This is a genomic window from Nonomuraea sp. NPDC023979, assembly GCF_040639085.1.
In the GTDB taxonomy this organism is placed as follows: domain Bacteria; phylum Actinomycetota; class Actinomycetes; order Streptosporangiales; family Streptosporangiaceae; genus Nonomuraea; species Nonomuraea ceibae.
In genome coordinates, this window is record NZ_JBEZZG010000053.1 from 1 (window position 1) to 43,433 (window position 43,433).

General features: G+C 72.6%; 38 protein-coding genes. 20 read left to right on the top strand and 18 right to left on the bottom strand.

Annotated features, from left to right (window positions below; translation table 11 throughout):
* Positions 1-97: 97 nt before the first annotated feature.
* On the bottom strand, positions 98-1,195 hold the full coding sequence (locus AB0G11_RS46575) for an ROK family transcriptional regulator (protein ID WP_219509846.1): 1,098 nt from the start codon (positions 1,193-1,195) through the stop codon (positions 98-100).
* A 99-nt stretch (positions 1,196-1,294) separates the two neighbouring features.
* On the opposite strand from AB0G11_RS46575, the gene AB0G11_RS46580 reads away from it, so the two are divergent.
* The 5 genes from AB0G11_RS46580 to AB0G11_RS46600 are packed head-to-tail and all read left to right on the top strand — an operon-like array spanning position 1,295 to position 6,507.
* A complete protein-coding gene (locus tag AB0G11_RS46580; RefSeq protein WP_219509847.1) occupies positions 1,295-2,524 on the top strand; it encodes a Gfo/Idh/MocA family oxidoreductase in 1,230 nt (409 codons plus the stop codon).
* Positions 2,521-3,771 (top strand): ABC transporter substrate-binding protein, encoded by a 1,251-nt coding sequence (locus AB0G11_RS46585; RefSeq protein ID WP_357593552.1) that lies wholly within the window; start codon positions 2,521-2,523, stop codon positions 3,769-3,771. Before AB0G11_RS46580 ends, AB0G11_RS46585 begins: the two co-directional genes overlap by 4 nt.
* Positions 3,771-4,682, top strand: coding sequence for a sugar ABC transporter permease (locus tag AB0G11_RS46590; protein ID WP_357593554.1), 912 nt, complete (start codon positions 3,771-3,773; stop codon positions 4,680-4,682). Before AB0G11_RS46585 ends, AB0G11_RS46590 begins: the two co-directional genes overlap by 1 nt.
* Positions 4,672-5,478, top strand: coding sequence for a carbohydrate ABC transporter permease (locus AB0G11_RS46595; protein WP_219509850.1), 807 nt, complete (start codon positions 4,672-4,674; stop codon positions 5,476-5,478). Before AB0G11_RS46590 ends, AB0G11_RS46595 begins: the two co-directional genes overlap by 11 nt.
* 54 nt (positions 5,479-5,532) lie before the next feature.
* Positions 5,533-6,507: a hypothetical protein gene (locus AB0G11_RS46600; RefSeq protein WP_219509852.1), complete on the top strand. Its 975-nt coding sequence runs from the start codon at positions 5,533-5,535 to the stop codon at positions 6,505-6,507.
* A gap of 12 nt (positions 6,508-6,519) precedes the next feature.
* Here the strand turns inward: AB0G11_RS46600 and AB0G11_RS46605 are convergent, their stop codons facing one another.
* On the bottom strand, positions 6,520-8,475 hold the full coding sequence (locus AB0G11_RS46605; RefSeq protein WP_357593556.1) for a PASTA domain-containing protein: 1,956 nt from the start codon (positions 8,473-8,475) through the stop codon (positions 6,520-6,522).
* A 107-nt stretch (positions 8,476-8,582) separates the two neighbouring features.
* The gene (locus tag AB0G11_RS46610) at positions 8,583-10,358 is read right to left on the bottom strand and encodes a serine/threonine-protein kinase (protein WP_357593558.1); all 1,776 of its coding nucleotides are present in this window, start codon (positions 10,356-10,358) and stop codon (positions 8,583-8,585) included.
* A gap of 155 nt (positions 10,359-10,513) precedes the next feature.
* Here AB0G11_RS46610 and AB0G11_RS46615 point away from each other — a divergent pair, with 155 nt between their 5' ends.
* Positions 10,514-11,317, top strand: coding sequence for a HipA family kinase (locus tag AB0G11_RS46615; protein WP_219509858.1), 804 nt, complete (start codon positions 10,514-10,516; stop codon positions 11,315-11,317).
* Positions 11,314-11,691 (top strand): DUF3037 domain-containing protein, encoded by a 378-nt coding sequence (locus tag AB0G11_RS46620; protein ID WP_219509860.1) that lies wholly within the window; start codon positions 11,314-11,316, stop codon positions 11,689-11,691. Before AB0G11_RS46615 ends, AB0G11_RS46620 begins: the two co-directional genes overlap by 4 nt.
* Positions 11,692-11,695: 4 nt before the next feature.
* Here AB0G11_RS46620 and AB0G11_RS46625 read toward each other — a convergent pair whose 3' ends face one another.
* Positions 11,696-12,082: a GntR family transcriptional regulator gene (locus AB0G11_RS46625; RefSeq protein WP_357593560.1), complete on the bottom strand. Its 387-nt coding sequence runs from the start codon at positions 12,080-12,082 to the stop codon at positions 11,696-11,698.
* 64 nt (positions 12,083-12,146) lie between these two features.
* On the opposite strand from AB0G11_RS46625, the gene AB0G11_RS46630 reads away from it, so the two are divergent.
* Positions 12,147-12,455 carry a hypothetical protein gene (locus AB0G11_RS46630; RefSeq protein WP_219509864.1) on the top strand — a complete coding sequence of 103 codons (309 nt, stop codon included), beginning with the start codon at positions 12,147-12,149 and terminating at the stop codon, positions 12,453-12,455.
* On the opposite strand, the gene AB0G11_RS46635 is transcribed toward AB0G11_RS46630, so the two are convergent.
* The 3 genes from AB0G11_RS46635 to AB0G11_RS46645 form a co-directional block, all read right to left on the bottom strand.
* Positions 12,436-13,278 (bottom strand): GNAT family N-acetyltransferase, encoded by an 843-nt coding sequence (locus AB0G11_RS46635; protein WP_219509891.1) that lies wholly within the window; start codon positions 13,276-13,278, stop codon positions 12,436-12,438. The genes AB0G11_RS46630 and AB0G11_RS46635 overlap by 20 nt on opposite strands.
* Positions 13,279-13,314: 36 nt before the next feature.
* The gene (locus tag AB0G11_RS46640) at positions 13,315-14,892 is read right to left on the bottom strand and encodes an alpha/beta hydrolase (protein WP_308125986.1); all 1,578 of its coding nucleotides are present in this window, start codon (positions 14,890-14,892) and stop codon (positions 13,315-13,317) included.
* A gap of 94 nt (positions 14,893-14,986) precedes the next feature.
* Positions 14,987-15,631: a hemerythrin domain-containing protein gene (locus AB0G11_RS46645; RefSeq protein ID WP_357593562.1), complete on the bottom strand. Its 645-nt coding sequence runs from the start codon at positions 15,629-15,631 to the stop codon at positions 14,987-14,989.
* A gap of 103 nt (positions 15,632-15,734) precedes the next feature.
* On the opposite strand from AB0G11_RS46645, the gene AB0G11_RS46650 reads away from it, so the two are divergent.
* The gene (locus AB0G11_RS46650; RefSeq protein ID WP_219509866.1) at positions 15,735-16,568 is read left to right on the top strand and encodes a MarR family transcriptional regulator; all 834 of its coding nucleotides are present in this window, start codon (positions 15,735-15,737) and stop codon (positions 16,566-16,568) included.
* Here the strand turns inward: AB0G11_RS46650 and AB0G11_RS46655 are convergent.
* The 3 genes from AB0G11_RS46655 to dxr are packed head-to-tail and all read right to left on the bottom strand — an operon-like array spanning position 16,563 to position 19,398.
* Entirely contained in the window at positions 16,563-16,997 is a 435-nt protein-coding gene (locus tag AB0G11_RS46655) for a cytidine deaminase (protein WP_219509867.1), read from the bottom strand. The two genes, AB0G11_RS46650 and AB0G11_RS46655, sit on opposite strands and share 6 nt — an antisense overlap.
* On the bottom strand, positions 16,997-18,166 hold the full coding sequence (ispG, locus tag AB0G11_RS46660) for a flavodoxin-dependent (E)-4-hydroxy-3-methylbut-2-enyl-diphosphate synthase (RefSeq protein WP_219509868.1): 1,170 nt from the start codon (positions 18,164-18,166) through the stop codon (positions 16,997-16,999). The genes AB0G11_RS46655 and ispG overlap by 1 nt, the downstream gene beginning before the upstream one ends.
* A 41-nt stretch (positions 18,167-18,207) precedes the next feature.
* On the bottom strand, positions 18,208-19,398 hold the full coding sequence (gene dxr / locus AB0G11_RS46665) for a 1-deoxy-D-xylulose-5-phosphate reductoisomerase (protein WP_308125987.1): 1,191 nt from the start codon (positions 19,396-19,398) through the stop codon (positions 18,208-18,210).
* Between the two features lie 187 nt (positions 19,399-19,585).
* Between dxr and AB0G11_RS46670 the strand changes: the two genes are divergently transcribed.
* Together AB0G11_RS46670 and AB0G11_RS46675 are read left to right on the top strand one after the other, a co-directional pair.
* Positions 19,586-20,557 carry a peptidase gene (locus tag AB0G11_RS46670; protein ID WP_219509870.1) on the top strand — a complete coding sequence of 324 codons (972 nt, stop codon included), beginning with the start codon at positions 19,586-19,588 and terminating at the stop codon, positions 20,555-20,557.
* A 56-nt stretch (positions 20,558-20,613) separates the two neighbouring features.
* Positions 20,614-21,786 carry a hypothetical protein gene (locus AB0G11_RS46675; protein WP_246646012.1) on the top strand — a complete coding sequence of 391 codons (1,173 nt, stop codon included), beginning with the start codon at positions 20,614-20,616 and terminating at the stop codon, positions 21,784-21,786.
* Here AB0G11_RS46675 and AB0G11_RS46680 read toward each other — a convergent pair.
* Both AB0G11_RS46680 and AB0G11_RS46685 read right to left on the bottom strand, forming a co-directional pair.
* On the bottom strand, positions 21,767-24,355 hold the full coding sequence (locus tag AB0G11_RS46680) for a hypothetical protein (RefSeq protein WP_219509871.1): 2,589 nt from the start codon (positions 24,353-24,355) through the stop codon (positions 21,767-21,769). The genes AB0G11_RS46675 and AB0G11_RS46680 overlap by 20 nt on opposite strands.
* A gap of 30 nt (positions 24,356-24,385) precedes the next feature.
* Positions 24,386-25,813 (bottom strand): aldehyde dehydrogenase family protein, encoded by a 1,428-nt coding sequence (locus AB0G11_RS46685; protein WP_219509873.1) that lies wholly within the window; start codon positions 25,811-25,813, stop codon positions 24,386-24,388.
* Positions 25,814-26,044: 231 nt separating this feature from the next.
* On the opposite strand from AB0G11_RS46685, the gene AB0G11_RS46690 reads away from it, so the two are divergent.
* A complete protein-coding gene (locus tag AB0G11_RS46690; RefSeq protein ID WP_219509874.1) occupies positions 26,045-26,671 on the top strand; it encodes a TetR/AcrR family transcriptional regulator in 627 nt (208 codons plus the stop codon).
* Here AB0G11_RS46690 and AB0G11_RS46695 read toward each other — a convergent pair.
* On the bottom strand, positions 26,668-28,164 hold the full coding sequence (locus AB0G11_RS46695; RefSeq protein ID WP_357593564.1) for a PucR family transcriptional regulator: 1,497 nt from the start codon (positions 28,162-28,164) through the stop codon (positions 26,668-26,670). The genes AB0G11_RS46690 and AB0G11_RS46695 overlap by 4 nt on opposite strands.
* Before the next feature lie 91 nt (positions 28,165-28,255).
* Here AB0G11_RS46695 and gabT point away from each other — a divergent pair, with 91 nt between their 5' ends.
* Both gabT and AB0G11_RS46705 read left to right on the top strand, forming a co-directional pair.
* Positions 28,256-29,584 carry a 4-aminobutyrate--2-oxoglutarate transaminase gene (gabT, locus tag AB0G11_RS46700; protein ID WP_357593566.1) on the top strand — a complete coding sequence of 443 codons (1,329 nt, stop codon included), beginning with the start codon at positions 28,256-28,258 and terminating at the stop codon, positions 29,582-29,584.
* Between the two features lie 232 nt (positions 29,585-29,816).
* Positions 29,817-29,993, top strand: a complete 177-nt coding sequence (locus tag AB0G11_RS46705; RefSeq protein ID WP_246646013.1) for a hypothetical protein — start codon at positions 29,817-29,819, stop codon at positions 29,991-29,993.
* Positions 29,994-30,224: 231 nt separating this feature from the next.
* Here the strand turns inward: AB0G11_RS46705 and AB0G11_RS46710 are convergent, their stop codons facing one another.
* The 3 genes from AB0G11_RS46710 to AB0G11_RS46720 all read right to left on the bottom strand — a co-directional run bounded on the left by AB0G11_RS46710 (position 30,225) and on the right by AB0G11_RS46720 (position 34,166).
* Entirely contained in the window at positions 30,225-31,322 is a 1,098-nt protein-coding gene (locus AB0G11_RS46710; RefSeq protein WP_357593568.1) for an extracellular solute-binding protein, read from the bottom strand.
* A gap of 61 nt (positions 31,323-31,383) precedes the next feature.
* On the bottom strand, positions 31,384-32,889 hold the full coding sequence (locus tag AB0G11_RS46715; RefSeq protein WP_357593570.1) for a CoA-acylating methylmalonate-semialdehyde dehydrogenase: 1,506 nt from the start codon (positions 32,887-32,889) through the stop codon (positions 31,384-31,386).
* Positions 32,886-34,166, bottom strand: a complete 1,281-nt coding sequence (locus AB0G11_RS46720; RefSeq protein ID WP_219509880.1) for an aspartate aminotransferase family protein — start codon at positions 34,164-34,166, stop codon at positions 32,886-32,888. The genes AB0G11_RS46715 and AB0G11_RS46720 overlap by 4 nt, the downstream gene beginning before the upstream one ends.
* A gap of 246 nt (positions 34,167-34,412) precedes the next feature.
* Here AB0G11_RS46720 and AB0G11_RS46725 point away from each other — a divergent pair, with 246 nt between their 5' ends.
* Together AB0G11_RS46725 and AB0G11_RS46730 are read left to right on the top strand one after the other, a co-directional pair.
* A complete protein-coding gene (locus tag AB0G11_RS46725; RefSeq protein WP_219509881.1) occupies positions 34,413-34,685 on the top strand; it encodes a WGxxGxxG family protein in 273 nt (90 codons plus the stop codon).
* 221 nt (positions 34,686-34,906) lie between these two features.
* A complete protein-coding gene (locus tag AB0G11_RS46730; protein WP_357593572.1) occupies positions 34,907-35,608 on the top strand; it encodes an alternative oxidase in 702 nt (233 codons plus the stop codon).
* On the opposite strand, the gene AB0G11_RS46735 is transcribed toward AB0G11_RS46730, so the two are convergent.
* Positions 35,605-37,047, bottom strand: coding sequence for an MFS transporter (locus AB0G11_RS46735; RefSeq protein WP_357593574.1), 1,443 nt, complete (start codon positions 37,045-37,047; stop codon positions 35,605-35,607). The genes AB0G11_RS46730 and AB0G11_RS46735 overlap by 4 nt on opposite strands.
* Before the next feature lie 70 nt (positions 37,048-37,117).
* Between AB0G11_RS46735 and AB0G11_RS46740 the strand changes: the two genes are divergently transcribed.
* From AB0G11_RS46740 to AB0G11_RS46750, 3 genes are read left to right on the top strand one after another with little or no spacing between them, the layout of a single operon-like run.
* The gene (locus AB0G11_RS46740) at positions 37,118-37,816 is read left to right on the top strand and encodes a TetR/AcrR family transcriptional regulator C-terminal domain-containing protein (protein WP_219509884.1); all 699 of its coding nucleotides are present in this window, start codon (positions 37,118-37,120) and stop codon (positions 37,814-37,816) included.
* Between the two features lie 56 nt (positions 37,817-37,872).
* Positions 37,873-39,495 carry a PucR family transcriptional regulator ligand-binding domain-containing protein gene (locus AB0G11_RS46745; RefSeq protein ID WP_357593576.1) on the top strand — a complete coding sequence of 541 codons (1,623 nt, stop codon included), beginning with the start codon at positions 37,873-37,875 and terminating at the stop codon, positions 39,493-39,495.
* 25 nt (positions 39,496-39,520) lie between these two features.
* The gene (locus AB0G11_RS46750) at positions 39,521-40,570 is read left to right on the top strand and encodes a methyltransferase (RefSeq protein WP_357593578.1); all 1,050 of its coding nucleotides are present in this window, start codon (positions 39,521-39,523) and stop codon (positions 40,568-40,570) included.
* Here the strand turns inward: AB0G11_RS46750 and trpS are convergent.
* A complete protein-coding gene (gene trpS, locus AB0G11_RS46755; RefSeq protein WP_357593580.1) occupies positions 40,530-41,492 on the bottom strand; it encodes a tryptophan--tRNA ligase in 963 nt (320 codons plus the stop codon). The two genes, AB0G11_RS46750 and trpS, sit on opposite strands and share 41 nt — an antisense overlap.
* Before the next feature lie 278 nt (positions 41,493-41,770).
* On the opposite strand from trpS, the gene AB0G11_RS46760 reads away from it, so the two are divergent.
* Positions 41,771-43,249 (top strand): phosphodiester glycosidase family protein, encoded by a 1,479-nt coding sequence (locus AB0G11_RS46760; protein WP_357593582.1) that lies wholly within the window; start codon positions 41,771-41,773, stop codon positions 43,247-43,249.
* Positions 43,250-43,433 lie beyond the last annotated feature (184 nt).

A 43,433-nucleotide genomic window follows, 5' to 3' on the forward strand; every position in this document is an offset into this window, starting at 1 on the left:
GATGTCTTGGAGTGACAGACCTCTTCTACAGCGGCTCCGCTGCTTTGTTCACCGGTCTTGACGAACAGCCCTCTCCCTTAACTGAACGGCGTTGCGGCTAGAGCCCGAGCACGTCGCGTTCGACCCGGTCGAGCGCGAGCCGCACCGCGCCCAGGGCCACGCCGTCGTCGCCGAACGTGGAGGTCACCACCTCGGGCCCGCTCAGGCACAGCTCGGCCAGGTGGCGGCGGAGCGGCGCCAGCAGCACGTCCCCGGCCTGGGAGTAGGCGCCGCCGATCACCAGCAGGTCGGGGTCCACGGCCAGCACGAGCGCCGAGGCGCCGATCGCCAGGTTCTCGGCGTAGCGGTCGACGGCGCGCAGCGCGGCCCGGTCACCGGCCACCGCCCCCGCGAACACCTCCTCGGCGCTGCCCTCCTTGACCAGGGAGGTCGCGGCCTCCTCCCAGCCGACCTGGCGCAGCGTGCCGATCTCACCGGCGGCGCCGGAGCGGCCGGGGTGCAGCCTGCCACCGATCAGGATGCCCGCGCCAAGCCGGTGCCCGGCCAGGATGTAGACGACGTCGGAGGCGTGCTGGGCGCTGCCGCGCCAGTGCTCGGCGAGCGCGGCCAGGTTCGCGTCGTTGGCGGCCAGCGCGGTGCAGCCGAACCAGCGCCCGGCGATGCCCGCCAGGTCGACGCCGGTCCAGCCGGGCAGCGTGAGCGACAGCGACACCCGGCCCGAGCGGTCGACGATGCCGGAGGTGCCCGCCGCCAGCGCCCACACCCGGGTGCGGGCCACGCCGGCGCCGTCCACGCAGGCCAGGCAGGCGCGGCGGGCCACGTCGAGGCGTTCGGGGGCGGGCGCGCCGGCGGCGACGGGGACGCGCTCGCAGGCGACGACCTCGCCGTTGAGGTCGGCCAGCGTGACCACGACCCGGTCGCCGCTCACGTCCACGCCCACGACGTGGCCGGCGTCGGCGCGGAAGCCGAAGCGCCGGGCGGGCCGGCCCATCACGCCCCCGTCGGGCGGCACCTCCCGGACCCAGCCGCGCTCCCCCAGCTCGTCGAGCACCGCCTCCACGGTCTGCCGGGACAGCCCGGTGATGCGGCCGAGCTGGGTCAGCGTGGCCACGCCCTCCCGGCGCAGCGCGCGCAGCGTCACCTGGGTGTTGACCTTGCGCACCAGCGACGCGTCACCCGGCCGGAGGTCGGTCACTTACGAGACCTCTTTCCATAAGTTTCCTATTGACGAGTATGAGCCCGGATCCTAGCATCGGCCGACATACGTTAATCGGTTACATATGTGGAGGCGCACATGGTGACTCTCGCCGTCGTCGGCGCGGGTTCGCGGGGGAGCGCGTACGCCCGCCACGCCGTCGACTCGGGCCTGGCACGGGTGGTCGCGGTGGCGGACCCCGTGGCGAGCCGGCGCGACAGGTTCCCCGGCGCCGCGCCGTACGGGGACTGGCGCGAGCTGGCGGCGCTGCCGCGCCAGGCCGACGCGGTCATCATCGCCACCCAGGACCGCGACCACGTCGAGCCCGCGGTGCGCTTCGCCGAGCTGGGCTACGACATCCTGCTGGAGAAGCCGATGGCGGTCTCCGAGGACGACTGCCGGGCCATCGTCGCGGCGGCCGAACGCTCCGAGGCGATCTTCGCGGTCTGCCACGTGCTGCGCTACACGCCCTACACCCGGGCGCTCAAGGCGCTGCTCGACGCCGGGCGTATCGGCGAGATCGTCAGCGTCCAGCACCTGGAGCCGGTCGGCTGGTGGCACCAGGCCCACTCGTACGTGCGCGGCAACTGGCGCCGGGCCGACGAGTCCACGTTCATGCTGCTGGCCAAGTCCTGCCACGACCTGGACTGGCTGGTGCACCTGACCGGCAGGCAGGTGCGCAGGGTGTCGTCGTTCGGCGGGCTCAAGCACTTCCGCCCGGAGAACCGGCCCGCCGGGGCGACCGCGCGCTGCCTCGACTGCCCGGCCGAGCCCGGCTGCCCGTACTCGGCCCGGCGCATCTACCTGCCGCTGGCCGGGCAGGACCGCTGGCCGCTGTCGGTGCTCACCGACGACGTCTCCGAACAGGGGGTCCTGGAGGCGCTGCGGACCGGCCCGTACGGCAGGTGCGTCTACGACTGCGACAACGACGTGGTCGACCACCAGGTCGTGAACATGGAGTTCGAGGGCGGCGCGACCGCCTCGTTCACCATGACCGGTTTCACCCCGGCCGCGCACCGGCAGACCCGGATCTTCGGCACCCGGGGCTCGATCGAGGGCGACGGCGAACTGCTGACCGTGCACGACTTCGTCACCGGCCGCGCCGAGACCGTCGACACCCGGGCCACCGGCGACGGCACCGCCGCCGGCGGGCACGGCGGCGGCGACGAGGGCCTGGTCAGGGCGTTCCTCGCCGCCGTGTCGAGCAGGGACCGCACGCCGATCCTGTCGTCGCCGGGCGAGAGCCTGCACAGCCACCTCATCGCCTGGGCCGCCGAGAGGTCGCGGCTCGACGGCGAGACCGTCACGCTGGAAGGAACCCCCACATGAGAACACGGCAGATCACGGCCCTGCTGGCGCTCGGCGCGAGCCTCGTGGCCTGCGGCTCGTCCGACCCGGAACCGGCCGCGCAGGGCGGCGGCGACGGGCGCGGGCCGATCACGTTCGTCGGCGGCAAGTTCGAGGCCGAGTCGGTCCAGAAGATCGTCGACGCCTGGAACGCCGCGCACCCGGACGAGAAGGCGACCGTGGTGCTGCTGCCCGAGGCCGCCGACGAGCAGCGCAGGAAGCTCGTCCAGAGCGCCCAGACCAAGTCCGACACCGGGGACGTGATCCTCATCGACGCGGTGTGGACCAGCGAGTTCGCCGCCAACCGGTGGATCGACGAGCTCAAGCTGGACACCTCGGCGTTCCTGCCGCCCACGGTCGAGACCGGCAAGTACCGCGGCAAGCTGTACGCGATGCCGATGTTCACCGGCACCGGGCTCCTCTACTACCGGACGGACCTGGTCAAGAAGCCGCCGAAGACGTGGGACGAGATGAGGCGGATCTGCGACGAGGTCCTGCCCGAGCAGAAGGGCATGGCCTGTTACGGCGGCCAGTTCGACAAGTACGAGGGCCTGACCGTCAACTTCTCCGAGGCCGTGCACTCCGCGGGCGGCGAGCTGGTCGACGCCTCCGGCAAGCCGCAGGTCACCGGTGACGGCGCCAAGAAGGCCGCCCAGTTCCTGGCCGACGGGTTCAAGAGCGGGATGATGCCGAAGGAGGCGATCACGTACAAGGAGGAAGAGGGACGGGTCGCCTTCCAGGACGGCAAGCTGCTCTTCTATCGCAACTGGGCCTACGGCTACGAGGCCGCGCAGAAGACCGACGGGTCCAGCAAGGTCGCCGGCAAGACGGACGTGGCGCCGATCCCCGGGCTGGACGGGCCGGGCGCGGGCACGCTCGGCGGCAACAACCTGGCCGTGTCGTCCTTCTCCAAGAACAAGCAGACGGCCAGGGACTTCGTCGCGTTCATGACCAGCGCCGAGCAGATGCGGGCGTTCGCGCTGTCCAGCTCGATGCCGGTGGCCACGGCCGCCGTCTACGACGACCCGGAGCTGATCAAGAAGTATCCGTATCTGCCGGCGCTCAAGGAGGGCATCCTGGCCGCCAAGCCGCGCCCGAGCGCGGTCCGCTACGGTGACGTGACCGCCGCCATCCAGGAGTCGGCCTACGCCGTCGTGACCGGCGCCAAGCCCGTCGACCAGGCCATGACCGAGCTGCAGGCGGCGCTCGGCCCGCTGCTCCAGCCGTGATGAGCAGGCCGCGCGGGCAGTCGTGGCTGGCGGCCGCGATGCTCTCCCCCACGATGATCGTGCTGGCGCTGGTGGTGTTCTACCCGCTGGTGGCGGCGATGCGCGAGTCGTTCTACACCAGCGGGCAGACGCTGGACGCGGACGGCTTCGTGGTGGAGGGCGAGCGGTTCGCCGGCCTGGCCAACTACGCCGGCGTCGCGGGTGAGCGCTTCCTGAACGCGGCGCTCAACACGACGCTGTTCACCGTGGTCACGGTCGGCCTGGAGGTGGTGCTCGGCGTCGCGATGGCGCTGGTCATGCAGCGCGCCTTCCGCGGCCGGGCCATCCTGCGGGCCAGCATCCTCATCCCGTGGGCGGTGCCGACCGCGGTCGCCGGCCTCATGTGGAAGTGGATCTTCCAGGCCGACGGCGTGGCGAACGCGCTGCTCGGCACCGAGATCCTGTGGACGGCCGACGGCCCGTGGGCCAAGCTCGCCGTGGTCGTCGCCGACGTCTGGAAGACCGCGCCGTTCGTCGGCCTGCTCGTGCTGGCCGGGCTGCAGATCATCCCGTCGGAGGTGTACGAGGCCGCGCGGGTGGACGGCGCCTCGGCCGGGCAGCGGTTCCGCCGGATCACGCTGCCGCTGGTCAAGCCCGCGCTGCTGGTGGCCGTGCTGTTCCGGCTGATGGACGCGCTGCGGGTGTTCGACCTGCCGTACGTGCTCGTCGGGCCGCGCAAGCACTCGGTCGAGACGCTGTCGGGGCTGATCTGGGACGAGGCCACCCGGGTGCACTACGGGCCCGCCTCGGCGTACGGGACCGCGCTGTTCGTCTACATCGCGGTGATCGCGTTCGTGTTCGTCAAGCTGCTGGGGGCCGACCTGCTGAGCGACGTGCGGCAGCGGCGGAAGGAGGCCCGCGATGTGGGGTAGGGCCGGGATGATCGGCATCGCGCTGTACTGCCTGGTGCCGTTCTACTGGATGGTGGTGTCGAGCTTCCGCCGCACCTCCGACATTTACGAAATTTCGCCACTTCCCAGCCCGTGGTCGCTGGAGAGCTACGACGCGGTCTTCGCCGAGGGCATGGGGTTCGGCCGGTCGCTGGTCAACAGCCTCGTCGTCGCCGGCACCACGACCGCGGTCACGCTCGTCATCGGCACGCTGGCCGCCTACGCCCTGGCCCGGCTGCGCTTCCGGGGCAAGAACGTGATCCTGGCCCTGGTCATCGCGGTCTCCATGTTCCCCGGGGCGCTGCTCATCGTGCCGCTGCTCAAGCTGTTCACCTCGATCGGCTGGATCAACAGCTACCAGGCGATGATCGTGCCGTCGATGTCGTTCGCGCTGCCGCTGACCATCTGGAACCTGACCACGTTCTTCCGGCAGCTCCCCTACGATCTGGAGCAGGCCGCGATGATCGACGGCTGCACGCCGTTCGCCGCCTTCCGCCGGGTCATGGTGCCGCTGGCCGCGCCGGGCATCTTCACCACGGCCATCCTGGCCTTCATCGCCACCTGGAACGAGTTCATCATCGCGGTCACGATGGTCAACGACCAGGACGTCCAGACGGCCACCGTACGCATCGCGCAGTTCACCGGGGCGGCCAAGTTCGACACGCCGTTCGGCACCCAGATGGCCGCGGGCGTGCTGGTCACGATCCCGCTGGTGCTCATGGTGCTGTTCTTCCAGCGCCGCATCGTCTCCGGGCTCACCGCCGGGGCCCTCAAGTGACTCTGCTACCTTTGTCCACTTCTTTCTGTTAAGTCGGTTGTGGAGGTGCGGGGCATGCGGCGGCGGCACGGAACGGTCATCGGCGGCGTCCTGGCGGCCTGCCTGGTCGCGGGCTGCTCCGGACTGCCCGGCCCCGACCGGCCCGCCCGTCAGCAGCCCCCCTCCCCGTCCGCCGCCCCGGCGGCCGTGGTCTCCCCCCAGGAGGCCGCCGCCGTCCTCGACGACTACGTCAAGCGCAACAACGCCGCCAACAAGGCCAGGAGCGACGAACTGCTCGCCGCATACGAGGCCGGCTCCAGCTACGCCATCGACCGCGCCGCCTACGCCTCCAGCCGCGCCCTCTCCAGGACGACCGAGTACGTGCCCTTCGGCTACACCCGGCCTGCCTTCCACGCGCCCACGCCCACCTGGTTCCTGACCACCGCCCTGTGGAAGGGCCGGACGAAGACCGCCGACACCCCCACGTACCTGCTGTTCACCAAGGAGGCGGACGGCTGGCGCCAGGTGTACGCGCCCGACGTCTTCTCCGGCATCGGCGGCGCCCCCGAGCTCGCCACCCCCGCCGCCGAGGTGAAGCCGGCCGACGCGACCGGGCTGCTCATGTCACCCGCCGACTTCGCCAAGAGCTACGCCGCCCACCTCGGCGGCAGGAGCTCCACCCGCTTCGCCGCCGACGAGCTCACCACCTCCGCCGCCAGGAACCGCCGCAACATGGCCCCGTACGCCAAGCTCAAGGAGGTGGTCCGGCCCGCGTCGCGCTACCCCTCGTACGCTCTGCGCACCGCCGACGGCGGCGCCCTCGTCTTCACCACCTTCCAGCGCGCCCGGCGCTACGACGTGCGCCAGGGGCCGCAGCGCAACTACGTGTTCCAGAAGGACAACGGCCTCATCAAGGGCAAGTTCTACACGTACATGAACGTCACGGACCTGCTCCAGGTGGCGGCCCACATCCCGCCGAAGAGCGACGAACCCGCGCAGGTCAAGGTGATCGCCTCCTACACCGGCATCATCACCGGCGACGGCCGCTGACCCCGCCCGGGTTCAGGGCTTCGCCCGGGCCCCGGGGGCGGCCGTCGGCTTGTCGGCCGGCTTGCCGGTCGGCTTGCCGGTCGGCTCGGACGGGTCCGGGCCCGACTGCGGCGCCAGCCCCACCGTGACCACCACCGCCGCCCCCTTCCTGGCGCACCCGCCCGCCTCCAGCGACTGCGCGATGGCCAGGTTCACCTGCGACTCGTCCGCCACGACCTGGCCCTGCACCGTGACCTCGAACCCGGCCCCGCGCAGCGTGCCGGCCGCGTCCTCCCGCGACCGGCCGATCACCGACGGCACCTCGACGCCCCGCCGCGACACGGTAAGAGCCACCGGCGTACCGCCCGCGACCCGGCTGCCCGCCTCCGGCGAGGTGGACAGCACCCGGCCGTCCGGCTCCGGCCCGCACTTCCTCATCACCGGCCCCACCGCCAGCCCCGCACCGGCCACCGCCGCCTCCGCGGCCTCGCGGCCCATCCCGGCGAGCGCCGGCACCGACACCCCCGCCGACACCCGCAGCGACACCGCGGCCCCCTTCTCCACGGCGACGCCCGCCCCGGGCCGGCTCCCGAGCACCAGGCCGATCTTCCGCCCCGAGTCCACCAGCGACACCTGGCCCGCCACCAGCCCGGCCCGCTGGAGCGCCCGCACCGCCGCCGCCCGGCTCAACCCCGCCAGCGGCGGCACCGGCACCCGCGCCGGCTTCGCCACCGGCGGATCCGGCTCCCCCGGGCCGCGCCGCCCCTCGTCCTCCGGCGGCGTGGCCTCCTCCACCGGCGACACGGTCGCCGCCGTCGCACCCGGCCCCGCCGCGCCGCCGCCCTGCGGCATCCGGTCGTCCCGGCTGAGCGCCGGCCCCAGCAGCATCCCGAGAATCGCCACACTCACCACCAGGGCGCCCGCCACCGCCACCCCGGCCCGCCGCGCCGCCCGCCGCCCGCCACCGGACGGCGCAGGGGCATCCGGGGTGGCAGGCAGCCGGTAGCCGGAGGCCGCGCCCGTGGCCTCCGGCTCGGCCAAGGGCCTCGACCGGGCGACGCTCCCTCCCGTGGGTCCAGGTCCTTCCGGTCCTTCAGGTCCCGAGATGTCCGTACGGGGCGCCGGGACGGCCACGCCCGAGGCGCTCAGGACGTGGGCCGGCGGCGACCGGAGGACCGAATCGGGCAGCCCTCCGGAGTCCCCCAGCAGCGCCAGCAGGAGGTCCCTGCTGCTGGGCCGGTTACGCGCGTCCTTGTCGAGACAGGCGGCGACGAGCACGCGGAGCTGCCCGTCGAGCAGCCCCAGCTCGGGCGGCGCGGTGAGGATGCGGTGCAGCACCGGCGCCACCGAGTCCTGCCCGAACGGCGCGGCCCCGTTGGCGGCGAAGCACATCGTCGCCCCCCACGAGAACACGTCCGCCGCCCCCGTGACCGCCGACGCGGTGATCTGCTCGGGCGCCATGTACGCGGGGGTGCCGACGCCCCGCCCGCTCACGGTGGCGGCCGCGTCCAGCGCCCTGGCGAGACCGAAGTCGATCACGCGCGGGCCGTCGGAGCCCAGCAGCACGTTCTGCGGCTTGAAGTCGCGGTGCACGATCCCGGCCCGGTGGATGGCGGCGATGGCGGTGGCGGTGCCGACCGCGAGCCGTTCGAGCGCCCCGCCGCGCCGCGGCCCGGTGAGCATGACCTCGCGGGCCAGCGACGGCCCGTCGACGTACTCGCTGACGATGTACGCCCTGCCCTCGTCGAACCCGGCGTCGACCACCTGGGCCGTGCAGAACCTGGCCACGTGCTTGGCCAGCTCCACCTCACGCAGGAACGCCGCCCGCTCGTCCCCCACGGGGCCGTGCAGCAGCTTGACCGCGTAGGTGTCGTCGTCCCTCGTCCCGAGGTACACCACACCCTGGCCGCCCTCGCCCAGCCTCCCGGCCAGCGCGTAGGGGCCGAGTGTGCGCGGGTCCCCCGTTCTGAGGGGCTGCGCCGTCGGCACGGGTAGCCTCCCCTCGCCGCCACCCCTGTTTCCCTTCCACTGAAGGCAACCGGTGCCGGGGAGTCAACGGTGACCGCGCCATCGCCGCCTGACCGTGACACTCCGGCTCACGGAGTGCGCGAGACCGTGCCCGAATACGTCACATCATGCTGTCCCTGGCGGATGACCGAGATGCCCATCCGGTCGGCGTCGGAGGTGGGCAGCAGGTGGAGGGTGCCGGGGTGGCACTCCTTCCCGGCGACGTCGCCCAGCGTGAACACCAGGCCGCGCGAGGTCGGGCTGAGCTCCCCGGTGCAGTGCAGGTCCGCGCCCCAGCGCATGCGCGACTCGCGCTCGCCGTCCAGCCTGATCTCCACGGGGAACACCCGGCCGGCCGTCGGGTGCCGCGCCGACCCGGTCCAGGTCCCGTCCACGGGGGTCGCGCCGTCCATCCCCATCCAGTACGTGACCCCGGCGACGGCGGCGAGCACCACGGCGGCCACGCCGATCCCCCACCGCGGCCAGCGCCCCTTCCGCCCCCGCCTCCCCACAGCCGGGAACCCCCCGGCGGACCCGGAACCACCGGCGGACGAGCCGCCCGATCCGTCCCCCCGCACGAACCCACCTGAGGCAGCCCCACCCGACGCGGACCCACCCAGCGCGAGACCGCCCGACGCGGCGTCCCCGGCCGCATGTCCGCCCGGCCCGCCGCCATCGCGCGCAAAGCCCCCCGAGGAGGCCCCGGACGCGGCCCCCGAAGGAGCGACCCCGGGCAGCGGCGCGGTGGGATCGACCAGAGCGGCCAGCGCGCTGCGCCCGGCCCCCCGCCGGCTCCGCCCGCCCGGCGTGCGCCCGCCCTCCGTCACCTGCGCCCCCGACAACGCCCCGCCGGCCGGCCTCAGGGCCGACCCCGTCAGCGACCCACCACCCGACCCCGAAGCCGGCCCCGTCAGCGGCCCGCCACCCGACCCCAGGGTCGGTCCCGTGCCCGGGTCCGTCGTGTCGTCGGGCATCTGCCATTCGAGGGTCTTCCCGTCCGGCTCCGGACGCACCCCCGGGTCGACGGCGGCCATCGCGCCGGTGGTGAGCACGTCGCCGCCGGTCAGGTCCTGGCCGAGCAGCAGCCCCAGCACCTCCTCGGCGCCGGGCCGGTCGGCCGGGTCGCGGGCGAGGCAGGCGTCCACGATGCCACGGAGCCGTCCGGACAGGTTCCCCAGGTCGGGCCGCCCGTACAGGATCCTGGCCAGCACCTCCTGGTGGGTCCCGCCGGCGAAGGCGTGGCGGCCGGTGGCGGTGTAGGCGACGGTGAGCGCCCAGGCGTACAGGTCGGCGGCGGGCCCGGCGGGCAGGCCCTCGATGCGCTCGGGCGCCAGGTAGGCGGGCGTGCCCATGGGGATGATGCCGGTGGTGGCGGTGCCGTCGGCGAGCCGGGAGACGCCGAAGTCGATCACGCGGGGCCCGTCGAGGCTGAGCAGCACGTTGCCGGGCTTGAAGTCGCGGTGCACGACGCCGGCCCGGTGGATGGCGACCAGGGCGGTGGCGGTGCCGATGGCCAGGCGGTGCAGGGAACCGCCGGTGCGCGGCCCGGCGGTGAGGACGTGCTCGCGGAGGGAGACGCCGTCAACGTACTCGCTGACGAGGTAGGGCTGGTCGCCTTCGAGGTCGGCGTCGAGGAGCTGGGCGGTGCAGAAGGGCGCGACGCGGCGCAGCGCCTCGACCTCGGCCAGGAACCGGCGGCGCACCACCGGGTCGGCCGACAGGCTGGCGTGCAGCAGTTTGACGGCCACCTTGGTCCCGTCGCCGGAGTGGCCGAGATAGACGACGCCCTGGCCGCCCTGGCCGAGCCGCCCGGAGATCCGGTACGCGCCCAGCCGGCGCGGATCATCGGCACGGAGCTCGGACATAGCCCGCCATTATGACAGGGGTGAGATAAGCCTCGCGTACTCGCCCTGAGCCGCCTCACAATCGGGAAGCCCGGGGCGTCGGGGCTGCCACGGGCTGCCACGGGCTGCCACGGGCTGCCACAGGGCATCCCACGGGGCGCGATAGCCTCGGGGGCGTGCTGGAAGAGATCGCGGCGACGCGTTACGTGACGCCGCTGCGCGAGGGCGGCTCGCTGCCGGGGGTGGTCGAGGCCGACGACCTCGGCACCTATGTCGTGAAATTTCGTGAAGCAGGCCAGGGCCGCCGGGTGCTCGTCGCGGAGATCATCTCCGGCGAGCTGGCCCGCCGCCTCGGCTTCCGCACCCCCGAGCTGAAGGTCATCGACCTCGACCCGCAGCTCGGCGTCCGCGAGCCGGACGAAGAGGTGCAGGACCTGCTCAACGCCAGCACCGGCCGCAACCTGGCGGTCGACTTCCTGCCGGGCGCGCTCGGCTTCGAGCCGCTTGCCTGGCAGCCCGATCCGGCGTTCGCCGCCGACCTGATCTGGTTCGACGGCCTGATCCACAACGTCGACCGGAGCTGGCGCAACCCCAACCTGCTGCTCTGGCACCGCGACATCTGGCTCATCGACCACGGCGCCGCGCTCTGGTTCCACCACAACTGGAAGGGCGCCGACCCGCAGCGCCCGTTCGACGCCGGTGACCACGTGCTGGCGCCGTTCGCGGGCGACCTCGGCCGGGTCGCCCTGCACGAGCGCGTCACCCGTGACCTGCTCGAAGCGGTGACCGCCCTGGTGCCCGACGACTGGCTCGACGACGAGCCCGGCTTCGCCTCCGCGCAGGCCGTCCGCGACGCGTACGTGGAGCATCTGCTCCAGCGCGCGCACGGCCCGCGCGCGTGGCTGGTGCGCGGCGAGCCCGCGACGGTCCGCCCCGGCCCCGGCTCGGTCGGCGAGTTCTGGCGAGGAGGCCGCGCGTGACCAGGGACGTCTACGAGTACGCGATCATCCGCGTGGTGCCGAGGGTGGAGCGCGGCGAGCAGATCAACGCCGGCGTGCTCCTCTACTGCCAGCCGCGCGCCTACCTGTGCGCCCGCGTCGAGCTCGACGCGGCCCGGCTGCGCGCGCTCGACCCGGCCGCCGACGTGGGCTGCGTCGAGCAGGCGCTGGGCGCGTACGAGCTGGCGTGCGGCGAGGACTCGGGCCCGCTGGCGCGCGAGTCGCTGGGCGGGCGGTTCCGCTGGCTGACGGCGCCGCGCAGCACGATCGTGCAGACCGGCCCGGTGCACGCGGGACTCACGGGCGATCCGGAGGCCGAGCTCGACCGGCTGTTCGGCAAGCTCGTCCGCCTCTGAGGGGTCAGGCGGGCCGGCGCACGGCGAACGTGCCGCGCCCCCTGACGGTCTCGACCAGCCCGGCCTCCTCCAGTTTGCGGATCGCCCGGTCCACGGCCGCCCGGCCGACCCCGTACTCCTTCCGCAGGGCGGGGCGGGACGGCAGCCGGGTCTCGCCGCCGGTCACGACGCGCTCGCGCAGGCGCTCCAGCACGTACTGCTCGGCGAGGCCGCCGTCGCCGCCGTCGCCGCCGCCCGGATGGCGCCACGACGACCACGGGACGGGGCACGGCCCGGCGTGCTCGGGCTCGGGGCAGAGCAGCAGCTCGATCCGCTTCTGCAGCTCCCTGGCCTGCTCCTCGGTGGCGTAGACGTCCACCCCGACCTTCCACGTCGCTCTCGGCTCCGGCACGATCTTCCCTTCCTTCCGCGCAAGACCATTCTCGTATCCTGAGACGAGGCGTAGCATCCCGTTTATGGCGGTCCTGCATCCCCGGCGGGTGGCCTGGGAGGGCGCGCGCGTCTTCGTGGCCGCGGCCGGCACGGAGACCTACTGGTGGCTCAGCGAGGCGATCGGCCGCTATCTGGGCGTGATGTACGAGCTCCAGCTCGCCGAGACGCGGCTACGGCTGCAGTCCGACGGGCGGAAGGTGACGCCGCTGCTCGAATCGGGCGCCTGGCGGGCTCGGCTGGACGAGCTGCTCGACGAGTGCCCCGGTTACGCGTCGATCCTCACCCAGCTCGTCGAGGAGACGGCGGCGCGGCTCAGAACAGCACGGACATGAACGTGTCGACCTCGCGGAAGCCGACCTTGCGGTAGACGGCCCGCGCCGCGTGGTTGTAGTCGTTGACGTACAGCGAGACGACGGGCGCGAAGCAGGCGAGGGAGGCTTCGACGACGGCGGCCATGCCCGCCACGGCGAGACCGCGGCCGCGCAGCTCGGGGTGCACCCAGACGCCCTGGATCTGGCACGCCTGCGGAGTGACGGCGCCGATCTCGGCCTTGAACGCCACCCGGCCGTTCTCGATGCGGGCGTAGGAGCGGCCGATGCGGATCAGCTCGGCCACCCGGGTGCGGTAGAGGGCGCCGCCGTCGCCGAGGTTGGGCGAGATGCCCACCTCCTCGGTGAACATCGCGACGCACGCCGGCAGCAGCGTCTCGAACTCGTCGGGCCGCACCCGCCGCACCAGCGGGTCGGACAGCACGGGGGGCCGCTGCGAGGTCGCCATGACGGGCTGGGCCCAGCGGATGGCGCGGGCCGGGCCCCAGTGCGGCTCCAGCCGCTCCCACAGCAGCGACACCGCGTCGACCGGGCCCACGATGGACGAGCAGCGCCGCCCCTGCTTGCGTGCCCGGTCGGCGAACGCGTGCACCGCCTCGGGCCCGGCGGCGACCGGCACCAGGTTGGCTCCGGCATAGCAGAGCGAGGCGATGGCGCCGCGCGGCCCGAAGCCCCACATCTGCCCGCCGAGCCGCGCCGGGTTGAGCCCGACGCTGCGCACCCGGGAGGCGACGAAGACGTTCGCGACCGGGTCGGTGTCGAGCAGCGCGAGCACCTCGTCCCGGTCGCTGTCGTCGAGGACACGCGACGCCGATGTACGCAGCATCACATGGTCAGACTACGCGAACACCCCTGGATTAGCTCATCTGGACAGCGCCTCGGTGAGCCTTTCGTGACCTCCCGTCCCGCCTGACAGCATGTGGGCGGCCGGACGGGGCTCCGGCACGGCCCGGCAGGTGGCCCCGTCGGCGGGCAGGGTGCCGTCGGCCAGGTACGCGGCGAGGTGGCGGTCGACGCACTGGTTGCCGCCCAGCGAGACGCCGTGGTTGCCGCCGGTGTCGACGACCATGCGCGCGGTGGCGAAGTGCCGCTTCATCGACATCGCGCCCGCGTACGGGGTGGCGGCGTCGTCGCGCGACTGGATCATCAGGACCGGCGGCAGCCGCCACGAGCCGTGCACCTTGACGGGGGTGCCGCCGGGCACCGGCCAGAACTTGCACGGCGCGTTGAACCAGGCGTTCGGCCAGGTCAGGAACGGCGCGTGGCGGTGCATCCGGGTCATGTCGGCATGCCAGGTGGCCCAGTCGCGCGGCCAGGCGGCGTCGCGGCACTGGATGGCCAGGTAGACGGCGTAGCCGTTCTCGTCGGCGGCGTCGTTCTTGCCGTGCTTCTCGTACGCGGCGAGCAGCGGCTTGGTGTCGCCCTTGCGCACGTACGCCGACCAGGCGGCGGCGAGCTCGGGCCACACGCGGTCGCTGTAGCCGCCCACGGTGAAGGTGTCGTCGAGCTCGCTGGCCCCGACCACCCCGCCCGCCGGCCGGTCGTGCAGCCGGGCGCGCATCGCGTTCCAGGCGAACCCGGTCTGCCGGGCGGTGCGGCCGAGCCGGTAGACCGAGTTGTGCCGGGCCGTCCAGTCGAGGAAGGCGCGGTGCCTGCGCTGGAAGGCGCGATCCTGGGCCAGGTTGTTGGCGTACCAGACGCCGTCGGGGTCGACCGAGCTGTCCATGACGAGGCGCTTGACCCGGCTGGGGAACAGCGTGGCGTACACGGCGCCGATGTAGGTGCCGTAGGAGTAGCCGAGGTAGCTGATCTGCTTCTCGCCGAGCGCGGCGCGGATGCCGTCGAGGTCCCTGGCCACGTTCTCGGTGGTCATGTGGGGCAGCAGCCACGACCAGAAGTCGCCGCACCGGTTGGCGTACTCGGCGGCCCGGCCGAGCAGCACCTGCTCCTCGGCGGCGGTGCGGGGCACCGCGTCGGGCCGGGGCGCCCGGTAGTAGGTCTCCGGGTCGACGCAGCGCATCGCCGGCCGGCTGGCGCCGACGCCGCGCGGGTCGAAGCCGACCACGTCGTAGCGGTCGCGCACGCCGGCGGGCAGCACGGCGGCGACGTACTGCGCGAGGGTCCGCCCGGACGCCCCCGGCCCGCCCGGGTTGACGAGCAGCGTGCCCAGGTGGTTGCCGTCACGCGGCACCTTGGCCTTGATCCGGTTGATCGACAGCTGGATCGACTGTCCCCACGGCTCCCGGTAGTCGAGCGGCACGCGTACGGTGCCGCACTCCATCGTGGCCGCCGCGGCCGTCTTGCGCTCGGCGGCCGGGCACTTCTCCCATCTGACCCTGTCGGCGGCGGCGGCCTGCCGCACCTCGGCGGTCACCGCGACCGGCGCCACCCCGACGACCAGCGTCGCCGCACCGGCGACCAACCCCACGAACCGTTTCACCCGGTCCCCTCCCCCACTTCATAGGCGAAGGGAATGCTCCCGTACGTAGCCGCCCGGTGACGGTGGGTATGGAGAAATACTTGCCATCCTGTGATCACTCCGTGGTGAGTGATCGCTCCTGGGCGTAGAGGTCGAGGCGGTCGAAGGCGGGCCGCCAGTCGTCGCGGTAGGCAGCGCGAATCTCGTCGGGCATGCCGTCGAGGATGCTCGCGGCGGCCTCGTCGGCGCGCCCGTCGAGGACCCACGGCAGGTAGGTGGTGTCGTCGTGGCCGATCCTGCGGCGGTGCGCCGCGCCGAACCCGGCCCACTGCTCGGCGGTCAGCACCGCGTCGACGAGGGCGAGCCCGTCGGCCTCCTCGTGGCGCAGGTGGCCGCGCAGGCCGGTGGCGAGCTCGTCGATCAGGCCGGCCAGCCGCTCGGCGCCGTGGTCGCGGTCGGCCAGCGCGGCGTCCACGGCGCCGAGCAGCGGGTCGATGGCGGCGTGCTCGGCCTCCATGGCGTCGAGCAGCAGGAGGTCGTCGGGGCGTGCGGCGAGCGCGGCGCGCATGGGGGGCCACAGCGCCTCGTCCTCGGCGGTGTGGTGGACGGTCAGGAACCTCTTGAACAGCGACCACCCCGCCCCGGCGGCGAGGACCCGGCGGGGCTCGTCCCCCGCCCGGGCGGCGACCCTGGCGAGCCGTTCCAGCTCCCGCCGCAGCGCGTCGTGCATCGCGTTCATCATCGTGAAGTCGAGTGCCATGTCAGCGACCATAACCATCCACAGATTAATCGTCAACAAGCTAACTAACACTCCACCTAACCATCACAGGTCTCGGGTAAGCTGCCGCCCGGAGGTGTGATCGGTGACGGAAGGGACTCTCTCGGAGACGCTGCGCGGCTCCGTCGGAGCGCTGCTGCGCAGGGTGTATGCGCGCTTCACCGCCGAGGCGCTGGACGCCGACCCGGCCTCGCGCGACTACGTGGTCCTCGACACGCTCGCCGACCAGGACGCCGGCTCCCAGCACGACCTCGCGGAACGGCTCGGCATCAACAGGACGATCATGGTCCGCCTGATCGACCGGCTCCAGGACTCCGGGTACGTGACCCGCACGCGCAACCCCGCCAACCGGCGCTCGTACGTGCTGTCGATCACCCCCGAGGGCCGGGCGGCCCGCGACGCGATGCGGCAGGCGGTCGCCGAGCACGACGCGCGCATCACGGCCGCGCTGACCCCGGCCGAGCGGCGGCGGCTCGACGAGCTCCTGAGCCTGCTGCTCCCGGAGCCGGAGCCGCTGCGGACGACCGCCTACCTGGTGGCGCAGGCGCACTACCGGCTGCGGCGTATGGGCGACGCGCTGCTGGCCGACGTGGGCCTGCGCACCCGGCACTTCGGCTCGCTCGCCGCGATCGAGGAGCTCGGCCCCTGCCCCCAGCAGGCGCTCGCCGAGCGCATGCACGTCTCCGAGCCGACGGCCGCCCAGATCGTCGACGAGCTGGTGCGGCTCGGCCTGGTGGCCCGGGGCCAGGACCCGCGCGACCGCCGCCGCTACGCGCTGGAGCTGACGCCCCTGGGCCGCGAACGGCTGGTCGTGGTGCGCGACGCGGCGGCGCGGCTGCGCGAGGACGTCCGCGCCCTGCTCGGCACGGAGGCGACAGAGGAGCTGCGAGCGCTGCTCGGCAAGCTCCTCACGTCATGAGGAGTGCATCTCCTTGGTGGGCCAGGAGCCGTCGGGGGTGAACTGCGGCCCCCAGTAGTGGGGGTTGACCTCGCGCAGCGTGAGCGCGCGCCAGCCGCCTGCCCCGTCGGGCACGCCGACCTCGACGCCGGGCCCCCACAGCGCCAGCCGCTCCTGGCAGACGCCGCAGGGCGGCAGCACGAGCAGCGCGTCGCCCTCCCGGAAGACGCAGACGGAGGCGGTGACCTTCGCGTCGAGCGTGTAGGCCTGGCACAGCGCGCCGGTCTCGTGGCACAGCGACACGCCGCCGTTGAGGTTGTCGAGCCCGACGCTGGTGAGGATGCGGCCGTCGTCGAGGTAAACAGCGGCGGCGCCGCCCTCCTCGCCGGCCGGCCACCGGCGTTCGAGCTGGGCGACGGCCGCGTCGACGAGCTGCTGGTCGAGCCGCATCAGCCGACCGTCACCTGCACGCCCGAGCTCTCGTCGTCGTCCAGGTCGACCTCGACGCCCATCTCCTCGGCCAGGCGCAGCGCCTCCTCGATCAGGGTCTCGACGATCTGCGACTCCGGCACGGTCTTGATGACCTCGCCCTTGACGAAGATCTGGCCCTTGCCGTTGCCGGAGGCGACGCCCAGGTCGGCCTCGCGGGCCTCGCCGGGGCCGTTGACGACGCAGCCCATGACCGCGACCCGCAGCGGCACCTTCAGGCCCTCCAGCCCGGCCTGGACCTGCTCGGCCAGCGTGTAGACGTCGACCTGGGCGCGGCCGCACGACGGGCAGGAGACGATCTCCAGGCCGCGCTCGCGCAGGCCGAGCGACTCCAGGATCTGGTTGCCGACCTTGACCTCCTCGACCGGCGGCGCCGACAGGGAGACGCGGATGGTGTCGCCGATGCCCTCGGCCAGCAGCGCGCCGAACGCGACGGCGGACTTGATCGTGCCCTGGAAGGCCGGCCCGGCCTCGGTGACGCCCAGGTGCAGCGGGTAGTCGCACTTGGCGGCCAGCAGCCGGTAGGCGTTGATCATGACGACGGGGTCGTTGTGCTTGACCGAGATCTTGATGTCGCGGAAGCCGTGCTCCTCGAACAGCGAGCACTCCCACAGCGCCGACTCCACCAGCGCCTCGGGCGTGGCCTTGCCGTACTTCTGCAGCAGCCGGGGGTCGAGGGAGCCGGCGTTGACGCCGATGCGGATCGGCACGCCGTGGTCGGCCGCGGCCTTGGCGATCTCGCCGACCTTGTCGTCGAACTTCTTGATGTTGCCCGGGTTGACCCGGACGGCCGCGCAGCCCGCCTCGATGGCGGCGAAGACGTACTTGGGCTGGAAGTGGATGTCGGCGATGACCGGGATCTGCGACTTCCTGGCGATGATCGGCAGCGCGTCGGCGTCGTCCTGGGACGGCACGGCGACGCGGACGATCTGGCAGCCGGAGGCGGTGAGCTCGGCGATCTGCTGCAGGGTCGCGTTGACGTCGGCGGTCACCGTGGTGGTCATCGACTGCACGGAGACGGGTGCGTCGCCGCCGACGGGCACGCTGCCGACCATGATCTGCCGGGAGTGGCGGCGTTCGGCGAGCGGCTTGGGGCGGAGCGTCGGGATGCCGAGTGCTACAGAAGACATTTCAACCCTTGAGTGTCGACGACGTTGTCCAGTTTAGGTAGCTAGCGGGACTGCCCGGCCGCGAGCTCCGCCGCGCGGGCGCGGGCCCAGGCGTCGGCGGCGAGCACCTCCTCGACCGAGCCGGCCGGGGTGACCTCGTGCTCGTCCACGACGCGGGCGACGGTGTCGACGATCGCCAGGAACGGCAGCCGGCCGCCGATGAACGCCTCCAGGCACGCCTCGTTGGCCGCGTTGTAGACGGCCGGGGCGGTGCCGCCCTCGGCGCCCACGTGCCTGGCCAGCGCCACGGCGGGGAAGGCGGCGTCGTCGAGCGGCTCGAAGGTCCAGGTGTGGGCCCTGGTCCAGTCGACGGGCCGGGCGGCGCCGGTGACGCGCTCGGGGTGGCCGAGCGCGAGCGCGATCGGCAGCCGCATGTCGGGCGGGCTGGCCTGGGCGATGGTCGAGCCGTCGACGTACTCCACCATGGAGTGGATGATCGACTGCGGGTGGACGACGACCTCGATGCGGTCGAAGCCGATGTCGAACAGCAGGTGGGCCTCGATCACCTCCAGGCCCTTGTTGACCAGGGTCGCCGAGTTGATGGTGATCATCGGGCCCATGGACCAGGTGGGGTGGGCCAGCGCCATCTCGGGAGTGACGTCGGTCATCTCCGCGCGGGTCCGGCCGCGGAACGGCCCGCCGCTCGCGGTGACGACCAGCCGCCTGACCGCGTCGGGGTCGTAGCCGTGCGGCCCGGAGGCCCACAGGCACTGCTGCAGGGCGGAGTGCTCGGAGTCGACGGGCAGGATCTGGCCGGGCTTGGCCAGCCGCTTGACCAGCGGGCCGCCGATGATCAGCGACTCCTTGTTGGCCAGCGCGAGCGTGCGCCCGGCCTCCAGCGCGACGAGCGTGGAGGTGAGGCCGAGCGCGCCGTTGATGCCGTTGAGCACGGTGTCGCACGGCCGGGCGGCGAGCTCCGCGACGCCGTCGGGGCCGGCGAGCACCTCGGGGGCGGCGCCGAGCGCGGCCAGCGCCTCCTTCAGGGCGGGCACGGCGGCGGGGTCGGCCACGGCGACGGCCTCCGCCCCGGTCTCGGCGGCCTGCCGGGCGAGGAGGTCGACCTTGCCTCCTCCTGCGGCGAGCGCCGCGACCCGGAAGCGGCCGGGGCAGGCGGCGATGACGTCGAGGGCCTGCGTGCCGACGGAGCCGGTGGAGCCGAGCACGACCACGGAGCGGAGGGACTGTTCATGCACGGATCCATTGTCCCCTCCGCCCGGCCCGCGCGGGCACCGGGAGGCCCAGGTGGTCAACCGGAGTGACCCCAGAGCACCCAGTACGCAAATGCCGGAATATCCCCATATCCGAATCCGCATAAGCCGAGAAATCGCGATATTGCGCAGTTACCTTCCAACCCGAGATCCGGTCCCGGGAGGTAGAAAAATGCACCGCGGAGTCACCCTGCTCGCCGCTTTGACCCTCGCCCTGCTCCCGGCCGCGCCCGCGCACGCGGAGCCCAGGCCCGCGCAACGGGCGGCGGCCGACTCCGACCGCGAGCGGCAGGCCGTCCTCGACTACTGGACACCGGCCAGGATGGCCGCGGCCCGGCCGCTCGACGTGGCAGCGCCGCACGCCAAGGCCGCCGCCACCGCCGGCAAGCCGACCGAGGGCGCCCCGTGGACCGCCCCGCCCACCGGCGCCTCCGGCGTGCAGCTGCGGCAGGCGCCCAACAGCGGCGGCCGCCCGTGGACCGGCGGCGGCGTGGTCGCCAAGGCCGCCGGCCGGGTGTTCTTCACCACCCAGGGGCGCAACGCCTCCTGCTCGGGCAGCGCCGTGACCAGCGCCAACAAGAGCGTCGTGCTGACCGCCGGGCACTGCGTGAAGATGGGCGGCGCCTTCCACACGAACTGGGTCTTCGTCCCGGGCTACGACGCCGGGCAGCGGCCGTTCGGCACCTGGCCGGCCACCCGGCTGCTGACCACCCAGGAGTGGAACGCCACCGAGGACATCAACTTCGACGTCGCCGCCGCCGTGGTCGCGCCCCTGGAGGGGCGCTCGCTGACCGACGTGGTGGGCGGCCAGGGCGTCGCGTTCAACCAGCCCAGGCGCCGGCAGATGTACGCGTTCGGCTACCCGGCGGCGGCGCCGTACGACGGGTCCGCGCTCGTCTACTGCAGCGGCCGGGCCTTCGACGACTTCCTGCTGAGCCAGGACCTCGGCCTGACGTGCGACATGACCGGCGGTGCGAGCGGCGGTCCGTGGATGCTGAATTTCAACGAGGCGACCGGTCTCGGCACGCAGAACTCGGTCAACAGCTTCAAATACAGCTTTGCCCCCAATTGGATGTTCGGCCCCTATTTCGGGACGGAAGCCCAATCCGTCTACGAGGCCGCCCAGAACACCGCCACGACCTGAGGTAATTTACCGAAAGTAGTCACAAGAACACATCTCGTGGTGCACACTCGGGGGGCATGACGCTGACCACCCCCGTGCTGGCGGCCGCGCCCCTGGTCGCCGGACTCCTGGGGCCCGCGCTGATCGGCGCCGCCCCCGAGCAGCACCCCGGCCGCCAGGTCGCCGTCCCCGCCGCGGCGCACGGCGACATCGTCGAGCACGTCGCCGCCCGCAGCCCGGCCGACCAGCGCCGGGTGCTCGACTACTGGACCCCGCAGCGCATGTCCAAGGCGCTGCCGATCAGCCTGCTCGGCCTGGTCACCCAGGGCGGCCTGCTGGGCGGCCTCACCGACGCCAAGGAGTCCGGCGGGACCAAGGGCCTCGGCGTGACGGAGCTGAAGAAGGACCTCACCGACCTCACCAGCTCCAGCAAGCTCACCGGCACGCTCAACGGCCTGACCGGGGGCACGGGCCTCGGCGCCGCGCCCCAGCTGGCCAACCGCTCGATCGAGCTGGCCCCCGTCAAGCCGCGCCCGCAGCACCAGTCGTCCCGCCCGCTGGCCACCACCTCCGGCTCCCGGTGGGCCGTCGGCGGCGCGGTGGCCAGGACCACCGGCCGGGTCTTCCTCACCATGTCGGGCGTCGACTTCGTCTGCTCGGCCAGCACCGTGCGCAGCGCCAACCGCGACGTCGTCCTCACCGCCGGCCACTGCGTCAAGGACGGCACCGGCGCCTGGGCGCAGAACTGGACGTTCGTCCCCGCCTACGGCACCTCGGGCCGCAAGCCGTACGGGCAGTGGACGGCCCGCCGCATGTTCGTGGCGGGCCCGTGGTCGCGCAGCGCCGACGACAGCTACGACGTCGGCATGGTGGCGCTGGCCACGTCCGGCGGCAAGCACGTCGCCGACGTCGTGGGCACGCAGGAGATCGCCTTCAACGCCAAGCGCGGCGGCCACGCGTTCGGCTTCGGCTACCCGGCCGACCCGCCCTACGACGGCAGCCACCTGGTCTACTGCGCCGGCAAGCTGCGTGACGACCCCTACGGCGACACCCACGACCAGGGGCTGGGCTGCGACATGACGGCGGGCTCCAGCGGCGGGCCGTGGATGTCGGGGTTCGACAGCGCCACCGGCAAGGGCACGATCACGTCCCTGAGCAGCTTCAAGTACAGCAACGACCAGCGCACCATGTACGGCCCGTTCCTGGGCGAGGCGGCCAGGAAGCTGTTCCTCACGGCGGAGCGCGCCTGACCTCCGGGCGGCGCAGGTCGTCGACGTAGAGGGCGAGCAGCGCGCCCTCGTCGGGCAGGGCCGAGAACATGATCTGGCGACGGAGCTGCGCGATCGTCAGGAGCTTGTCCATCCCGGCCCACGACCAGCTGTACGGCGCGGGCTCCCACAGGTCGGGCAGCGACAGCTTCAGGTGCAGCTCCCGCAGGTCGTCCTGCGACCAGACCGGGCGCACGGCGACCAGGTCCACCAAGCTCTGCCATTCGGCGAGCGCGCACTGCGAGCGCCACAGCAGAGCGTAGCTGCGCCACTCGGTCACCACGTCCTCGTGTCCGGGCATGAACTCGCTGGCCCGCAGCTCGGGGGCGCACACGAGGGCGAGCACCATGAGGTTGGCCGAGTAGTAGGCGTATCGGCGCTGCGGCCCGGCGATCCACGGCCGGTAGGCGGCGATGGCGGAGTCCTCGCGCGCGTCCAGCTCCCGGAACAGCCGCAGCACCACCGCCCGCCACCGGTCGGGGTCGTCGGCCAGCTCCTGGAGGAACGAGACCACGGGCAGCCGTGAGGCCAGCGTCGCCCAGGACAGCACGGTGCGCAGCAGCCCGTCGTGCACGCCGGTGAGCACCAGGCTCGACTCCTGGGCGACCAGCTCGCGCAGCAGCGAGGCGACGAGCCTGGCGATGAGGAACTCGCCGAACGTCGCGTGCAGGAACTCGAAGGTGTGCAGCACCTCGCCGTCGCGCACGACCTGGGCGCGGTGCACGAAGAAGGACCTGGCCACGGCCTCGTGCCCGCCGCCGTGCCGCCGGACCGGCGCGGGCTCGCGCCGCCGTTCGGGCAGCAGCACCTCCAGGTCGGCGTCGACCTCCTCGACCGTGGCCCACTGCCGTCCCCGGTTGAACATGGAGGAGGCGACGAACGACAGCCGCAGCAGCTCCAGCTCCACCTGCCTGGCCACCTGCTCGCGCGGGTGGAGCTTCTCCAGCGCGCGTTCGGCGTAGCGGGTCATCAGCCGCTCGTACAGCTCGGCCTGCCCGAGGGTGCCCGGTTCGCGGCGCAGCGCGTTGCCGTCGGCGTCGTAGAAGGCCAGCATGAGCAGCAGCAGCGGTGAGCCCGCCAGGTGCCGCTGGGTCATGGCCACGTCCAGGGTGAACGGCTCCAGCCCGGCGGCCGGGAAGTAGTCGGCGTTTACGGCGTTCCACACCTCGAGCCAGCGCCGGGTGGCGTCGGGGCCGAACGCCTCCAGCCGGGTGACCACGGTGCCCTCGGGCAGCCCGGCACGGTTGGCGACGGCGGTGCGCGAGGTGACGACGACGGCGACGGCCCGCCCGGCGTCGGCCTCCTCGTGCTGGAACCTGGCGACCTTCATCAGGTAGTCCGACTGGCGCACGCCCGTGGCCTGGAGCAGCTCGTCGAACCCGTCCAGGATGATCACGGGCAGCGCGCCGCCGGCCGACCTGGCGATGGCCGGCCAGTCCTGGCGTTCGCCGCTCAGGTGGTGGACGGCCTCCTCGATCTGCTCCTGGATGCCCGCTCCGGCCGACACTTCACGCAGCGGCACCCGTATCGGCAGGAACGGCGCGTCGCGCAGGCGGGCGGCGAGCACCTTGCTCAGCACCGACTTGCCGGAGCCGGGCTGGCCGAGCACGAGGAGGGGCGCCTCGGCCGCCGCCGACGAGGTCAGGAACCCGGCCAGGAACACGGGCAGGTCGGAGCGGATCGGGTGCCCCTCCCACCAGGCGTCGCCGCTCGGGTCGTCGCCGGGCGCGATCCGCGCCGCCCTGAACTGCGGGGTCACGTACGCCTGCGCGAGCGTCGGCAGCCGCAGGCCGATCGGCAGGGCGCCGGTCTCGGCGATGGGCCGGACGAGCGCCGCCTGGTGCAGCCGGTCGAGCGCGGCGGCCCGCTCGGGCAGCGGCTCGCCGGTGGCGACGAGCGAGATGAGCCGCTCCAGCTCGGCCATGCCGGGCAGGCTCGGCTGGTGGTCGGCGATGCCCGCCCAGAACGCGAACTCCGGCACGTCCCTCGCCAGCGTGCGGAAGCGGTCGGTGTAGCGGAGCACGGCCATCTCGGCCAGCTCGTCCCCGTAGGCGGCGGCGGTCCACTGCCGGTCGTGGTCGCCGAGCCGCTCCCACAGGCCCAGCTCCCTGACGTGGGCGAGCAACTGCTGGCCGAGCCCGAGGTAGTAGCCGCGCACGACGGCCACGGTCTCGTCGAAGGAGGTGTGCGGCGAGGGGCAAAGCGGCGCGGCCAGCTCCCAGTAGTGCCGCCCGCCGGCCTCGCCCGCGTGCAGCTCGCCGGGCGCGAACGGCAGGTCGAGCGTGTCGACGGCCTCGACGTAGGCGGTGACGACGAGCACGGCGTGCGCGGCCTCGAACCTGTCGGTACGGGAGCGCCAGGTGCTGCCGGGACGCCATTCGCGCCAGCGTCCCAGCAGCTCGGCCCCGAGTTTGACCAGGGCCCCACGGGCCTCCATCACCCCCGCGACGGGCAGGAGCGCGACGGTTCCGGTGCTGACCAGCGCTTCGAGCGCCGGATCAGCGCCGCCGAGTAATCGGACAGCATCGATGTACCGGTATTTGTCCCCCATGCAGCATCGCCGCCTTGGATGGGCCGTTGGTCAAAGGGTGATACCCGTCAATACCATCACTTTCTCGTAAGTAAGATCTTCCATCGCCGATCGCAGGCCCTCACGGCCGATCCCGGAGTCCTTGACCCCGCCGTACGGCATCTGGTCGGCCCGGTACGACGGCACGTCGCCGATGATCACACCGCCGACCTCCAGCTCCCGGTTGGCCCGGAAGGCGGCGTCCAGCGACCGGGTGAACACCCCGGCCTGCAGCCCGTAGGCCGAGTCGTTGACCATCGCGTACGCCTCGTCGATCGAGGCGGCCTTCTGCAGCACCATGACGGGGCCGAAGACCTCCTCGCGGGAGACCTTGGCGTCGGCCGGGACGTCGGCGAGCACGGTCGGGGCGATGGTGGCGCCCTCCCGGGTGCCGCCGGCCAGCACGCGGGCGCCGGCGTCGACGGCCTCGCGCACCCACTGCTCGACCCGTTCGGCGGCGGCCTCGGAGACGAGCGGGCCGACCTGCGTCTTCTCGTCGGCCGGGTCACCGGTGACGAGCCCGGCGACGGCCGGGAGCAGGCGCTCGACGAACGCGTCGTACACCGGCTCCTCGACGATCACCCGCTGCACGGCGATGCAGCTCTGCCCGGCCTGGTAGTTGGAGAACAGCGCCACCCGCTTGGCCGCCCAGTCGAGGTCGGCGTCGGCCAGCACCACGGCCGCCGCGTTGCCGCCCAGCTCCAGCGTCACATGCTTGCGCGGCACCTGGTCGGCGATGGCGTAGCCGACGGGGGCCGAGCCGGTGAACGACACCACGGGCAGCCTCGGGTCGGCGACGAGCGCGGCGGCGCGCTCGTTCTCGATGGGCAGCACCGAGAACATGCCGGCGGGCAGGTCGGTCTCGGCCAGGATCTCGCCGAGCACCAGCGACGACAGCGGCGTGGCGGGCGCGGGCTTGACGATGACCGGCGCGCCGACCGCGATGGCGGGCGCGACCTTGTGCGCGACCAGGTTGAGCGGGAAGTTGAACGGCGTGATCGCCAGCACCGGCCCCTTGGGCACGCGCGAGACGTAGGCCAGCCGCCCGGCGGCGGCGGGCTCGGTGTCGAGCCGCTGCACGTCGCCGGACCAGCGCCGGGTCTCCTCGGCGGCGAACCGGAACGTGGAGATGGCGCGGCCGACCTCGCCGCGCGCCCAGAAGATCGGCTTGCCGTTCTCGGCGGTGATCAGGTGGGCGAGCTCGTCGGCCCGCTCGGCCAGCCGCCGGGACACGTGCGCGAGCGCTTCGGCGCGCACGTGCACCGGCAGCGCGGCGGCCTCGCCGGCCACCGCCCGCGCGGCCGCGATCGCCTCCTCGACCTGCTCGCCGGTCGGCACCGAGTATCGGCCGACCTCGCGCCCGTCGAGCGGATTGGTCACGCTCAGCTCGGCGTCCCCGGTGGCGGGGCGTCCGGCGAGCCAGAAGGTACGCACGTCCATACCCACGACGTTATGCCAAGCGGACAGAGGGGGATTTACACCAGGCTGCACAAGACTCCCGCCTGGCCCCACCGTTACGTACAAGCCCTCTTGTATACCCACTGTGTAACAGAAGTAGGCCTAATTCAGGATGTTTACGATGCGGAGCGGTTTGAACGGTCTCTGCCCTGGCTAAGTCATCGATGCGGGTCCCTCAGCGCGGCGGGCCCCCGAGCAGAAAGGCGTGGGCCCATGACCTCCTCGGCGCCGCTTGGGCTCCAGGGCGCCTACCTGCTGGGCGAACGGGCCGGCCAGGACGAGCTTCGTTCCAGACTGCTGGACGTCGCGGTGAACCTGCTGGTCACCGACGGAGCCGACAGCCTCACGATGCGCAGGATCGCCACCGAGGCCGGCTGCACCACCACCGTCATCTACACGATGTTCGGCAACAGGGAGGGGCTGGCCGAAGCCCTCTACCTGGAGGGGTTCGAGCGCTTCCGGCGCATCCTCGACGCGGTGCCGCAGCGCCGCGACCCCTTCGAGCACCTGACGGCGCTCGCCCCGGCCTACCGGCAGGCGTGCCTGTCGGAGCCCGGCTACTACAGCCTCATGTTCGAGCGGGCGATCCCCGGTTTCGAACCCAGCGAGCGCGCCCGCACCCTCGCCCGGGCGGCGCTCAACATCTTCGACCGGGTGATCGCCGACTGCATCTCGGCGGGGCGGCTCGTCCCCACCCAGCCCCGCAAGATCGCCGACGCCCTCTGGGCCGCCGCCCAGGGCGCGATCAGCCTCGAACGCGCGGGCCACCTGCGTGACGGCCGCACCTTCGAGGCGGTGACGACGGCCACGATCTGCTGCTACCTGGTGGAACGTGCCTAGCGCCTGGCCGCCTCCAGCGCGAACCACAGCTCGGCCCGCACCGCGGGGTCGTCGAGATCGCGCCCCAGCAGCTCGGCGACCCGCCGCATCCGGTAGCGCAGCGTGTGCCGGTGCACGCCCAGCCGCTGCGCCGCCGCGTCCCAGTGCCCGTTGCACTCCAGGTACGCGCGCAGCGAGGCGACGAGGTCGGGCCGCGCCCCGTAGGCGGTGAGCGGCCCCAGCAGCGCGGTCGCGAACGCCTGCGCCACGGCCGGGTCCAGCAGCCCGACGAGCCCCTGCCCGGCCAGCTCGGCGAAGCGCACCACGCCGCCCCGGCTCGCCGCGCGGGCCCGCACGGCCTGGTCGATCCCGGCCCGCAGCTCGCCGTAGCGGCAGGCGGTGCTCACCCCCACGGCCCCCTCGACCGCCCCGGCGACCTCGTCGGCAGCCCCTTCCTCCACCAGCACGACGCCGGCGCCACCGGCCGCCCCCTCCGCCACCAGCGCAACGCCGGCGCCACCGGCCGCCCCGCCTTCCACCGGCGCGCCGCCGCCCGCCGCCTGGGGCAGGCGGGTGGCGAACACCGTGGCCTCGACGCTCTCCAGGGCCTCCGCCGGGACGGCCAGCACGGCGAACGGCTCGCCGGGCAGCCGGCCGCCGAGCGCGTCCAGCACCGCCCGCGCCCGCTCGTCCTCCCCCGCCAGCAGCAGCTCCAGCACCGCCTGCCGGACCCGCCGGGCGGCCTCCCGCTGCGCGCCGCCCTGCTCCAGGGCGAGCGTGAGCAGCGACCCGGCCGCGTTGATCACCGTGTGGGCGACCGGCGTGAACGCCTCCCGCGCCCCCACGGCGAAGTAGCCGCGCGGCCGCGCCCCGCCGCCGAGCGGCTGGAGCACGACGTGGCCCTCGGGCCCGGACAGCGACAGGCTGGCGGGCATCCGCGTGCCGCGCAGCCGGCCGAGCTCCCCCGTCACCGCCTCGGCCCGCGCCCCGCGCGTGGCGTGGCGCACCTGCCCGGTCTCGTCCAGCAGCACCGCCCAGCCGCCGACCTCGGCGGCCAGCCGGTCGACGACCGCGTGCAGCCCCTCGGGCCGCAGCGCCGCCCGCGTCAGCCGCCCCTGCGCGGCGAACGCGCGGGTGATCTCCTCGTACTGCTCGGCGGCCAGCAGCTCGCCGACCGTCTTGCCGATGGCGATGAACGGCGTCTCCCGGGGCACCTCCAGCAGCGGCAGCCCGGCCTCCTCTGCGGCGGTCACGAGCGCGGGCGGCACCTCGTCGTGGGAGAGCCCGACTCCGAAGCCGAGCCCGGCCACGCCCCGCGCCACCAGCCGGGCAACATAGCCGGAAAAATCACCTTCCAGGCGCATCCCGGTGGTGAGCAGCAGCTCGTCACCCTCCAGGAACGGCGTCGGATCCTCCAGCTCGCTGACCGCCACCCAGCGCACGGCCGAGTCCAGCGGGCCGGCCAGCGACCGCAGCCCCATCCGCCGCACCACGGTCCGCAGCGAAGGCGCCATCGCGAGTTGTCCATTCCGGCAAAGGTGAGCACCCACAGTGTGCCATATCGCCCTATCGGAGCAGGCGGGCGGCCACCGTACCGTCAGAGCCATGAGCATTCCCCAGGAGCGTCGCCTCGTCACCGCCATCCCCGGCCCCAAGTCGCAGGAGCTGCTGGCCCGCAAGCAGGCCGCCGTCCCCCCGGGCATCGGCACCACGCTGCCGGTCTTCGTGACCCGCGCCGGCGGCGGCGTGCTGGAGGACGCCGACGGGAACTCGCTGATCGACTTCGGCTCCGGCATCGCCGTCACCAACGTCGGCAACGCCGCCCCCAAGGTGGTCGAGCGTGTCCAGAAGCAGGCCGCCGACTTCACCCACACCTGTTTCATGGTCACCCCGTACGAGTCGTACGTGCGCGTGTGCGAGAAGCTGAACGAGCTCACGCCGGGCGACCACGAGAAGCGCACGTTTTTGGTCAACAGCGGCGCCGAGGCCGTGGAGAACGCGGTCAAGGTCGCCAGGCTCGCCACCGGCCGCCAGGCGGTCGTCGTGTTCGACCACGGCTACCACGGCCGCACCCTGCTCACGATGACGCTGACGGCCAAGAACATGCCGTACAAGCAGGGCTTCGGCCCGTTCGCGCCCGAGGTCTACCGGGTGCCGCTGGCCTACCCGTTCCGCTGGCCGACGGGCCCCGAGAACTGCGCCGAGGAGGCCGCCGCCCAGGCCATCGACATGATCGGCAAGCAGATCGGCGCCGAGAACGTGGCCGCCGTGGTGATCGAGCCGATCGCCGGCGAGGGCGGCTTCATCGAGCCCGCCAAGGGCTTCCTGCCGAGGATCGCCGAGTTCTGCCGCGCCAACGGGATCGTGTTCGTGGCCGACGAGGTGCAGACCGGCTTCGCGCGCACCGGTGACCTGTTCGCCTGCGAGGACGAGGGCGTGGTGCCCGACATCATCTGCACCGCCAAGGGCATCGCGGGCGGCCTGCCGCTCGCCGCGGTGACGGGCCGGGCCGAGCTCATGGACACCGTGCACGCGGGCGGCCTCGGCGGCACCTACGGCGGCAACCCGCTGGCCTGCGAGGCGGCGCTGGGCGTGCTGGAGACCATCGAGGAGGAGGACCTGGTCGGCCGCGCCCGCCGCATCGGGGACGTGATGATCCCGCGACTGCTGGCCATGAGCGAGCGGTTCGACGTGATCGGCGACGTCCGGGGACGCGGCGCGATGATCGCCGTCGAGCTCGTCGTGCCGGGCACCAAGGACCCGAACCCGGCCGCCGTCCAGGAGGTCGTCCGGCGCTGCCACGCGGAGGGGCTGCTGGTGCTGACCGCGGGCACGTACGGCAACGTGCTGCGCTTCCTGCCGCCGCTGGTGATGCCCGAGCACCTGCTTGAGGAGGGGCTAGGCATCCTGGAGAAGGCTTTCGCCAGCCTGTAGATAAACCCGCAAATCGGGCATCCAGCTTGTTGCTGGATGCCCGATTTTGTTGGTGTAAGACCTGTCGTCCGGGTAGAGAAATCACCTGGCCTTGACGCGAAGCTAGCGGAGCACGGACGCGGCCGGGGTTATAACGGATCCGACATGAAGCCGGGCGAGCGCCGCGGGGAGCGTGATGAACTGGGGTCCGACCAGAACGGCTGGGGAGATGTTGACGTTCGACCCTGAGGGCATGAGCTGGGCGCAGCGCCAGGGCGACGCCTGCGTCGTCTGCCACAAGCGGTGGCCGCGTCCGCGCGTGCGGGTGGGCCGCTTCCCCGACGACATGACGGCCCTGGCCTGCACCGACTGCGCCGAAGCCCTCATCCCGTCGCCGCTGGCCACCGTCGTGGCCTTCCCGTCACGCTGACCACGCCGCACTGACCAAGCCGCACTGACCAAGCCGCACTGACCACGCCACTGACCAGGCCGCACTGGCCACGCCAACACCGACCACGCACACAGCCCCCGTACGCGCCGGGGGCCGCCTCTCGGGAGACGAGACGCCCCAGGGCGGGGGGACCGCCCGGGGGCGTCTCAGCAGGCGCGCTCAGCGGGGGGATAGGGCGCGCCCGCCGCGGGCGAGGTCACCGGCCGGCCGTCACTTCGCGAGCTCACGCCACCGGGCGGTCCAGGTGGCGTAGTCCACGCACTCTCCTTCCGGCGGACGGCAGTCGCCCGGCGGCCGCACCGCGAAGGCGATGCGGTCGAGCCGTGGTGACCTGGTCGCACCGTACGCCTCACAGACCGGTTTGGCGCGGCCTTTGCACGCCTTGGTATTGGCCGGCGCCAGCCCGAGCCACGCGGCGGCGTCACGCTGGGAGTCGGGGTCGGTCATCCGGTTGAGCCATAGGTAGGCGCAGCCCGTGTCGGTGACGCCGGAGCCGAGCATCCACGAGTCGGCCCACCCGGTGGCCTTGCGCGCGGGGACCGCCTTGACCTTCTTGCCGGCCTTCTCCAGCAGCATCCGGTGGTAGGGCGTCGCCTGGGCGTAGTCGATCGAGCCGGTGGCGAAGCCCTTGATCAGGTCGAGCGGGTTCTTCCAGTAGGTGCGGTCCTCGTGGCCCTCCAGCCCCTCCGCCACCCGGTCGAGCTGGGTGGCGGTCAGCTCGAACGGCCGGTCGACGGCGTCGTCGACGAGCGCCGCGTCGGCCAGCGTCAGCGGGCTGTCCTTGAGCATCACGCGCCCGGCCTTGAGCACCTGGCCCAGGTCGCCGCCCTTGACCCGCTCCGGGTCGTAGAGGAACTCGTGGTAGCCCCACAGGAACGGCACCCCGTAGGCCTTGCCGGAGTCGCTCACCAGCTCGCGCAGCGGCTCCAGCAGGTCGTCGTAGCCCTCGATCTCGGCCGTGTCGATGGGCTGCACCTGCTTGGCCTCGATCATGGAGGCGGCCAGCACCGGATCGGCGGCGATCACGTCGTAGGGCCGCTCGGCGACGCGGGCGGCCATCTCCTCGGGCGTGGAGACCGTGTCGAGCCGGGCCACCCGGCAGCCGGTCTCCTTCTCGAACGTGCCCGTCCAGTTGGCCTGCGGGCTGGTGCCGCCGTATTCGGCATAGCCCCGGTAGGCGAGGATCTGCAGGGTGCCGTCGCGCTGCGTGGGGCTCGTGGTGGGCTTGGGCGACGGCGTGGCCGCGCCGGTGCCGGCCAGCATCGCCAGGGCGGCCAGGGCCAGGGCGGGAGCGCGTCGGAGATCCACGCCCTGGAGCTTACCGGGGCCCCGGGCGGGCGGAGCCGAAGCCCGCCCGCCTGTGGACAACCTACTTGTTCGTCGGGAATCCCAGGTTGACGCCGCCGTGGGACGGGTCGAGCCAGCGGGAGGTGACGACCTTGCCGCGGGTGTAGAAGTGCACGCCCTCGGTGCCGTGGGCGTGCGTGTCGCCGAAGAGCGAGGACTTCCAGCCGCCGAAGCTGTAGAACGCCATCGGCACCGGGATCGGCACGTTGATGCCGATCATGCCGACCTCGATCTCGTTCTGGAAGCGCCGGGCTGCGCCGCCGTCGTTGGTGAAGATCGCGGTGCCGTTGCCGTACTCGCCCGCGTTGATGACCTCGACGCCCTCCTCGTAGGAGCCGACGCGGACGATCGACAGGACGGGCCCGAAGATCTCCTCGACGTGCACCCGCGAGCCGGGCCTGACGTGGTCGACGACGGTCGGCCCGAGCCAGAACCCGGGCGTCTCCGACGCCTTGCCGCCGCCGCGCACCGGCGTCTCGCGGCCGTCGACGACCACCTTGGCGCCCTCCTCGACGGCCACGTCGAGGTAGGAGGCGACCTTGTCGCGGTGCGGCCCGGTGACGAGCGGGCCCATCTCGGAGGCGGGGTCGTCGCCGGGGCCGATGGTCAGCCGCTCGACCCGTTCGACGATCTTCTGCACGAGCTCGTCGCCGACGGGGTCGACGGCCAGCACGACGGAGATCGCCATGCACCGCTCGCCCGCCGAGCCGAACCCGGCCGACACCGCGGAGTCGGCCACCAGGTCGAGGTCGGCGTCGGGCAGCACGAGCATGTGGTTCTTGGCGCCGCCGAGCGCCTGGACCCGCTTGCCGTGGGCCGATCCGGTCTCGTAGACGTACCGGGCGATCGGGGTGGAGCCGACGAACGAGACGGCGCGCACCTCGGGGTGCTCCAGCAGCCGGTCCACCGCAACCTTGTCGCCCTGCACGACGTTGAACACGCCGTCGGGCAGCCCGGCCTCCTGCCAGAGCCGCGCCATGAGCAGCGACGCCGACGGGTCCTTCTCCGACGGCTTGAGCACGAACGCGTTGCCGCACGCGATCGCGATCGGGTACATCCACATCGGCACCATGGCCGGGAAGTTGAACGGCGTGATCCCGGCGACGACGCCGAGCGGCTGCCGGATCGAGTAGGAGTCCACGCGGGTGGACACCCCTTCGGAGAAACCGCCCTTGAGCAGGTGCGGGATGCCGCAGGCGAACTCCACGACCTCCAGCCCGCGGGCCACCTCGCCGAGCGCGTCGGAGTGGACCTTGCCGTGCTCGGCGGAGATCAGCGCCGCCATCTCGTCGCGGTGGGCGTACAGGAGCTCGCGGAAGCGGAACAGCACGTGCGCGCGCCTGACCAGCGACGTGTCACGCCACGCGGGGAACGCGGCCGCCGCGGCGGCGACCGCCGCGTCGACGTCGGCCGCCGACGCCATCGCGACCGTGCCGCTGACCTCCCCGGTCGCCGGGTTGAAGATCTCGCTCGTACGGGGGTCACCGTCGACGAGCTTTCCGCCGATCCAGTGCTTGACTGACTTCACTGCTGCGCCGCCTCCGCGTTGATGACTTCGAGCGCGCCGACGATGATGCCGAGCCCCTCGGCGGCCTCGTCGACGGTCAGGGTGAGCGGCGGCGCCATGCGGATCGCGGTGCCGTACAGGCCGCCCTTGCCGGCGAGCAGGCCGGCCTTCTTGGTCTCCTCCATGAAGCGGGCGGCCTGGGCCGGGCTCTCCAGCTCGACGGCGAACATCAGGCCCTTGCCGCGCACCTCCTTGACGATGGGCAGGCGGGCGGCGGCCTCGCGCAGGCCGTCGATGATGATCTTGCCGGTCCTGGCGGCGTTGGCCTGGAGGTCGCGGTCGAGGACGTAGTCGAGGGTGGCGTTGGCGGCGGCCATGGAGATCGGGTTGCCGCCGAACGTCGCCAGGCCGACGGCGGGCAGGACGTCCATCAAGTCGCCGCGCGCCACGACGCCGCCGACGGCGAACCCGTTGCCCAGGCCCTTGGCGAACGTCATCATGTCGGGCGTCACGCCGTGGTTCTGGATGCCGAAGAACGCGCTGCCGGTGCGTCCCCAGCCGGTCTGCACCTCGTCGGAGATGAACAGGATGCCCTGTTCGTCCAGGACCTCCTTGTAGGCGGCGAACAGCCCGTCGGGCGGCATGGTGAACCCGCCCACGCCCTGGATCGGCTCGGCGATGAGCGCGGCGACGTCGCCCGCGACGGCGGTGGCGAGCACGTGGCGCAGGTCCTCGGTGCACGCGCGGATGTAGTCGGCGTCGGACAGGCCCTTGAACTGGGTCAGGTGCCGGTCGGTGCCGTGCAGGAAGTGCGCGTTGAGCGGGGAGAGCGAGTTGTTCTTCCAGGCCCGGTTGGAGGTGACGCCGATGGCGCCGAAGCTGCGGCCGTGGTAGCTCTGCCGCATGGCGAGCACCTGGTCGCTCTTGCGCGCGCAGGTGGCCAGGAGCAGGGCGGTCTCGTTCGCCTCGGTGCCGGAGTTGGTGAAGAACACCTTGGCGTCGGGGATGCCGGACAGCCTGGCGATCTTCTCGGCGAGCTCGACCTGGCCGCGCAGCAGGTAGACGGTGCTGGTGTGGACGACGCCGGTGGCGAGCTGGCGCTCGACGGCCTCGCGCACCTCCGGCACGTCGTAGCCGATCATGTTGGTCAGGATGCCGGCGAAGAAGTCGAGGTAACTCTTGCCGTCGGCGTCGACGACACGGTTGCCCTTGCCGCTGACGATCTCGATGGGCTCGTCGTAGTTGAGGCTCACCCAGGCGGGGATCACGGCCCTGTGGCGCGCGAGAAGCTCGGACATGTCTTGAGTATCGCTGTTGCCGCGACTTCCCCGGAACGGCAAGATGTCGGCCTGTCGCCGAATTGGCTTACATACTGTCGACCCGGGGCCGAGAAGAGGTTTCGTCGGGATGGGTGATGGTATGGCTACGTCTAGCAGGGAATATGTGAGATCGCCCCTCCAGGGGGAAGCCTTCTGGAGCACCGTCCAGAAGACGCGACAGGCGGTCTGGCGACCGTCGTAAGACCGCCGGATCGGGGGAACCCAATGCGCAAGACGCTCACGGGTCTGGGGCTGGCCTTCTTCCTGACGCTCGCCCCGGCCGCGGCCGCCACGGCGGACACACCCGTTCAGGCCGCGCAGAGCCAGGTCAATCCGTCACCTCAGCCGACCGACACCCGGGACGAAGGCGGCAGCAACGCCGGCCTGTGGGGCCTGCTGGGCCTGCTCGGGCTGCTGGGCCTGACCGGCATGCGCAAGCAGAAGAGCCAGGTCGGCACGGCCGAGCACATGACCAATCGGCCGCACCGCAACCCGTAAGGTCCTCGCGCGGGATCCCCGTGCCGGCGAGCCCGGCACGGGGATCCCCCGTCCCACCGGCCCCCGTCCCTTAGGGGATCACCCGTCCGCCTGCGGGCGTACGGCCGGCGTACGGGCTACGCCGCCGGAGGCACCCGCAAAGCCCACTCCCGGGCGACGACCGGCGCGGGTCCGGTCCGCCACCATCGGGTCATCACGACAGCAGACCCGAGGAGACCGGCATGACGCTCGCCCTGGACCACGCCCCCGCCACCACCCACCCCGGGCCGCCCAAGCTCGACCGCGCCCAGCTCCGCCAGGCCCAGCAGGACACGCTCGCCACCCCGCGCATGAAGTACAGCCTGCTGGCCAGGATGATGTTCAAGCCCGTGGACCTCATGTACGGCAAGGAGGGCTCGTACACGAAGTTCGCCATGCTGGAGATCATCGCCCGGGTGCCCTACCAGGCGTGGGAGCGGATGGGCTACTGGGCGGTGCACCGCCACAGAGGCCGCTCGGCGCTGGCCCGCCGGGTCTTCGAGCGCATCGTCGAGGCCCGTGCCGACCAGGACAACGAGCAGTGGCACCTGCTCATCATGCAGGACCTGGTGCAGCGCTCCGGGCACCGACAGAGCTGGCTGCTGCACCGGGCCGCGCCCTGGCTGATCGCGTTCTTCTACTACCACGTGTCGTGGGTGCTGTTCCTGGTCCGGCCCGACTGGAGCTACCGGCTCAACGCCGAGTTCGAGGACCACGCCGAGCACGAGTACATGACGTTCGTGGCGGACAACCCGGACCTGGACTTCGTCCCCGACCCGGGCGCCTACGCCGCCGAGTACGGCCGTTACCGCTCGGTGGCCGACCTGCTGCGGCAGATCGGCCACGACGAGCGGACGCACAAGCTCGACAGCCTGCGGAGCATGCGCGAGCCCCGCATCCGCTAGGCGCTCACCGGCTCGGGCGCGGTGTCCGGCGCGGTGGCGGCGGGCCGGAGCACGAGGAGCGCGAGCAGCGCCGCGGCCAGGCAGAACCCGGCGCCCACGAAGCAGCCGACGTGCATCGCGTCGGTGAACGCCGCCTTGGCCGGCTCGACCAGCTCGGGCGTCCGGAACGCGACGCCGATCGACTCCCTGGCCGCCTCGGGCGCGCCCGCCGGCATGGACGAGGTGAACACCCCGGCCAGCACGCTGCCCAGCACGGCGATGCTCAGGGCCAGGCCGACCTGCTGGACGGTGTCGTTCATGGCCGAGCCCACCCCGGCGTGCTCCAGCGGGATCGCGTTCATCAGCGACGCGTACGCCGACGGCCCGGCCAAGCCGCCGCCGACGCCCATGAGCACGAGCCCGATCAGCAGCCCCAGGTAGCCGGTGGTGGTGGCCATCACCAGGAACCCGCCGGCCATGACGGCCAGCCCGGAGGCGATCAGCGTCCGGTTGGTGACCTTCTTGCCGAGCCCGGCGCCGACCCCGTTGAAGATCGCCGCGGCCACGGCGTAGGGCAGCAGGGCCAGCCCGGCCTTCGTCTCCCCGTAGCCCAGCACGAACTGCAGGTACTGCGTCAGCATCAGCATCACGGCCCCGGCCCCGAACGCCATGAGCAGGATCGAGAACGACGCCCCGCTGAAGTTGCGGTTCCTGAACAGCCGCAGCGGCAGCATCGGATGGGCCGAGCGCCGCTCCCACCACACGAACACGCCCAGCGTGATCACGGCCAGCGCGATGATCACCGGGTCGAAGACCCGCTCGATGATCACGTAGACGGCGGCGGTCAGCCCGACCACCGACAGCACCACGCCCACCGGGTCGATCGGGCGCCCGGCGCTGCGGGTCTCCGGCATCAGCACCAGCGCGGCCACGATGGCGATCAGCGCGATGGGGATGTTCAGCAGGAACACCGACCCCCACCAGTAGTGCTCCAGCAGGAAGCCGCCGAGGGTCGGCCCGATGATCACGCTGATCATCGCCACGCCGCCCCAGATGGCCATGGCCTTGCGCCGCTCGTCCGCGTCGAAGACCGTCATCAGGATCGACAGCGTCGACGGCATCAGGATGGCCCCGCCGACGCCCATGAGGGCGCGCGACCAGATGAGCTGCCACGGCTCCCCGGACAGCACGGCCAGCACCGAGGCCCCGCCGAACAGCGCCAGCCCGATGATCAGGAACTTCCGGCGGCCGAACCGGTCGGACAGGCTCCCCGCCGTCAGCAGCAGCCCGGCGAAGGCCAGCACGTACGAGTCCAGGATCCACTGGATGTCGGACGGCGTCGCGCCCAGGTCCTCGATCAGCGAGGGGATGGCCAGATTGAGCACCGTGCCGTCGACGGACAGCACGAGCAGCGACAGACAGAGTACGGCGAGGACCCACCAGCGACGGGGGTCTCGCACAGCGTTCGATTCCACTCGCACACTGTACGACAACACTCGTACAGTGTGCGAGTGGAATTATCCTGGGAGCATGACCAAGCAGTTCAGCACCGTCTGGCTCCGGGAAGCCCGTCCCGCCAAGAGCACCGGCCGCAGCCGCGACGAGATCGTCCACGCCGCCGTCGAGCTGCTCGACGCCGACGGCCTCGACGGACTCAGCATGCGCAGGCTCGGCGCCAAGCTGAGCGCGGGCGCGACCAGCATCTACTGGTACGTGGCCAACAAGGAGGAGCTGCTGGAGCTGGTCTACGACGAGATCTGGGGCGAGCTGCGGCTGCCCGAGCCCACGGCGGAGACCTGGCGGGTCACCGCGTCGGCCTTCGCCCACGACATGCGCCGGGTGATCCTGCGCCACCCCTGGTCGGCCTCGCTCATCGGCCGCCTGCCCGCGCTCGGCCCCAACGCGCTCGGCGCCGCCGACACCCTGCGCAGGAGCTTCCACCTGGCCGGCTTCGAAGGGCTGGAGATCGACTACGCCAACACCACGCTGACCTCGTACGTGTTCGGCATCACGATCCCGGAGGTCGCCTGGGCCCAGAAGGTCGCCGAGACCGACTATCCCGACGAGAGCATCCGCGAGACGGTCGCCCTGCTGGCCGCCGACTATCCGGACCTGGCGAGCCGCATGAACGAGGTGCAGAGCTCCGACACTGACGCGGTGCGCGAGATGGCCTTCAGCTTCGGGCTCGACGCGGTGCTCGACGGGCTCACGGCACGCCTGGTCGCCTAGCAGATTGTCAGCCTGCGCGGACTCGATCTTACAAGCTGATCGGATAGGCTCGGCTCGTGCTCCCCACCATCGCCGACATCCTCGCCCTGGAGAGCGTCCGCCGGGGCAACCCGCGCGTGGTCGCGGGCGCGGACCGGCTCGACACCCGCGTGCGGTGGGTGCACGTGGGCGAGATCGCCGACATCGCGCAACTGCTGCGCGGCGGCGAGCTGGTGCTCACCACCGGCGTGGCCCTGCCCGACGACCCCGACAAGCTGGCCGACTACATCGGCGAGCTGTCGTCCGTCGGCGTCTCCGGCCTCATCGTCGAGCTGGGCCGCCGCTTCGTCCACGAGCTGCCCCGCGCCGTGGTCAAGACGGCCGAGGAGCACGGGTTGCCGCTGGTCGTGCTGACCCGCGAGACCCCGTTCGTGCAGATCACCGAGGCCGTCCACGCCCGGATCATCGACATCCAGCTGGAGGAGCTGCGCGCCTCCGAGCAACTGCACGAGGTGTTCACCGAGCTGTCGGTCGAGGGCGCCTCACCGGCCGAGGTGCTGGCCCAGGTCTCCCGGCTGTCGGGCCGCCCGGTCCTGCTGGAGAACCTCGCCCACCAGGTGCTGGCCTGCGAGTCGGCGGGCCGCGACACCGGCACGCTGCTGGCCGGCTGGGAGACCAGGTCCCGCGCGGTCGCCCCGGCCGAGCGCACCGCCTACGACGCCGCCTCCGGCTGGCTCGTCACCACCGTCGGCGCCCGCGGCCAGGACTGGGGGCGCCTCATCCTGCTGTGCGACGCCCAGCCCTCGCCGCGCGAGCTGGTGCTGGCCGAGCGCGCCGCCACCACGCTCGCCCTCGGCCGCCTGCTGGAACGCCACCAGGAATCGCTCGAACGCCAGGCGCACGGCACGATCATCACCGGCATCCTCACCCACGCCTACGCCGACCCCGACGAGGCCGCCGCCCGCGCCAGGGCCGTCGGCGTCCCGCTCACCGGCCGCAGGCTCGTCAGCGTCGTCATCCGCCCGACCGACCTGGCCGAGCAGGCGCTCGACGGGCAGGCCGAGCTCGGGGAGCTGGCCGAGGCCACCGCCGCCGCCTGCCGCGAGGCCCGGCTGCCCGCCCTCGTGGGCGCCCTCGACCAGGACCGCGTGGGCGTGCTGCTGCCGCTGCCGCCGCGCACCGCCGTCGAGCCCGCGCTGACCTCGCTCGCCGAGCGGCTGCGCGCCCTGTCGAAGTCCGGCGGCGCGTTCGTGCTCGCCTCCGGCTCGGTGGTCGAGTCGATCCGCGACGTGCGGCGCAGCTTCCTGGAGGCCGAGCAGGTGGCCGACGTCGCGGTCCGCCAGCCCGACGGCCGCCCCTTCTACCGGCTGCCCGACCTGCGGCTGCGCGGGCTGCTCCACCTGCTGCGCGACGACGCCAGGCTGCAGACGTTCGCCGAGCGCGAGCTGGGCGCGCTGCTGGCGCACGACGCCCAGCGCGGCGGCGACCTGACCCGCATCCTGCGCATCTACCTCGACGCCGGGCGCAACAAGGCCGTGGCCGCGCAGAAGGCCCACCTGTCCAGGCCCGCCTTCTACGACCGGCTGCGCCGCCTGGAGCGCATCCTCGACACCGACCTGGACGACTCGGAGTCCTGCCTGTCGCTGCACGTCGCGCTGCTGGCCCTGGAGTCGTTCCGCCGCAACGCCCGCCCCGAATGAGGTCGCGCCGCCTAGCGTCTGCGGTGTGCCCCTCTTCTACAACCCCCTGGAGGCGGCGGCCCACCGGCTGTCGCTCGTTCCCCCGATGTTCGACTACTTCGGCGCCCTGGGCGTGCACGCGATCGTCGCGGCGGCGCGGCTGGGCCTGTTCGACGCGCTGCGCGACGGGCCGCTGACCGGCGACGAGCTGGCCGCCGCCCGCGGCCTGGACGGGCGCGCCGCCCGGGTGCTGCTCGACAGCCTCGCCGCGCTCGGCTACCTGCGCCGGCGGCGCGGGCGCTACGCGCTCACGCGCGCCTCCCGCCGCTGGCTCGTCACCGGCTCGGCCACCAGCCTGCTGGAGGGGCTCACGTTCTGGGAGCGTACGGCGTGCGTGATCTGGCCGGAGACCGAGAAGGCCGTCCGCGACGGCACGCCGCCCGTCCCCCTCTACACGCTGACCGAGCAGGACCCGGAGCTGTCGCGCTCGTTCCAGGCGTGGACGGCGGCGCTCGCCGGGCAGCAGGCCCCGGCGGCGGCCCGCGCCATCCCCGTTCCCCGGCACGCCCGGCGGCTGCTCGACGTGGGCGGCGGCCACGCCCTCTACAGCGTGGCGCTGCTGCGCCGCCATCCGGCGCTGCGCGCCACCGTGCTCGACCTGCCGCAGGCGCTCCTGTCGGCGGCCGAGCACCCCCGCCTGACGCTGCGCGCCGGCTCGTTCCTGAACGGCGACCTGGGCGACGGCTACGACGTCGTCCTGCTGTTCAACGTCATCCACCTGCTGGACGACGCCGAGACGGCGGCGCTGCTGCGCCGGGTGTCCGCCGCCCTGAACCCCGGCGGCGTCGTGGCCATCGGCGACCAGTTCGGCGACCGCCTCTTACCCGGGCGGGCCAGCCGCGGCCTGATGCGGCTGCTGGACCTCAACTACCTCGTCGCCGGCGGCGGCCGGGTGCGCGCGTTCTCACAGGTCGCGGACCTGCTGCGGGAGGCGGGCTTCGAGCGGCCGCGCCACCGCCGCCCCTGGCGCTCCCCCGTCACCCAGCTCGCCCTCGCTAGAACCCCATCGCGGCACGCACCTCGTCCAGCGTCTTGATCGCCCGCTCGCGGGCCGCCGCGTTGCCCTCGCCGAGCACCTCCCTGGCCTCCGCCACGGTGTGCTCGCGGCGCCGCGCCCGGATCGGGACCAGGAACTCGTTGACCGCCTCGGTCGCCAGCGCCTTGAGCCGCGACGCGCCCCCGTCGCCGATCTCGTCGGCGAGCTCCTGCTGTGTCCGCCCCAGGCACAGGGACGCCAGCGTGAGCAGGCTCGCCACGCCCGGCCGGTTCTCCGGGTCGAAGGTGATCAGCCGCTCGGAGTCGGTGGGCGCCTTGCGGATCAGCGCCGCCGTCTCGTCCTCGGTGGCCGACAGCGCGATCGCGTTGCCCCGGCTCTTGCTCATCTTGCCGCCGCCGAGTCCCGGCAGCAGCGGCTGCTCGCCCATCATGGCCTCGGGCACCGGGAACACCGGCCCGTACCGCTCGTTGAACCGCCGCGCCACCAGCCTGGTCGTCTCCACGTGCGGCAACTGGTCCTTTCCGACGGGCACCATCGTGCCCTTGCAGAACAGGATGTCGGCCGCCTGGTGCACCGGGTAGGTGAACATGAGCCCGCTCACCACCTGCTGGCTGCTGTGCGCGATCTCGTCCTTGACCGTGGGGTTGCGCCCCAGCTCGGCCACCGAGATCAGGCTCAGGAACGGCAGCATGAGCTGGTTGAGCTCGGGGATCGCGCTGTGCTGGAAGATCGTCACCTTCGCCGGGTCGATGCCGACCGCCAGGTAGTCCAGCAGCAACGCGTCGATGTTCTGCTGGATCGCCCCCGGCAGATCCCGATCGGTGATCACCTGATAGTCGGCGATCAACACATACATCTCGTACGTGTCCTGCAGCCGCACCCGGTTGGCCAACGAGCCGAAGTAGTGGCCCAGATGCAGCGGCCCGGTCGGGCGGTCACCGGTGAGAACGACGTGGTTCATGCTCTGCTCCTCCTGAGGTGTTCATGCCGTCCCAGGGAGGAGCCCGTCGCGCCGGGCCGCCCTGAGGACGGCCCGTGCATGCGGATGTCAGTGGCCGTCTCGCGGCCACCACCACATGCTGATGCGCTTCATGCACCCATTGTATGGGCGGATCAAAGATGCCAGCCATACCCGGTGTCAATCTCGTAACCTCTTCCACCGTTTGGCGTGTTTCGAGGACCCCGGGACCAAGATCACGCCAGGATGGGTCGGATTGTTTTCCGCCCTCTGGAGTTCTGATGTCTCGACGCACCATCGTCGCCGGCTTGGCCATGGCCGCGACGTTCACGGTGACCACCGTGCCAGGCGCCGCCGCGGAGCAGGTGGCGGTGAAGTTCCCGTCGGCCAAGTTCCCGCTCGGCCCCCGCTCGGCGCCCACCAAGACCATGACCGCCGTCGCGCCCGGGATCGACCTGTACGACGTGAAGGCCGGCAGCGCCACCGACGGCTACACGGTGACCGTGCTCATGCCCAGCGGCCGCGACTACGGCACCCGCGCCACCGCGGAGGCCAGGGTGGCCGAGGTCGAGGCCGCCGGCGAGACCGCGAGCCTGCAGAAGGTCATCCGCCCGCAGGTCGCCGACGCGCCCGCCCAGGAGATCTACATGGTCCGCGTCGGCCTGTGGTCCTTCAAGGACAAGGCCGAGGCCGACAAGACGGCCAAGAAGCTCAAGGAAGCCGGGCTCAAGGTCAAGACCGACTACCTCGGCGACGACGGCCTCAAGACCACCGGCCCGTGGAACGTCAAGGTCGTCATGATCGACGCCCGCACGTTCCGCGGCTCGTACGCCGCCTCCCTGGGCACCAGCGTCGCCAAGCGGGAGACCGTCTCCGCAATGGCCAAGGCGCAGGGCGCCATCGCGGCCATCAACGGCGGCTTCTTCAACATCCACACCGCCAAGGAGCTGCGCGGCGAGCCCGTCGGCGCCTCCGTGGTCGCGGGCCGCCTGCTCAGCGAGGCCGTCCCCGGCCGCTCCGCCGTCGTCCTGCGCGGGCGTACGGCCCGCATCACCGAGCTCAAGTCGGCCGTCACCGCCGTCTCCCACGACGGCGCCCGCGCCCCGGTCGCCGGCGTCAACCGCGCCGCCGCCACCGACGAGCTCGTCCTCTACACCGAGGAGTACGGCGCCAAGACCCCCGCGAACGGCGGCGCCGACGTCGTCCTCGACGCGGCCGGCAAGGTCGTCGGCGTGCGCGCCTCCGGCTACGCGGTGCCCAAGGGCGGGCGCGTCCTGCACGGCAGCGGCGCGGCGGCCGACTGGCTCGCCGAGCACGCCGTCGAAGGCGGCAGCGTCCAGGTGCTGACCAAGCTCACCGACCTGCGCACCGGCAAGACCATCAAGCTGACGCCCGACCTCCACGTGGTCGCCGGCGGCGTCGGCCTGGTCCGCAACGGCCGCACCAAGATCACGGCCAAGCGCGACGGCCACGACTCAGTCAACATGATCCTGCGCCGCCACCCGCGCACCCTGCTCGGCACAACCCGCAACGGCAGCCTCATCCTCGCCACCATCGACGGCCGCAAGCCCGGCATCACGGTCGGCGCGAGCTTCACCGAGGCGGCCCAGCTCATGCGCTGGCTCGGCGCCACCCAGGCCATCAACCTGGACGGCGGCGGGTCGACGGCGATGGTCGTGGGCAAGAAGGTCGTCAACCAGCCGGCGGACGGCCGCGAACGCGCCGTCGGCGACGCCCTCCTCGTCCTGCCGCCCCGCTGACCACCCTCCGGCCCTGCCCCGCTCGAGGGGCAGGGCCGGTTCGTCCCCAGAACGCGAAAAGGCCCCCGGGATTACCCCCGAGGGCCTACTTCGCCATACAACGCAGAGAAGGCCCCGACACTGAATGTCGGGGCCGTGTGGGTGATATTTTGAGGCGGTGTCCTAATCAACCACACCCACCCCA

Bases quoted from the DNA above. Each gene is read 5' to 3' on its own strand.
- AB0G11_RS46580 (WP_219509847.1), top strand. From the start codon at position 1,295: ATGGTGACTCTCGCCGTCGTCGGCGCGGGTTCGCGGGGGAGCGCGTAC.
- AB0G11_RS46585 (WP_357593552.1), top strand. From the start codon at position 2,521: ATGAGAACACGGCAGATCACGGCCCTGCTGGCGCTCGGCGCGAGCCTC.
- AB0G11_RS46590 (WP_357593554.1), top strand. From the start codon at position 3,771: ATGAGCAGGCCGCGCGGGCAGTCGTGGCTGGCGGCCGCGATGCTCTCC.
- AB0G11_RS46595 (WP_219509850.1), top strand. From the start codon at position 4,672: ATGTGGGGTAGGGCCGGGATGATCGGCATCGCGCTGTACTGCCTGGTG.
- AB0G11_RS46600 (WP_219509852.1), top strand. From the start codon at position 5,533: ATGCGGCGGCGGCACGGAACGGTCATCGGCGGCGTCCTGGCGGCCTGC.
- AB0G11_RS46610 (WP_357593558.1), bottom strand. From the start codon at position 10,358: ATGTCCGAGCTCCGTGCCGATGATCCGCGCCGGCTGGGCGCGTACCGG.
- AB0G11_RS46630 (WP_219509864.1), top strand. From the start codon at position 12,147: ATGGCGGTCCTGCATCCCCGGCGGGTGGCCTGGGAGGGCGCGCGCGTC.
- AB0G11_RS46635 (WP_219509891.1), bottom strand. From the start codon at position 13,278: ATGCTGCGTACATCGGCGTCGCGTGTCCTCGACGACAGCGACCGGGAC.
- AB0G11_RS46645 (WP_357593562.1), bottom strand. From the start codon at position 15,631: ATGGCACTCGACTTCACGATGATGAACGCGATGCACGACGCGCTGCGG.
- AB0G11_RS46655 (WP_219509867.1), bottom strand. From the start codon at position 16,997: ATGCGGCTCGACCAGCAGCTCGTCGACGCGGCCGTCGCCCAGCTCGAA.
- ispG (WP_219509868.1), bottom strand. From the start codon at position 18,166: ATGTCTTCTGTAGCACTCGGCATCCCGACGCTCCGCCCCAAGCCGCTC.
- AB0G11_RS46670 (WP_219509870.1), top strand. From the start codon at position 19,586: ATGCACCGCGGAGTCACCCTGCTCGCCGCTTTGACCCTCGCCCTGCTC.
- AB0G11_RS46675 (WP_246646012.1), top strand. From the start codon at position 20,614: ATGACGCTGACCACCCCCGTGCTGGCGGCCGCGCCCCTGGTCGCCGGA.
- AB0G11_RS46680 (WP_219509871.1), bottom strand. From the start codon at position 24,355: ATGGGGGACAAATACCGGTACATCGATGCTGTCCGATTACTCGGCGGC.
- AB0G11_RS46685 (WP_219509873.1), bottom strand. From the start codon at position 25,813: ATGGACGTGCGTACCTTCTGGCTCGCCGGACGCCCCGCCACCGGGGAC.
- AB0G11_RS46690 (WP_219509874.1), top strand. From the start codon at position 26,045: ATGACCTCCTCGGCGCCGCTTGGGCTCCAGGGCGCCTACCTGCTGGGC.
- AB0G11_RS46695 (WP_357593564.1), bottom strand. From the start codon at position 28,164: ATGGCGCCTTCGCTGCGGACCGTGGTGCGGCGGATGGGGCTGCGGTCG.
- gabT (WP_357593566.1), top strand. From the start codon at position 28,256: ATGAGCATTCCCCAGGAGCGTCGCCTCGTCACCGCCATCCCCGGCCCC.
- AB0G11_RS46705 (WP_246646013.1), top strand. From the start codon at position 29,817: ATGAGCTGGGCGCAGCGCCAGGGCGACGCCTGCGTCGTCTGCCACAAG.
- AB0G11_RS46720 (WP_219509880.1), bottom strand. From the start codon at position 34,166: ATGTCCGAGCTTCTCGCGCGCCACAGGGCCGTGATCCCCGCCTGGGTG.
- AB0G11_RS46725 (WP_219509881.1), top strand. From the start codon at position 34,413: ATGCGCAAGACGCTCACGGGTCTGGGGCTGGCCTTCTTCCTGACGCTC.
- AB0G11_RS46730 (WP_357593572.1), top strand. From the start codon at position 34,907: ATGACGCTCGCCCTGGACCACGCCCCCGCCACCACCCACCCCGGGCCG.
- AB0G11_RS46740 (WP_219509884.1), top strand. From the start codon at position 37,118: ATGACCAAGCAGTTCAGCACCGTCTGGCTCCGGGAAGCCCGTCCCGCC.
- trpS (WP_357593580.1), bottom strand. From the start codon at position 41,492: ATGAACCACGTCGTTCTCACCGGTGACCGCCCGACCGGGCCGCTGCAT.
- AB0G11_RS46760 (WP_357593582.1), top strand. From the start codon at position 41,771: ATGTCTCGACGCACCATCGTCGCCGGCTTGGCCATGGCCGCGACGTTC.